This is a genomic window from Pseudonocardia benzenivorans CB1190 (assembly GCF_000196675.2).
Classification (GTDB): domain Bacteria; phylum Actinomycetota; class Actinomycetes; order Mycobacteriales; family Pseudonocardiaceae; genus Pseudonocardia; species Pseudonocardia benzenivorans.
Genome location: NC_015312.1, coordinates 6,864,012 through 6,920,383, shown reverse-complemented (window position 1 = coordinate 6,920,383; position 56,372 = coordinate 6,864,012). Strand labels below are relative to the sequence as shown.

The following is a 56,372-nucleotide window of genomic DNA, read 5'->3' as shown; positions in this document are numbered from 1 at the left end:
CGCGTTCGTCGTCCGCAAGGCGACGAAGGAGCACGGCATGCAGCGCCTCGTCGAGGGGCCGGACATCGCGGGCCGCCGGGTGCTCGTCGTCGAGGACACGTCGACCACGGGTGGCTCGGTGCTGACCGCTGTGCGGTCCGTCCGCGAGGTGGGCGCCGAGATCGTCGGGGTGGCGACCGTCGTCGACCGGGACACGGGCGCCAAGGAGGCCATCGAGGCCGAGGGGCTGCCCTACCGGGCGTTGCTGAGCCTCGCGGACATCGGGCTCTAGTCCGAACGGACGCCGTGGCCGCTGGCCCGGACGGGTGTCGCGGGTCGAGGGCCGCTGGGCCGAAACGAAGCCGCAACCTGTTCGGCCCAGGCAACGGCCAGGTTCGTGCCTCATACTCATTTTGGTCACGAGAAGGTCACGCAGGGGGGAAGCCGTGGTCGTCCCACGTCTGCGAGCCGCGGTACTGGGTCTCGCCGCAGCCGCGGCGCTGCTGGCCGCGTGCGGGGGGCCGAGCGCCACGTACGTCACCAACTCCGCCGACAAGACCTACCTGAAGGTGCCGAACACGTGGCACCAGATCGACCCGGCGCAGTTCACCGCCGCGCTCGGGACGCCGCCTGCCGACAGCAGCGCCGAGGGCACCTGGATCGTCGGGTACGACGCCGACTCCGCCCCCGAGCTCCAGCACATGTTCGACCCGCAGACGGAGGAGCCGCTGGTGCTCGTCAGCGTCGACGGGGTGCCGGAGAAGTCGCGCGGTCAGGTGAGCCTCGACGTGATCCGGGACTTCCGCTTCCCGGTCTCGGCCTCGGCCCGCCAGGACCTCATGCTGTCCGGCTCGGCGTCGCGGCTCACCGACTTCCAGATGATCGCCGACGAGGTCCTCACACCGGGCCACGGCGTGCGCGGGGTGCACTCGGTCTACGTCTACCGGCTCGACGGCGGGCCGCCCCAGGTCTTCGACCAGCTCGGCTACCTCAACGACGACGCCAGCAAGGTCTACATGGCGATCGCGCGGTGTTCGGCCGACTGTTTCCAGAAGCGACAGTCCGAGATCGAGGGCGTCGTGAACTCGTTCACCGTGCGGGAGGACAGCCCATGACGGCCCCCGACATGACGAAGGCCGGCGACGGGACGGAGGCGCAGCACCACCACGTCCCCCCGCCGGAGCGACCGACGACGCGCAAGCCCATGCCGATGTGGAACCGCATCCGGCTGCTGCTGTTGTTCGCCGTGGCGTTCTTCGTCATCGTCTGGGCGGCGATGGCGGACAACCCGCTCATCTCCTTCGCCGACTCGCTGCGCATCCAGATCTACGAGTCACAGTGGCTGATCTGGCTCGCCGGGCTGGAGCTGCTGCGCCAGCTCCACTACTTCGTCTCCGAGCGCTCCGTCGGCTACCACCGGTTCTGGTCCGAGAAGGTCTTCGGCGGCTTCGACCGGGCCGTGAAGAAGCGGTTCTCCGACTGGACCCGGTTCCGGCTCAGCCGGCTGATCAAGATCGTCGCGCTGCTGGTGCTGTTCGCGTTCGTCGCCGCCGCGATCCTGGAGACCTCGCCGGTCCTCGCGGTGTTCCAGCTGCCCGCGCTGATCTGGCAGGCGATGCCGCTGATCCTGCAGCTGCTCTTCGCCTTCTTCTTCATCGCGTTCCAGTTCATCGGGCTGTTCTGGCTGCTCTCCCGCGGTGGCGTCGACACCTACTACCCGGACGACATCAAGACCCGGTTCACCGACGTCTGGGGCCAGGACCACGTCCTGGACCGGATCCGCGAGAACATCATGTACCTGGAGCGGCCCGAGGAGATCGAGGCCAAGGGCGGCTACGTCCCCGGCGGCATCCTGCTGTGGGGGCCGCCCGGTACCGGCAAGACGCTGATGGCCGAGGCCGTCGCGGGCGAGACCGGCCGGCCCTACGTCTTCGTCGACCCCGGCGCGTTCATCAACATGTTCATGGGCGTCGGCATCCTCAAGGTCAAGTCGCTGTTCCGCAAGCTGCGCAAGCTGTCCCTGCGCTACGGCGGCGTGATCGTCTTCTTCGACGAGGCCGACGCGCTGGGCAACCGCGGCTCGCTCGCGCAGGTCGGCCCCGGCGGCGGGCCCCGGGGCATGGCCGCCCCGCCGTTCCACGCCGCCGGCTGCCACGGCTTCTCCTACCTGTCGGAGGACACCCGCTCCCTGCTCACCCGGGAGGCGATGCGCTCGATGCCGGCGCCCGAGCCGGAGCGGCGCAGCCGGTTCGTCATGGGCGGGATGAACGGCGGCGGTGGCGGCATGGGCACGCTGCAGGCGCTGCTCACGGAGCTGTCCGGCCTGAAGAAGCCACGTGGCCTGCTCAACCGGTGGGGCCGCCGCGCCCTCGGCATGCGGCCCAAGCCGCCGCCCAAGTACCGGATTCTCGTCATGATGGCGACGAACATGCCCGAGGCGCTCGACGAGGCGCTGCTGCGACCGGGTCGCATCGACCGCATCTACAAGGTCGGCTACCCCAGCAAGGCCGGGCGCATCCGCACCTACCAGGGCTACTTCGACAAGGTCCCGCACGAGATCACCGACGAGCACCTCGACAAGCTCGCCACCATCACCCCGTACGCCACGGGCGCGACGATCAAGGACCTGGTCAACGAGGCCCTGATCACCGCGATCCGCGACGGCCGCGAGGTCATCACCTGGCGCGACGTGTTGCGCGCCAAGCAGCTCAAGGACCTCGGCCCGCCGGAGGACGTCGAGTACATCGAGCGCGAGCGGCACGCCGTCGCCGTGCACGAGGGCTGTCACGCCGTCGTCGCGTTCCGGGTGCGCGAGCACATGGAGATCGACCTCGCGACGATCGAGAAGGGCTCGGACTACCTCGGCATGGTCGCGAGCATCCCGCCGGAGGACCAGTTCACCCGCTGGCGCTCGGAGTACGAGGCCGACATCCTCGTCTCGCTCGCGTCGCTGGCCGGGGAGCGGATGTTCTTCGACGGCGACAGCTCCTCCGGCGTGTCCGGCGACCTCGAGTCGGCGACGACCCTCGCGTCGTTCATGGAGGGCTTCTGGGGAATGGGCGCGACGGTGTCGTCGTACTCGACGGCGCGCCGGCTCGAGGTCGGCAGCCCGGGCGGGGGCAAGGGCGCTCCCGGCAAGGGCGGCGAGAGCACCGAGGTCGTGCTGCGGCGGGCGCTGGCCGACCGCATCGAGGACCATCTCGGGCGGCTGCTCGACCGGGCCGAACAGATCCTGGAGGACAACCGCTCCTCGGTGCTCGCGATCGCCCACGCGCTGGAGACGCACAAGACGCTCTCCGGCGAGGACGTCGAGGCCGTGCTCAACGGCACGGTCGGGCCCGGCGTCGACGGGCGCATCTACAGCGACCCGGAGTTCCTCGCGCGGCTGGAGGAGTACCACGCCGCGGCGGTCGGGGCGCACGTCGGGCACACGGCCGTCCAGCTCGCGCTGCCGGTCGTGCGGCTGCACGAGGACCCGCCGACCAGCGCCGCGGCGACGCCGGCACCGCCACCCACCCAGTCGTGACCCGTCCCGGTCCGCGCGACCTCCGGCGGGTCACGTCGGACACAGAGAGGCTCACTGCCGACGGTCGAGCAACCGGGCGAGGTTGCTGGTAGCCCGCCGTCGCGACGCCGACGACCGATCGCCGGCGATCCGCCGGACCTGGGCCGGATCCCCGGGCGCGTGGGGTGGCGGAACGGTGGCGGACGGCGCCGGGGAGCATGGCGTCGTGAGCACGGGTGAGGAGCCGGGGGCGACGGAGTGGGCAGTCCCCGGGCAGGTGGGCGTCGGGCCGTGGGAGGGCGCACCGCCGTCCGACCCGCGGTACGACCCGGAGCTGCTGGCGGGCGGGGACCGGCGCAACGTCGTCGACGCGTACCGGTACTGGCGCCGCGAGGCCGTGGTCGCCGATCTCGCGAGCCGCGCGCACCCCTTCCACGTCGCGATCGAGAACTTCGGCCACGACCACAACATCGGGACGGTCGTGCGCACGGCCAACGCGTTCGCCGCGGCAGGGGTGCACATCGTCGGGCGCAGGCGCTGGAACCGGCGCGGCGCGATGGTGACCGACCGGTACCAGCAGCTCCACCACCACGAGGATGCCGCGGCGCTCGCGGCGTGGGCGGCGGACCGGGGACTGCCGGTCGTCGCCGTCGACAACACCGCGGGCGCGGTGCGGCTGGAGACGACCGCGTTGCCCCGACGCTGCGTGCTGCTGTTCGGCCAGGAGGGCCCGGGCCTCACCGACACCGCCAGGGCGTCGGCGGCACGGCTGGTGTCGATCGCCCAGTTCGGGTCGACGCGCTCGATCAACGCGGGGGTCGCGGCCGGGATCGTCATGCACGCGTGGGTCCGCGAGCACGCGGACCTGCGGAATGCCTGGTAGCACCCACTGGTGGAGGGGCCTGGAGCGACGCCCGCCGCGGGGGGTGACGAGAACGGTCGCCGGTGTCGCTGCTCACGACCTGTTCTAATGGATAGACAGGGCTATGAGCATTAGGCATCATCGGAGGAGGGAACGTCCGTTCCCGACCTCGGGAGGCACACATGGCCGGTCACGGTTTCCACGCGGGCGAGGTGGCCGTGCAGCAACGCGCAGGGGTCAGCGGCGACGCCGCGCGACTCGCCGGGATGCTCGCGGCACCCGACCTGCGTGGTGGCGCCGAGCGCTTCCTGGCCGATCGCACGTTCGCCGCCCTGACCGCGCGCGACGCCGGTGGGCGGCTCTGGATCTCCCCGCTGACCGGCGATCCCGGGTTCCTCGAGGTCGCGGACGAGACCACGTTGCGGGTGCACGGCCGGCCCGCCGCGGGCGACCCGCTGCACGACGTCCCCGCGGGCCAGGCGGTCGGGCTGATCGCGGTCGACTTCGCGCGGCGGCGGCGCATCCGCGTCAACGGCACGCTCGCCGTCTCGGGTGCCTCCGGGCTCGTGGTCGCGGCCGAGCAGGCCTTCGGCAACTGCCCGCAGTACATCCAGCAGCGCGTCCTCGACAGCACCGCGCACGTCGGGTCGTCCGGGGCAGTCCGGCGCGGGGCGGCACTCGGCGACGCCGACGTCGCGCTGGTCCGGAACGCCGACACGTTCCTGCTGGGCACCACCCATCCCGACCGTGGCAGCGACGCATCCCACCGCGGCGGCGCCCCGGGCTTCGTCCGCGTCGAGAACGCACACGAGCTGTGGTGGCCGGACTATCCGGGCAACAACCTGTTCAACAGCCTCGGCAACATCGCGGTCGACCCGGCGGCGGCGCTGCTGTTCCTCGACTTCGCGACCGGTACGACGCTGCACCTGTCGGGCACGGCCGTGATCGACTGGGAGGGTCTGCCGGAGCCCGCCGCCGACGACCGCACCGGCCGTCGGGTCCGCTTCACCGTCGAGGCCACGGCGAGCGGGTCGACGTCCGTGCACGCCGACGACGTCGTCGCCTCCCCGTGGAACCCGCCGCTCACCGCGCCCTGACCGGTTGTGGGCGTCGGCCGGTCAGGACGGCGGGACGAGGACGATCCGGCCCTCGGCGGCACCGGCGCGGTGGCGCCGCCAGGCCGCAGTGGCGTCGTCGAGTGCGGCGGTCTCGTGGGCGACGGTCAGCTCGCCGCGGGCGGCCAGCCGCGCGACGACGACGAGTGCCGACGACCGCTGCTCCGCGGTGAGCTCGTTGTTGGTGTAGCCGAGCACCCGCAGGGAGCGGCTGCGCAGCGTGGACGAGTCGATCGGGCTGGTCTCCGCCGCGGACGAGCCGAGGTTCACCAGCCGGCCACCGGGTCGCAGGGCGCGCAGGGCCGCGGCGGCGGGCACCCCGAAGACGGGGTCGAGCACGAGGTCGGCCGAGCCGCCCGCCGCGGCGCGGAGCCGGGCGGCGATGCCCGCGACGTCGTCGGACCCGGTCTCCACGACCGCGTCGGCGCCCGCCCGCAGCGCGCGCTCGGCTGCGGCCGGCGACCGGACACCCGCGACGACGTGCGCGGCGCCGGCGACCCGCGCGAGCTGGATCGCCGCCTGCCCGACCACGCCGCCGGCACCGAGGACGATCACCCGTTCCCCCGGCTGCAGCTCGCCGCGCCACGTCAGGGCCATGTGCGCGGCGACCGCCGAGAGCCCGAGCGCCGCGACGAGCACCGGGTCGGCGCCGTCGGGCAGCACGACCAGGTCGGCGCGGGCCGCGACGGCCGTCGTGGCCATGCTGCCGTCGCCCGGGCCCATCCCCGCCGTCGTCGGGAACCACACCGTCGCGCCCTCGACCCGGCCGACGCCCTGCACGCCCGGCACGTAGGGCATCTGCGGCATCCCGAAGTACGACGTCCCGGACGCGCACAGCACGTCGAGCGGCGTGATGGGCGCGGCGAGGACGTCGACCAGCACCTCACCGGCGCGCGGCACCGGACGCGGCCGGTCGGCCGGCTCCGGTGCGGAGCCGGCCGACCGGATCTCGACGGCCCGCACCGTGGACGTCACGTCGCGATGTCGGGGTAGGGCAGCGAGAAGTCCGCGAGCCGCTGCGCGTACTCACGCTGGAAGCCGAGCGGCTCGTCGTGGTCGCGCTCGAACATCGCGATGAACAGGGTCAACGTCAGGAAGGGGTGGGCGCCGAGCGCGAAGAGGGCCCGGTAGTCGTGCCCGGCGAGCGCGGCCCGTTCCGCGTCGTCGAAGGCGAGCCACGTCGACCGCTCGTCGGCGATGCAGCTGAGCAGCCGGTTGGCCTCCTCGGCCTCCCACCACGCCACGGTGCCGACCGGGTCCTCCCGGTAGCGCTCGACGAGCGCCGGGTCGCGGTCGACGGTGAAGAGGAACTTGTCGACCAGATACCTACTCACCGTCGATCCCTCCCGGGTACCAGGTGAAGTACGCCTCCATGGTGTGGAACAGGTCGTAGGTGTCGACGTAGTCGGCCTTCTGCCCCTCCCCCGCGACACCCATCATCAACATGAAGTCCATGAACCCGTGCGTGGCGTTACCGGGGGCGTGCAGGCTCTCCAGGCTGACCTCGGCGAGGCACTCCTCGATGTCGCCGCCCGCGATCCAGCCAACGGCCTTCTGGTCGAACTCCGGGTCGGGTCCGTGCGGGCCGAACTGCCGGGGGCCGCCCAGCTCCAGTGACAGGTGGCCGGTCCCGATCACGGCCACCCGCCGGTCGGACGGCCACGACTCGACGAGCTCGCGGATCGTGCGGCCGAGCTGCACGAACCGCGACGGCTGTGGCAGCGGCGGCGCGAAGATGTTGGTGTACACCGGCACGATCGGCAGGTCCGCCTGCGGACGCAGCGTGATGATCGGGCACGTGATCGAGTGGTCGATGCGCAGCTCGTTGGAGAACGCGAGGTCGAACCCCGCGTCGAGCCCGTGCCGCAGCACGTGGGCCGACAGGTCCTCCTGACCCGCGAGCGTCATCCGCGGCAGGCCGAACTCGCGTTCCTCGTTGTACCAGTTGGCGTCGTAGAACGGCGCCTTGCCGACCAGGAACTGCGGCATGTTGTCGAGCCACAGCTGGTGGAAGTGGTCGGACCCGACCATGACGAGCACGTCGGGGCGGGCCCGGGTGAGGGTCTCGCGGAACGCCTCGATCTTGCGTACCCACTCGTCGGCAAAGGGAGGCCGGTCGTCGCCGGTGGCGGTGCTCGCCCGGTAGTAGAACGGGTGGTGCGTGGACGCGATCACCGCGACCAGCTCAGCCATGGGCGCTCCCGGGCTCGTACGGTTCCGGCGCGATCGACCGGTTGTTCAGGTCGACGGAGAGGAAGATGTCGTTGGCGACGGGCCGGCGCAGCTCCTCGGCGAGCTGTCCGATCAGCCCGGCGGTGCGGGCCAGCAGCGCGAAGCCGCGCAGGAGCTCCATCGGCAGCCCGAGGTCGGCCAGCGCGGCACCGCACACCCCGGCGCCGTTGAGCGGCAGGGTCCGGCCGAGCACCTGGGGGTGGACGCGCCCGATCGCGGCGAACAGCGCCAGGTGCGGGCCGGCGACGCCCTCCTCCTCGGCGATGGCGAACAGCCGCGGCGTGCGGGGGTCGCCGTCCTTGTGCACGTGATGGCCCAGGCCGGGGACGAACCGGCGGGCGGCGCGCTGGGCCGTCACCGTCTCGAGGGCGATCGCGTCCCAGCCGGCGTCGTCGGTGGGCAGGGCCCCGTCGACGCCGGCCAGGACGTCGTGCAGGAAGCGGCCGCAGTCCTCGGTGACGCCGAGGAACCGGGAGCCGCCGCCGAGCAGGCCCGCGGCGAGGGCGCCCTGCACGGAGTCGGGGGCGGACAGGTACGTGAGCCGGGTGACGATCGCGGTCGGGGTGAACCCGTGGTCGGCGAGAGCGGCGAGGACGGCCTCGAACACCCGCGTCTCACCGCGCGAGGGGCGCCGCTGCGTCGCGAGCCAGAACGCCAGCTCGCCGAAGCCGACGCTGCCCATGACGTCGTCGGCGAGATCCGCGCCGAGCAGGGTGATCCGGTCGGGGCTCGACGCCCCCAGCGCCGTCGGGTACGTCCCGTCAGCCACGGTCGTCCTCCGGTTCCTTCGACAGCCATTCACGCAGCTCGGGGCCGTGCTCGTCGAGCCGCGGGGGCGGCAGCGCGTAGCCGGCCGGGGTGGCCGAGAAACGCACCGGGTGCCGCGTCGTCGGGACGGCGCGGTCGCCCTCGCCCACCTCGACGACCGGGTCGAGGCCCAGCCGCTCGGCCATCGCGAACCCGCCGTCGATGGTGTTGATCGGCCCGCACGGCACGCCGGCCGCGACGAGCAGGTCGAACCATTCGAGCGCACCCCGCGTGGCGAGCCGCTCGGTCAGGATCGGGCGCAGCACCTCGCGGTTGGCCGTGCGGTCGGCGTTGCGGGCGAAGCGCGGGTCGTCGGGCACGTCGGGGATGCCGAGGACCTCGCACAGCCTGCGGAACTGCCCGTCGTTCGCGGCGGCGACGATGAGGTCGTTGTCGGCGGTCGGGAGCGGTTCGTACGGGAAGACGCTCGGGTGCGCGTTGCCCATCCGGGTGGGCACGACGCCACCCGCGACGTAGGCCGAGCTGTGGTTCACCAGCCCCGTCAGCGCCGACGACAGCAGGTTGACCTCGACGTGCTGGCCCTCGCCGGTGGCGTCGCGGTGCCGTAGCGCGGCGAGGATGCCGATGACGGCGTGGTTGCCCGCCATTACGTCGAACACGGAGATGCCGGCGCGGTAGGGCGGCCCGTCGGGGTCACCGGTGAGGCTCATCAGGCCCGAGATCGCCTGGACCATCAGGTCGTAGCCGGGCACCCGCGCCCCGGCCCCGGCCCCGAACCCGCTGATCGACGCGTAGACGGTCGCCGGGTTCGCCGTCCGGACCGACTCGAAGTCCAGCCCGTACCTCGCGAGCCCACCGGGCTTGAAGTTCTGGATCACGACGTCCGCGCGCCGGGCCAGCTCCCGGCCGAGCGCCGCGTCGGCCTCGTCGCGCAGGTCGAGGACGATCGACCGCTTCCCGCGGTTGACGCCGAGGTAGTACGTGGAGTCCTCACCGCGCGACGGCGGGGTCCAGGTGCGCGTCTCGTCGCCGCTCGGGCCTTCGACCTTGACGACCTCGGCGCCCATGTCGGCGAGCAGCATCGTCGCGTAGGGCCCCGCGAGCACGCGCGAGAAGTCGGCCACGAGCAACCCCGCCAACGGTCCGGCGGCGTCCTTCCGGGCGATTTCTGACATCAGCAGCTCGATCCTTCGGCCGTCAGACGGACAGTCGTCCGTTGAAGGCGATGCTGCCACACCGACCGTCAGGACGCGACGGTCACGTGCGGGACGTTCGCCAGCCGCGCGAAGTCGGCGCTGATGTCGCCCGCGACCTGCAGCAGCGCCGGGAGGTGGTGCTCCAGCAGCGTCTCCACCGGCGTCTCCGCGGCGTGGGTGTTGACGTTGATGCCCGCGATGACCCGCCCGTCCCCGTCGCGCAGCGGCGCGGCGACGGAGCGGATGCCCAGCGTCAGCTGCTCGTCGGTCAGCGCCCAGCCTCGGGCGCGGACCTCCCGCAGCTCGGCGTCGCGCTCCTCGACACCGGGCTGCCACCGCGGGACCAGGCCCGAGCGCGTCGGCTCGGCCAGCACTCGCTCGAGCTCGTCCGGCGCGAGCGCGGCGAGCTGCACCTTCCCGAGCGAGGTCTGCAGCGCGGGGAAGCGCGTGCCGATCTGCACCGCCAGCGAGACGATCTTCGGCACCGCGACCCGCGCGACGTAGACGATGTCGGAGCCGTCGAGCTGCGCGATCGAGCACGACTCGTTGGTCCGTGCGACGAGCCGCTCCATGTGCGGGCGCGCGACGTCCCACAGGCCCATCGACCGCACATAGGCGACGCCGAGGTCGAGGACCCGCGGGGTGAGGGCGAAACCGTTGCCGTCGACGCGCACGTAGCCGAGCTCCTCGAGCGTCAGCAGGATGCGGCGCGCGGTGGGGCGGGCCAGTCCGGTCGCGGTCGCGACGTCGCTGAGCGACATGACCGGCCGGCCCGGCGGGAACGCGCGGATGACGTCCAGGCCACGGGCGAGGGCCTCGATGAAGTCGGGGCCCGTTCCCTCGCGCGGCATGCCACCACCTCTTCCGGTTCGTGCGGCGTCGACGACCAGGCTAGCGACCAGCTGTCCGGCACGCGGACGGAGCGTTGCGGACGGGCCGCGACGCGGCGTGCGACGGTGCATTGACAGGGTGACACGACCTGCGTGAGAGTGACCGATGTCCACAGGGGCCGGTGGGCGGACGTTCGTCCGTAGTAGCGCCGGATGCCACGCGAGGGAGCGGAAGCGATGAGCGACGTCAACCGGGACGCGACCGGACCGGACACCGTCCTGCGCGGTGGGACGGTGCTGCCGATGGACGACGCGCGCTCCGTGCTCCTCGACACCGACGTCCACGTCTCGGGACACCGCATCGTGGCCGTCGGCCCCGCGCTGACCGTCCCGGCGGGCACCGTCGAGATCGACGCCCGCCGCGGGATCGTCATGCCCGGCATGATCGACACCCACCGGCACATGTGGCAGACGGCCATGCGCGGCTACGGCGCCGACTGGACCCTCACCCAGTACTTCGTCTGGTACTACCTGGAGTCCGGCAGGCACTTCCGGCCGCAGGACGTCCACGCCGGCAACCTGCTCGCCGCGATCGAGTCCGTCGACGCCGGCGTGACGACGACCGTCGACTGGTCGCACGGCCTGCAGACCGTCGAGCACGCCGAGGCCGCCACCGACGCCCTGCGCTCCGTTCCGGGCCGCTTCGTCCTCGCCTACGGCAACATCCAGCAGGCGCCCTGGGAGTGGACCAACTCGCCGGACTTCCGCGCGTTCGCCCGCCGGGCCATCGACACCGGCGACGACATGCTGCGTTTCCAGCTGGCCTTCGACGTCACCGGCGATCCCGAGTTCCCCGAGCGCGCCGCCTACGAGGCGGCCCGCGAGCTCGGCGTCCCGGTCACGACGCACGCCGGGGTCTGGGGCGCCACCAACGACGAGGGCATCCGGCTCGCCCACGAGGCGGGTTTCCTCGACGAGACCAGTGTGTTCGTCCACGCCGCATCGCTGTCGGCCGACTCGTACAACCGCATCGCCGCCACCGGCGGCTCGGTGTCGATCTCCACCGAGAGCGAGCAGAGCGCCGGCCAGGGCTACCCGCCCAGCTGGGCGCTGCGTTCGCACGGCATCCCCGTCTCGCTGTCGATGGACACCAGCGTCTGGTGGAGCGGCGACCTGTTCTCCGCCATGCGCTCGACCCTCGGCGCCGACCGCTCCCGCGAGCACCTCGAGGCGCACGCCCGCAGCGAGACCGTCACGAACGCGTCGCTGCGCGCCGACCAGGTCGTCGAGTGGGCCACCCGCGGCGGTGCCCGGGCCCTGGGGCGCGACGGCGAGCTGGGCAGGCTCCAGGCCGGCTACAAGGCCGACGTCGTGCTGATCAAGAACGACGACTCGCCCGTGTCCTTCCCGCTGCTCAACCCGTACGGCCACGTGGTGTTCCAGGCCCAGCGCGGCGACGTGGACACCGTGATCATCGACGGCCGGATCGTCAAGCGCGACCACCGGCTCGTCGGGATCGACCTGGACCGGGCCCGTGCGGAGATCGACGACACCGTCAGCCACCTGCGCTCGACCATGGGCGAGGAGGCCTGGCAGGCGGGGATGAACCCGGAGATCCCGCAGACGAAGATCCTCGACAACCCCTACACGTACACCGACTACGCGTCGAGCAGCACCCACGGGCACTGAGGCGGGGCGGTCGGGCGCCGTCCCGGACCTGCGTCCCGGCTCTGCCAGGATCGGGGGCATGGGGGACAGCTGGGCGGAGCGGGCCGCCGCGGCGGAGACGGCGGTCCGGCGGCGGCACCTGCGCCGCATCGCCGGTGTCACGCCGGGGACCGGCATCGGCCGGATCGCCTGGCCGCGGCCCCGGGTGAGCAGGCCCTGGCCGTGGCACTACTGGTGGCAGGCGCACCTGCTCGACTGCCTCGTCGACGCCCAGCAGCGTGATCCGCAGGCCCGGCGCGGCGCGGCCGTCGCGGCACTGACGCGCGGGATCCGGCTGAAGAACCTCGGCCGCTGGACCAACGACTACTACGACGACATCGCCTGGTTCGGGCTCGCCGTCGACCGGGCCGGGACGCTCGCCCGCCGGTCCGGCCCCGGTGCGCTGCGGGCGGTGACCGACCGGTTGCGCGCGGGCTGGACACCCGACGGCGGCGGCGGGATCTGGTGGCGGCGCGCCGACGACTTCAAGAACGCCCCCGCCAACGGCCCCGCGGCGATCCTGCTGGCCCGGCGCGGGCAGGTGGCACTCGCGGCGGCGATCGTCGACTGGATGGCCGCCCAGCTCGTCGACCCGGGGACCGGGTTGGTCCGCGACGGCGTCCGGCTCGCCCCCGACGGCACCGTCCGTGAGGTGGCCGCGACGACCTACACGTACTGCCAGGGCGTGTACCTCGGGGCCTGCGTCGAGCTCGCCGAACGCGACGGCGACCCGCGCTGGGCCGAGCGCGCGGGCGCCGTCCTCGACGCGGTGTCGACACGGATGGCGGGTGCCGACGGCGTCGTCCCCGGCTACGACGACGGCGGCGACGGCGGGCTGTTCAACGGCATCCTCGCCCGCTACCTGGCCGATGCGGCACGCCGCCGGCCCGAGCTGGCCGCGCCGGCGCGGCGGCTGGTGCTCGCGAGCGCGGAGTCGGTGTGGGACAACCGGGCGGAGATCGCGACGGGCCCGGTGTTCGCGCACGACTGGCGTCGTCCTGCTCGGGTGCCGGCCCCGGGGACGCCCGAGGCGGACCTGTCGGTGCAGCTGTCGGGCTGGATGCTGCTGGAGGCGGCGGCGACGCTCGGGTGAGCGATCAGCGCCGGCGGGCCCCCGGCTCCTCGGCGACGTCCGGCTCCTCGGCGACACCCTGGACCCCGGCCGCCTCCGCGCGGCGCGTCTTCTCGAGGTCGACGGGTGCGGGGGCGGCGTCCGCCGCGGGCCCGAGCCCGTCGGCCGCGGCCGGCGCGGCCGCCGCCTCGGTCACCGACGCCGCGGCGATCCGGTGCTCGGGCAGCGTCGCGGTCTCGTCGATCGGGCGTTTCATCTCCTGCCGGTAGCGCCACACCCCGAGCCCGGTGCCGACGACGAAGAACGCGATGGACGCGACGACCGCGACCGTCTTGAGCCACGGCACCGAGTCGAGGACCCAGGCGCCGTAGTAGCCGAGCATCATCAACGTCGGCACCCAGAGGACCGCACCGACGGCGTTGGCCAGCAGGAACTTCCGGTTGTCCATCTTGACGGCGCCCGCGATCATCGGGGCCAGCGTGCGGATCCAGGGGATCCAGCGCGCGACGATGATCGACCAGAACCCCCACCGGTCGAGGAAGGCCCCGGCCCGTTCGAGGTTGGCCTTGTTGAGCATCCGCCCGTCCTTGCGGGCGAGGATGCGGGTGCCGGTGTAGCGGCCGACGAGATAGCCGGCCTGGTTGCCGGCCACGGCGACGACGGCCGCGAGGACCGCGAGCATCCAGGCGCCGCGCTCGTGCCCGTGCTGCGCGAGCACGACGCCCGCCGCGACGAGCAGCGAGTCACCCGGCAGGAACAGCCCGACGATGAAGGCGCACTCGAGGAAGACGAACGTCAGCACGACGGCCCAGACCGTGGCCGGGGCGGCCGAGTCGAGCGGCCCCCAGGCCAAGGCCGTCGCGAGGGCGGTCGTGGTGGTCACTGGTCTCCAGCATGGTCGCCGGGCACGCGCACCGCAAAGGTGATCAGCGGCGTGCCCGGTGCGCGGGTCCCGGGCGCGCGCGCCGCGCCCGGACGAACTCGATGATGATCGGGATGACGGAGATCAGCACGATCAGGACGAGCATCGCCTCGATGTTGTTCTTGACGACGTCGAAGCTCCCGAGGAAGTAGCCGAGCACGGTCACCCCTGCGGCCCAGACCACCCCGCCGATGAGCGAGTAGGTCATGTACCGGCGCGCGTCCATCCTCGCGACGCCGGCCATCACGGTGATGAACGTCCGGACGATCGGCACGAAACGCGCCATGACGATCGCCCGGTTGCCGTACTTGTCGAAGAAGCCCTGCGTCTTCTCGACGTGCTCGGGCTTGAACAGCCGCGACTTCGGCTTGTCGAAGATCGCCGGTCCGGCCTTGCGGCCGATCCAGTAGCCGCACACGTTCCCGGCGAACGCGGCGACGACGAGGATCAGGCACGTCAGCCACAGCGGCGTCTTGATCGCGCCGAGGTGGACGAACAGGCCCGCCGTGAACAGCAGCGAGTCGCCCGGCAGGAAGAAGCCGAGCAGCAGCCCGCACTCGGCGAAGACGATCAGGGCCAGACCGACGAGAGCCCAGGGGCCGAGCCACTCGATGATCGTGTCGGGCTGGAGCCACTCCGGACCGAGGGCGAGCGTGGCGGTCGACGGCACGGAGCCGAGGAGGTTCGTCACGATCGTCGACGGTACCGGGTTGCCGCTGTCACCCGAGCGCCGGTAGCAGCCCCGGCACGAGCACGGAGAGCAACGCCAGGGCGCAGCCGAGCACCGCACCCCCCAGGAGGGCGACCCCGAGCGCCCACCAGACCTGGTTCATCGGGCTGGGCGGCTCGGCGCGCCGCCGGCCGCCGGGGGCCGTCTCCGCCCAGCGGCCGGACCCCTGGTGGCCGGCCGTCGTCGCGAGCACGTGCGGCGGCGCCGCCTGCTGCACGGACGAACCGTGCATCGTGGCGCCGGGCCCCGCCGGGACGTGCGGCACCGGCGACGCGGGCGCGTAGCGACCCGAGGGCGAGCCCGGCGCGGGCGGCGTCGCCGGGGCCGGGAAGGCGTGCAGCCCGGACTGGCCGGCGCGGGCGCGCAGCGCCTCCGACAGCTTCCGTCCCGGGTCGTCCATCGCCGTCACGGTTGTTCTCCCTGGTCGCCGCCGGGTGGAGGTCACCGGCCCGACGCTCGGGCCGCCATCACCTTCGCGACGGTGTCGAGCCCGCGGCTCGCCGTCGACTTGACCGTACCGCGGCTGATCCCCGTCGCCTCCGCGATCTCGGCTTCCGACATCCCACCGTAATAGCGGAGCACGAGCACCTCGCGCTGCCGCGGCGGCAGCGTCGCCAGCGCGTCGACGACGGCCTGGTGCTCGGCCGAGAGCATCGCGAGCGACTCGGCCGACCGCGCGGTGACCGTGTGCGGGGGCACGTAGTCGCGCGCAGTGCGGCGCCGGCGCAGCACCGACCGGGACCCGTTGACGACGGCGGTGCGCAGGTACGCGACCGCGGCCGCCTCGTCGCGCAGGCCGGACCAGTTGCGGTGCAGGCCGGCGAACGCCTCCTGCACGACGTCCTCGGCCGTGGTCGGCTCGTCGACGAGCAGCACCGCGAGCCGGACGAGCCGGAGCCGGTGGTCGTTGTAGAGATCGGCCAACGTGCGCGGCGGCGTGCCCGGTGGGGGCGGTGGCACCGCGGCGACCGGATCGGGACCCGAGTCGATGCGGCGCAGCCGACTGAGGGTCTGCTCGACCGCACGTTCGCCGTCGCTCGGGGCATGGCGACCGGTCGCCGAACCCGGGAACGCACCCCCGACGCCGTTGCGGTCGTGGGGCTCGTACGCGTGCTGGCTCGCCGGACTCCCCTCCCCGTTCACTCGTCGGAGTCTATCGGCGGCCGGATCCGGCATTGGCGGAGCCCGGTGGCGGGTACGCGATACTCGTGGGTGACGAGCACCGACATGCTCGGACGTGCGCCGCCCACGAGCTCCGACACGAGAGGACGTCACATGCCGATCGCCACCCCCGAGGTCTACAACCAGATGCTCGACGGAGCCAAGAAGGGCGAGTACGCCTTCCCGGCGATCAACGTGACGAGCAGCGAGACCCTCAACGCGGCGCTGCGCGCGTTCGCGGAGGCCGAGAGCGACGGCATCGTCCAGCTGTCGACGGGTGGCTCGGAGTTCGCGTCCGGGCTGGGCGTCAAGGACATGGTCGTCGGGTCGGTCGCCCTGGCGGAGTTCGCGCACGTCGTCGCCGCCCGCTACCCCGTCAACGTCGTGCTGCACACCGACCACTGCCCCAAGGACAAGCTCGACGGGTTCGTCCGGCCCCTGATGGCCATCAGCGCCGAGCGGGTGGCCCGCGGCGAGGAGCCGCTGTTCCAGTCGCACATGTGGGACGGCTCGGCGGTCGAGCTGGAGGAGAACCTCTCGATCGCGGCCGAGCTGCTCGACGCCGCCGCGAAGGCGAGGATCATCCTCGAGGTCGAGATCGGCGTCGTGGGCGGCGAGGAGGACGGCGTCCAGAACGAGATCAACGAGAAGCTGTACACGACTCCGGGCGACTACGAGCGCACCGTCGACGTGCTGGGTACCGGTGAGAAGGGTCGCTACCTGCTGGCGGCCACGTTCGGCAACGTGCACGGCGTCTACAAGCCGGGCAACGTCAAGCTCCGCCCCGAGGTGCTCAAGGAGGGGCAGGAGGTCGCGCGCGCCAAGCTCGGCCTGTCGTCCGACGCGAAGCCCTTCGACCTGGTCTTCCACGGCGGCTCGGGCTCGGCGATCGAGGAGATCCACGAGGCGATCTCGTACGGCGTCGTCAAGATGAACGTCGACACCGACACCCAGTACGCGTTCACCCGGCCGATCGCCGGGCACATGTTCCAGAACTACGACGGCGTGCTGAAGATCGACGGCGAGGTCGGCAGCAAGAAGCACTACGACCCGCGCTCGTACCTGAAGAAGGCCGAGCAGTCGATGACCGACCGCGTCGTCGAGGCCTGCCAGACGCTGAAGTCCGCCGGGCGCACCCTGCGCTGAGGGCCGCCTGCGGGCTCGGGGCAGGATTGGCGCCATGAGTGAGCGTCAGCGAGCGAATCATCGGCACAGCGCGTGCGCGCAGCGCCGCCCGAGTTCCGGCGAGGGCGTGCGATGAGTCTGCACGGGAACCTGCTCGGCCCCGAGCCCACGCGGCTGCCCGTCGACCCGGCTGCGGCGGAGCTGAGGGGCGGTACGGATGCCAAGGCGGTCGCCGCCGCGCATCCCGCGTCCATGATCGCGTGGGCGACGCTGGCCGAGGACGCACTTGCGTCCGGCGAGCCGGTCACGGCCTACGCCTACGCCCGCACCGGCTACCACCGCGGCCTCGACCAGCTGCGGCGCAACGGCTGGAAGGGTTTCGGTCCGATCCCGTGGTCGCACGAGCCCAACCGCGGGTTCCTGCGGGCCCTGGCCGCGCTGCTGCGGGCGGCCGAGGCGATCGGCGAGACCGACGAGGTCGAGCGCTGCCGCACGTTCCTGGCCGACTCCGACCCGGCCGCCCCGGGCGAGCTCGGCCTCTCCTGAGCGTCGGAGGCAGGCGGGCCGCCCCCGGTCGGGGCCGTGCCGTCGGCCGGGTGGCCCGGCGCGGGAACCGGGACACCCCGGACGGGCGTTCCGCGTCGGAACGTCCTCGCGGCGTCGCGGCGCCGTTCCACTCCGGTGACCTGGCGGTCACAATGGGTGGGAGAGAATGATGGGCGGCGGGGGCGCCGGAACGGTCGACTCTTGGGGAGAGGTCGAGCAGCAGTGCAGTTCCTAGTCAGGTGGGTCATTCGTCCGCTCGCTCTACTGCTCTGGAGGCCGCGTGTCGAGGGCGCCGACGGCGTCCCGACGACCGGCCCGGTGATCTTCGCGTCCAATCACCGCGCCGCCGTCGACACAGCCGTGATCCCGCTGGTCACGCCGCGCCCGGTCGCGTTCCTGGCCAAGGCCGAGTACTTCACCGGTCGCAGTCTGAAGAGCCGCGTCGGCGCGCGGTTCCTCTCGGCGCTGGGCTACGTCCCGGTCGACCGCGGCAACGCCAAGGCCGGGCTCGCCGCGCTCGACGCGGGCCGCACCGTCCTCGAGGCGGGCGGCGCGTTCGGCATCTACCCGGAGGGCACGCGCTCGCTCGACGGCCGCCTGCACCGCGGGCACACCGGCGTCGCGACGCTCGCGCTCACCACCGGCGCGGTGGTCGTCCCGGTCGGCCTGGTGGGCACCGAGAAGGTGCAGCCCGTCGGGGCGAAGGTGCCGCGCATCAAGCCCGTCACCGTCCGGTTCGGCACGCCTCTCGACTTCTCGCGCTACGAGGGTCTCGAGAACTCGCCGGCCATCCGGCGCGCCGTGACCGACGAGGTGATGGACGCGATCGCCCAGCTCACCGGCCAGGAGTACGTCGACTCCTACCACCGCCGCCCGGACTCGTCCGCCGCCGCGTGAGGCGGTGGGGCCGGGCGTGCCCGCTCGGCGCCGGCCAGCACCGTCGACGTCCAGCCCGGGTGGGCCGCGACCGCCTCGGCGAGCGCCCGCTGCGCGCCGACGGCGTCGTGCCCGACGGCCGTGGCGAGGCTGCCGCGGCCCCGTAGCGACGTCAGGGACCAGTCGTCGCCGACGGCGCCGTCCGCCGAGTCGTCGCCCCACACGAGCACCTCGGTCGCCAGCACGCGACGTCCGCCGAGGTACGCGGACGAGGCGGCGAGCCCGGCGTCGCCGAGCTCCTGCGTCTGGTGCAGCAGCACCCGGTCCGACGTCGTGCCCGGAGCCGGACGCGCACGTTCGACCACCCGCGTCGTCCCGGCGTAGCGTCCCGACGGCTCGCCGCTGCGCCCCCCGACGAGCACCTCCCTGGCGCGCAGCCGTGCCGTCGGGTGCAGCGTCGCGTGCAGCAACGTGCGGTGGTCGGCGCGGGAGGTCACGACCGTCGGCTCCGGCAGGTACTGCAGGCAGGCCCCGTCGTCGAGCTCGACGCGGACGGTCAGGGTGCTCGCCCGGCCGGCCCCGGGCAGTGCGACGGCCGCGGCGACGCCGGTGAGCACCAGCGCCGCCCCGGGCCCGACGCGGACGTCGAGCTCCACGTCGTCGCCCGCGAGCGGGGTGGTCGCGGACCCGACGAGGTGGACGGTCACCCCGGTGTCGAGGGCGCCGGCGACGCCGCGGCGCGGCACCAGCGACAGCGGCGACTCCGACCGCAGCTCGCGCACCACGCACCGGCCACCGGTGTCCCGCTCGACCGCGAGCACGGCGCGGGCGCGCACCTCAGGCCGCCGCGCGGACGGCGCCGACCTGCGCGAGCACCCACTCGCCGACGTCGGTGGCCCCCGGGTCGTGAACGAGCGACTGGGCGATGACCGGCAGCTCGCCGCGCATCCGGTGCGCATCCGAGGTCATGACGCCGAGGTCCGCGCCGACGAGCGCTGCCAGGTCGATCTTGTTGATGACGAGCAGGTCGGCGGTCGTGACGCCCGGCCCGCCCTTGCGCGGCACCTTGTCGCCGCCCGCGACGTCGACGACGAAGATCTGCCGGTCGACCAGACCCCGGCTGAACACGGCGGTGAGGTTGTCGCCGCCGGACTCGACGAGCACGAGGTCGAGGTCGCCGAACCGCTCCTCGAGCGTCTCGACGGCGTCGAGGTTCGCGGTGATGTCGTCGCGGATGGCGGTGTGCGGGCAGCAGCCGGTCTGGACGGCCTCGACGCGGTCGGGCGGCAGCACGGCGTTGCGGCGCAGGAAGTCGGCGTCCTCGGTCGTGTAGATGTCGTTGGTGACGACGGCGAGCCGGACCCGGTCGGCCAGGCTGCGCGCCAACGCCGCGACCAGCGCGGTCTTGCCGCTGCCGACCGGTCCGCCGATCCCGATCCGGACCGCCCGGCCGTGGGTGGGCGGGGTGTCGTGGTGGTCGGGCTCGGTCTCGGTCGGGTCGAAGGTCACCAGGTGACCGTGGCCGTGGCCGACGTGGTCCTCAGGACGCAAAGAGACGCACCTGCTCTCGGTGGTGGCGGACGTGGGACTGGGCCAGGAGGTCGAGCATCGGGGCCCCGGGTGCGGGGAGGTCGGCGGGCGCCCGGTCCGCCGCCGCGACGGCGAGCGCGACCACCTCGTCGACGGTCGGCGCCATCGCGACGATCGCGGCGTTGACGGCGATCGGGTCGAGGCCGAGCAGCCGGACGGCGGCCGAGGCCGGTCCGCTCACGGCCAGGTACGCGACGCACTGCGCGGCCTCGACGGGGTCGCCGCCCGCGATCCCGACGACCGCCCCGACGAGCAGCGGATGGTGCGGCCGCGGATGCGCCGCCACCAGCGCGTCGAGGACCGGGGACGGCCACGACGCGCGGGCGGCGCGCAGCGTGCCGCGACCCTGCGCGCGCGACGCGTCGCGTTGCGCCGCCGACGGGGTGCGCGCGTCGAGCTCGGCGTCCAGCGCTGCCCAGCACGGCTCCGCGGAGCCCGCGGCGACCGCCGCTGCCGCGGCGAAGGAGGCGGCGACGAGACCTGCGGTGCGCAGCCTCCCGTGCAGGAACGTGCCGAGATCGCCGACCCCGGTGACAAGCGCGCGGGCCACGGCCTCCTCCAGTCCGCCGGAGTGCACGTGGCCGCCGCCGGGGAACCGGGCGTCGGACAGGACGAGCGTGGCGAGGCTGGGCATCAGAACAGGAAGTAGCGCTGGGCCATCGGCAGCTCGGACACCGGGGCGGGCTCGACGACGTCGCCGTCGATCCGCACCTCGAAGGAGTCGGGATCGACCTTCACCGAGGGGGTCGCGTCGTTGAGCAGCATGTGGGCCTTGGTCACCGACCGGGTGTCCGCGACCGGCGCGGCCGGCTTCGCGAGGCCGAGCGACTCCAGCGACCGCGCCTCCAGCGCCGCGGGGGCGACGAAGTTCAGGCTCGTCGCCGCCGCGACCGCCGGTGCCGCGCCGAACATCGGCCGGGCCAGCACCGGCTGCGGGGTCGGGATCGACGCGTTGGCGTCGCCCATCGCGGCCCACGCGATGAACCCGCCCTTGAGCACGAGGTCGGGGCGGATGCCGAAGAACTTCGGGTCCCACAACACGAGGTCGGCGAGCTTGCCGACCTCGACCGACCCGATCTCCTCGCCCATGCCGTGCGCGATCGCCGGGTTGATCGTGTACTTCGCGACGTAGCGCCGCGCCCGCAGGTTGTCGGCCTGCCCGTCGCCGGGCAGCGCGCCGCGGGCCGCCTTCATGACGTGCGCGGTCTGCCAGGTGCGGATGACGACCTCGCCGATGCGGCCCATGGCCTGCGAGTCCGAGCTCATCATCGAGATCGCGCCGATGTCGTGCAGCACGTCCTCGGCGGCGATCGTCGTCGGCCTGATGCGGCTCTCGGCGAACGCCAGGTCCTCGGGTACCGACGGGTTGAGGTGGTGGCAGACCATCAGCATGTCGAGGTGCTCGTCGAGCGTGTTGACGGTGTGCGGCCGGGTCGGGTTCGTCGAGCTGGGCAGGATGTTCCCCGTCCCGACGACCTCGATGATGTCCGGCGCGTGCCCGCCGCCGGCGCCCTCGGTGTGGAACGCGTTGATCGAGCGGCCGGCGATCGCCTCGACCGTCGACTCCAGGAAACCGGCCTCGTTGAGGGTGTCGGTGTGGATGGCGACCTGTACGCCGGACGCGTCCGCGACGCGCAGGCACGCGTCGATCGCCGCCGGGGTCGTCCCCCAGTCCTCGTGCAGCTTGAACCCGCCCGCGCCCGCCCGCAGCTGCTCCCAGAGCGCGTCGGTGCTGGTCGTGTTGCCCTTGCCCATCAGCAGGACGTTGACCGGCAGGTGGTCGAGCGCCTGGAACATCCGCGCGAGGTTGCGCGGCCCGGGCGTGACGGTCGTGGCCTTCGTGCCCTCGGCGGGCCCGGTGCCGCCGCCGCCCAGCGTCGTGAGCCCCGCGGCGAGCGCGGTGTCGACGAGCCCCGGAGTGATGAAGTGGACGTGGACGTCGATCCCACCCGCGGTGAGGATCTTGCCGTTCCCGGCGATGATCTCCGTGGACGGCCCGATGGGGAAGTCCACGCCGTCCATGGTGTCCGGGTTGCCCGCCTTGCCGATCCCGGTGATGCGCCCGTCGGTGATGCCGACGTCCGCCTTGACGACGCCCCAGTGGTCCAGGACCACCGCGCCGGTGATGACCAGGTCGGGGGCGCCCTCGGCCGAGGTCACCGTGGACTGACCCATGGACTCGCGGATGACCTTGCCGCCGCCGAAGATCACCTCGTCGCCCGAGGCCGGCCCACGGCTGCGGTCCTCGGTCACCTCGATCAGCAGGTTCGTGTCGGCCAGCCGGATGCGGTCGCCCGTCGTCGGGCCGAACAGGTCTGCATAGCGGGCCCGGTCGATGGCCGTCATGCGCCGTAGTTCCTCTCGGTGGGCTCCGCGGTGCGCTCGTCCAGGGCTCCGGCGTACTCGGCGCGCAGCCCGGACACCCGGCGGGCGCCGGCCAGCGGCACCAGGACGACCTCCTTCTCGACGCCCGGCTCGAACCGCACCGACGTGCCCGCAGGCACGTCGAGCCGGGTGCCCCAGGCGGCCGCACGGTCGAACGCCAGCCCGGGGTTGACGGCCGCGAAGTGGAAGTGGGAGCCGACCTGCACGGGCCGGTCACCGGTGTTGGTGACGACGAGCGTCGTGCGTTCCCGGCCCGGATTGAGCTCCACGGGCTCGTCACCGGGAATGACCTGTCCCGGGGCCCAGCCGCCCGCGGCGGCGCCTCCGCCCGCCATCAGACGATCGGGCTGTGCACGGTGACGAGCTTCGTGCCGTCCGGGAACGTGGCCTCGACCTGGACCGAGTCGATCATCTCGCCGACCCCGTCCAGCACGTCGGCGCGGCTGAGGACCTCGCGGCCGCTGGCCATCAGCTCGCTGACGGTCCGGCCGTCGCGGGCGCCCTCCAGCACGTGGTCGGTGATCAACGCGATGGCCTCGGGATGGTTCATCCGGAGGCCACGGGCTCGGCGGGTGCGTGCGACGTCGGCGGCGACGTGGACGAGCAGCTTGTCCCGCTCCTGGGGGCTCAGGTGCATGCGGACAGTTCTACGTTCGGGGTGTTACTCGCATGTTCCGAACGTGTTTCGCCATGCGCTGCAACGGGTCGCGGCGTCACGGGCGGACGAGCAACCAGTCCTCGGTGTGCCGGTACCACGTCCAGCGCGGCACCTCGCGCGGATGCTCCACCCCGTTCACGACGACCCGCGCCCCCACGCAGCCGATCTGCAGCGCGCGGCCCGTCGCCGCCCGGACCCCGCGCCCCGCCAGCGACGACACGCCCTGCGGACCGGGCGCGGCCAGCAGCCTGCGCACCGACCCCCTGACGACGAGCGTGTTGTCGCAGTAGGCCTCGCCGCGCAGGTTGCGCACCTCGCCGCGGCCGACGAGCACGCCCCCCGCGTCGTCGCGGATCAGCGGCACCGGCGACGCCGTTCCGTCGAGGGCCAGCGCCGCGGCCGCCGCCCGGTCGCGCGGCAGCCCCCAGGCCGCGGCCGCGGCCGAGCGGCGCGTCGTCGGCACGAACGCGACCTCGACCGCCCCGAGCAGCTCCCTGCGCAGCAGGCGCACCAGCACCGCCGCGAGGACGGCGTCGGTCCCGGAGACGACGACCCGCCCCGGGCGCTGCTCGTCGAGCACCGGGTCGAGGTCGGTGCGGCCGGGCCGCGAGGGCAGCCGGACCGCCGGAACCGCGGCCAGTGCCGCGGGCACCCGGGCGAGACGTGCGCCCGGGCGACTACCGTGGAACGGAAGCCGCCGGCCCGTGGCCTCGTCCCCGACGGTCAGCAGCATCACCGAGGAATCGATCGTGCTCACTCTGATCGGTTACCCTCCCCGCCGCGGCGCGAAAGCGCGCCGCGGTCGCTCCGCGCGTCCAGGACTTGGAGTTTCACATGCCGGCGATCGTGCTGATCGGAGCCCAGTGGGGCGACGAGGGCAAGGGCAAGGCCACCGACATCCTCGGCGGCCAGGTCCAGTGGGTGGTGCGCTACCAGGGCGGCAACAACGCAGGCCACACCGTCGTCCTGCCCGACGGGCAGGATTTCGCGCTGCACCTGATCCCCTCCGGCATCCTGACGCCGGGGGTGCGCAACGTCATCGGCAACGGGGTGGTGGTCGACCCCGGGGTACTGCTCGAGGAGCTCAGCGGCCTGGAGGGCCGCGGCGTCGACACCGGCGGGCTCATGATCAGCGCCGACGCGCACCTGATCATGCCGTACCACATCGCGATCGACAAAGTCACCGAGCGCTTCCTCGGCAAGGCCAAGATCGGTACGACGGGCCGCGGCATCGGGCCCGCCTACCAGGACAAGGTCGCCCGCGTCGGCGTCCGCGCGGCCGACGTGCTCGACGAGAAGATCCTGCGGCAGAAGGTCGAGGCCGCGCTGGAGCTGAAGAACCAGATCCTCGTCAAGGTCTACAACCGCCGCGCCCTCGACGTCGACGAGGTCGTCGACACGGTGCTCGGCTGCGGGGAGCGCTTCAGCCACCGCATCGCCGACACGCGCCTGCTGCTGAACAAGGCGCTCGAGGCGGGCGAGACGATCCTGCTGGAAGGCTCGCAGGGCACCCTGCTCGACGTCGACCACGGCACCTACCCCTTCGTCACCAGCTCGAACCCGACCGCGGCCGGTGCCGCCGTCGGCTCCGGCATCGGGCCGAACAAGATCGACCGGGTCATCGGGATCCTCAAGGCCTACACCACACGCGTCGGCTCCGGCCCGTTCCCGACCGAGCTGCACGACGAGTGGGGCGAGCGGCTGCGCAAGGTCGGCGGCGAGGTGGGCGTGACCACCGGGCGGCCCCGCCGCTGCGGCTGGTTCGACGCCGTCATCGGCCGGTACGCGGTGCGGGTCAACGGCATCACCGACTACTTCCTCACCAAGCTCGACGTCCTGTCGGGTCTGGAGACCGTGCCGATCTGCGTGGCCTACGAGGTCGACGGCAAGCGGGTCGACGACATGCCCATGACCCAGACCGACGTCCACCACGCCCTTCCGATCTACGAGGAGCTGCCGGGCTGGTTCGAGGACATCTCCGCCTGCCGCACCTTCGACGAGCTGCCCGCCAACGCCCGCGCCTACGTGCGTCGCATCGAGGAGCTCACCGGCGCCCCGGTCAGCGCCATCGGCGTCGGCCCCGGCCGCGACGAGACGATCACCCGCGACGTCTGAGCCCTCCGCGCTGTGTCCGTAAAGGTGGGCGGTCCGCGCGGGTCGTGGCCGAGCCGCGTCGGGCGCACTTCCGGGCGCAACCTCACTGCTGTTCTGGGCCGGGAATCCGACCGTGAGGTTGCGCGCGGGGTGCGGTCCTGACCGGGGTGCGTCCGGCGGGCAGGGCTGCAGTGGGCACGGCCGTCGGTCGGGGGCGCGCGGAGGGCTGCCTTCGACCTGGCGGTGATCGTCGTCTGCGGGACATGCGCGCTGGGTGTGGCGTTCATGTCCCTGGAGTGGTGATCACCTCGGTGAAGGCGCGGGTCGGAGTGTGCTCATGTCCCGTGGGTGGTGCCGTGGGACGGCCCGGGTGGTCGGGAGGGCCCGGGGCGATGCGTTCGACCGAGGGGATCGTCGTCTCTGGGACATGGGCGCCGGGTATGGCGTTCATGCCCCTGGAGTGGTGATCACCCCGACGGAGGCGCGGGTCGGGGTGTGCTCATGTCCCGTGAGTGGGGATCACCCCGCGGGGCCGCTCCGGGCGGTCGGCCGGGGGTGATCGTCGCCTGCGGGACATGCGTGCCGGGGAATGGCGCTCATGTCCCGCAATTGGTGATCACGCCGGTCTGAACGCGCACGTCGGACAACGCTCGCGTCCCGCGAACCGCGATCACCCTGCCGAACGCGTGCGGCAGTACGCCGCCCGCCGATCCGCGGGGAGTCGGTCAGGCGGCGCAGGTGCCGGTGTCGGCGCGCCGGGTCAGGTTGTCGGCGGCGTTGAGGGCGGCCGACACCTGGTCGGCGGTGAGGACGAAGCCGGTCTCGGAGTCGTCGAGCGCCGCCCCGAACACGACACCCAGCACCTGCCCGCCGGGGGTGATCATCGGACCGCCCGAGTTGCCGGACCGGACGACGGCGCGGATCGTGTAGACGTCGCGGGTGACGGTGCCGTTGTCGTAGATGTCGGGTCCGCGCAGCTGGATGCGGTCACGCACCTTGGCCGCGGTCGCGGTGTAGGGGCCGTCGAGCGGGTAGCCGAGCACGATCGCGTCGTCTCCGGCTCGACCCGCGTCGGGGGTGAAGGTCAGCGGATCGGCGTCGAGGTCGGGCACGGACAGGATGGCGACGTCGACCTCGGGGTCGTAGTAGACGACGGTCGCGGCGAGAGTGCGGGTGCGGCCGCCCCGGGACGGGACCTCGACCGAGGTCTGGTTCGTCCCCGCGACGACGTGCGCGTTCGTCATGACCCGCTGCGGGCCGACGACGAAGCCCGTGCCCTCCAGCTGCCGCTGGCACGAGGGCGCGCGGCCCCGGACCTTGAGGACGCTTCCGGCGACGTCGCGAACGACCTGGCTGCGGGCGAGCGCGGAGTCGGGCGGGCCGACGGCGGTGATCGGCGTCGGCGCGAAGGGGCTGAGGACGTCGGGGAACCCCGAGTCGTCGAGCAGCTGGCGCAGCTCGGCGGGGAGCTTGCGGGCGCCGGAGGGCATCACGGAGTCGACCGACTGCAGGACCTCGGAGCTGCGCACACTCGCCGCCAGCCCGGGGAAGCTCGCCGACGCCAGCGGGAGCGCGACCAGCCACGCCGCCACGACGACGGTGAACGCCTGCAGCAGCGAGCCGAGCGCGGAGTCGACCTTGAGCGTGCGCTCGCCGGTGATCCGGTCGCGGATGCGCCTCCCGAAGAAGACACCCGTCGTCTCCCCGAGCGCCACGAGCAGCACGACGACGACGATGCTCACGATCACCCGCGTGTGCTGCGAGGTGATCCCGGAGACGATGAGCGGGGCCAACCGCACGCCGAGGATGGCGCCGCCGAGGACGCCGACGAACGACAGGAACGCCACGGCCATCCCGTGGCGCCATCCCGAGACACCGGCGACGATCGCCAACAGCACGACGACGATGTCGACCCAGCTGATGCTCACGCCGTACCTCGCTCCGCTCGGTCCGACGCTTCGCACTGCTGCTGTGTCGACGGTTCGCTCGCACGCTCGCTCACGCCGTACCTCGCTCCGCCCGGTCCGACGCTCCGCGCTGCTGCTGTGTCGACGGCTCGTTCGCGAGCCTGCTCACGCGAGGACCCCGGTCATCCCCCGGCGACCTCCCGCCCAGTCGATCCGTCGCCGCGGGCATCCAGCGCTTCGGCGAGACTCAGCGTGCGCGACGGGGTCCACGGCCTTTCCCAACCCCCTGCATGCAACAGCGCGGACAATAAGCCCCCGGTGAAACCCCATACGAACAGCCCCGGCACCAGGAACGCCGGGCCCGTCCCGCCCGAGGGATGCCGGACGCTGATCCGGTTGGCGGGATCGGCGAGCTGCGCGAGCGGGACGCGCGCCACGCGAGCCGTCTCACCGGGATCGACGGCCCGCACCGCGACCGGTCGCGCCCAGTGCGCGAGTACCGGCGTCACGACGAATCCCGACGGCGGGACGAACAGGTCCGACAGCGTCGAGAGCGGTACGACGCCGGACGCCGCGAGCCCTGTCTCCTCCTCGGCCTCGCGCAGCGCGGCGCCCACGGGCCCGGAGTCGCCGGGGTCGATGCCCCCGCCCGGGAACGCCACCTGGCCGGCGTGGTTGCGCAGCCGGGCGGACCGCTCGGCGAGCAGGACGTCGGGACCGTCGGGGCCCTCGCCGAACAGGACGAGCACCGCGGCGCGGCGGCCGCCCTCGACGGGCGGGACGCGCCGGGCGGCGATCTGGGCGGGGTCGAAGTCGCGGGTGCGTTCGACCAGCGGGGCCAACCAGTCCGGGGCCTGGCCCGGGAAGAGCTCCTCGCTCACGGTTTCGCTCCGTGCCGGGCGACCGCGGCGGCGACGTCGTCGGCCGAGGTGAACGGGACCGGCGGCAGGATGGGGGTGACCGTGCCGTCGGCGTCGACGAGGTAGCTCACGGGTACCGCGGGCGGCAGCGAGAGCGCGGCGGCGAGCGTCCCGTCGGGATCGGCGACCGAGGGCAGCTTGATCCCCAGGTCGGCGAGCAGCGTGAGCGCGGGGCCCGGCTGGTCGCGGACGTCGATCCCGATCACCGGTACCGCCCCGGGGCGCGCCGCGTACTCGGCCAGCGCCGGCAGCTCCGCCCGGCAGGGCGCGCACCACGACGCCCACACGTTGAGCAACGCGCGCCTGCCCGCGAGGGCTGCGCCGAGGTCGACGGTCCCGCCCGTGCCGAGACAGGGCACGGACACCCCGGCCAGCGGCCCCGCGGCCGGGGCCCCGGACGGTGCGGGGCAGGGCGGCAGGGCGGCGCGCGCCTGCAGGGCGGCGACGTCGGCGTCGGACGTGGCGGCCGTGCCCGTGGCGCCCGACCCGCCCGCCGACCCGTCGGAGGAACCGCCCGGCCAGAGCGCGACGACGCCGAGCGCGACGAGCACCACGACGACGACCGTCGTGACGATCTCCGCCCGCCGCCCGCGCAGCGCGGCTCGGTTCATCGCCCCCGCCTGCGGATCGGGCCGGTCACGCGGAGGCGTCCGGCGACGCGGGCACGGTGGGACCGAGGCCGGCCAGCGCCAGCAGATGGTCGCGCTCCGGGCCCTTGACCAGCGGCGCGGCCTTCTCGGGATCGGTCGGTCCCGCGCCGAACGCCGGACAGTCGACGGCCAGCGTGCACACCCCGCACGCGGGTTTGCGCGCGTGGCAGACGCGGCGGCCGTGGAAGATCACCTGGTGCGACACGATCGTCCAGTCGCGCTTGGGGACCAGCGCGCCGACCGCGTGCTCGACCTTGACCGGGTCCTCCTCGTCGGTCCAGCCCCAGCGCCGGACGAGGCGGCCGAAGTGCGTGTCGACCGTGATCCCGGGGACGCCGAAGGCGTTGCCGAGCACGACGTTGGCCGTCTTGCGGCCGATCCCCGGCAACGTGACCAGGTCCTCGAGGCGGGCAGGGAGCTCGCCGTCGAACCTGTCGACGACCGCCTGCCCGAGCCCGATGAGCGACGACGTCTTGTTGCGGTAGAAGCCGGTCGGCCGGATCAGCTCCTCCAGCTCCGTGCGGTCGGCCTGCGCGTAGTCGAGCGCCGTGCGGTAGCGCGCGAACAGGGCCGGCGTGACCTCGTTGACCCGCACGTCGGTGGTCTGCGCCGACAGCACCGTGGCGACGGCCAGCTCGAGGGGCGTGGTGAAGTCGAGCTCGCAGTGCGCGTCGGGATAGGCGGCGGCCAGCGCGCGCAGGATCCGGCCGACGCGCCGGGCCCGGCCGATCGAGCTCTCGCCCGCGGCGACACGGGCCGCGAGCCGTGCCGCGCTGCGCCGATCCGGCAGCGTCCGGGCAGGGGTGCTCACGACCCCGAGACTACGTGCGCGGACCGACACGCCCCGACCGGTGTCCGCGCCGTGGCCGTTCGCCGAGTAGGTCACGAATGAGTATCGGCCGCAGCGGTTCGCCGCCCCCGGTGCGCGCCGACCGTCCCGGGTGCGGAATCATCCCCCGTGACATGACTGCATGGCTTTCCGTCCTCGTACCGCTGCTGGTGATGTTCTTCGCGCTCGGCATGGAGCGCGTCGAGTCCCGGCTGCGCGACGCCACCATGCCCCAGGACGAGCTCGACGAGATGCTCGAGCGGCCGCGCCCGGAGGAGGTCAGGGCGATGTTCCGGCAGGGGACCGCCCGGGCTCTGGAGCTCTTCCGGCTGCGCAACCGGCGCCCCGGCAAGCGCAAGCCCGCGTCCGAGAGCAAGATCGCCTCTTGACGCGTGAGGCCGGTGGGTACGGGTCCACCCCTCGGACGGGTGGATGTCGGGGTGACCGCTCGTCGCAGTTCGGGCACTTACCCCCTAGACTGACGCGCCGATGATCCGCGCCGACCGGCGACGGATGACATGAGGAGCGGGACTGTGGACGAGGTTCTGATCCGCGCCGGGATCTTCCAGGGCGTGGAACCACATGCGGCGGAGGTGCTCGCGCAGGCGCTGGAGTCCGCCGAGTTCCCGCGCGGGCACGTCATCTTCTCCGAGGGTGAGCCCGGCGACCGTCTCTACATCATCGGCAGCGGCAAGGTGAAGATCGGCCGGAAGTCGCCGGACGGTCGCGAGAACCTGCTCATGGTCGCCGGGCCGTCGGACATGTTCGGCGAGCTGTCGATCTTCGACCCGGGGCCGCGCACGTCGTCGGCCACGGCGGTCACCGAGGTCCGCGCGTACACGATGGACCGCGGCGCGCTGCGCGAGTGGATCGGCAAGCGCCCCGAGATCGCGGAGCAGCTGCTGCGCGTGCTCGCCCGTCGCCTGCGCCGCACCAACAACATGCTGGCCGACCTGATCTTCACCGACGTCCCCGGTCGGGTCGCCAAGTCGCTGCTGCAGCTCGCGCGCCAGTTCGGGTCGCAGGAGTCGGGTCTGCTGCGGGTCACCCACGACCTGACGCAGGAGGAGATCGCGCAGCTCGTCGGCGCGTCGCGCGAGACCGTCAACAAGGCGCTCGCCGACTTCGCGCACCGCGGCTGGCTGCGGCTCGAGGGCAAGAGCGTGCTGATCCTGGAGCCCGAGCGGCTCGCGCGCCGCGCCCGTTAGCCGCCGCGTAACCCACTGGCACCGACCGCACCCGACATGTGAATGTCGGAGGCGTGTCCGTTTCGCTCTCCGACTACCGCGCCGCGGTCCGTACCCCCGGCGCGGCGGTCCCCGTGCTCGGCTCGGCGCTGGGCCGGCTGCCGATCGCGATGTACGGCCTCGCCGTCCTGCTCCACGTGCAGCGCACGACCGGGTCGTTCGCGTCCGCGGGTCTCGTCTCGGCCGGCATCCTGGTCGGGATGTCGGTCGGCGCGGTGGCGCAGGGCCGGATCATGGACCGCCGCGGTCCCGCCCGGGTGCTGCTCGTCGTCGCCGCGCTGTTCGCCGGGGCGTCGGCCCTGCTGCTCGTGCTCGTCGCGACCGGACGGCCGCTCGGCGCGTTGGTGGCCGCCGCGGTGCTCGCGGGCGCGACGATGCCGGCCCTGCCCGGAGCCTCGCGCTCACTGTGGACGGCGCTGCTGCCGCCCGGCCCGCGACGCGACGCCGGCTACGGCTACGAGGCGATCAGCCTCGAGGTGTTCTTCATCCTCGGTCCGGCCGTTGCGGCGTTCCTCGTCGCCGCGCCGTGGCCCGGCACCGGCGCGCTGGTGGCGGCGTCCGCGATGGTCGTCGGGACCGTGGTGTTCGCGTGCAGCCGGGCCGTCCGCGCGGTGCGCGGCGTCCCGCGCCGGACCGGTCGTTCGGTGCTCGGTGCGCTCGCGAGTCCCGGGATGCGCACCGTCGCGCTCGCGTCGCTGGGGTTCGGTGTCGTCGTCGGAACGGTCGAGGTCGGGGTGCCCGCGGTGACGTCGGCGGCCGGGTCCGCCGCCCTCGGCGGTGTCCTGCTCTCGGCCTGGTCGGTGACGTCGGTACTGGGCGGGCTGGGCTACGCGGCCCGGCCGTGGCCGCGCCCGCTGCACCTGCGGCTCCCGGTCCTGCTGGTCGGCTTCGCGGTCGCGGTTGCCGCCATGACCCTCGCCGCGGCGACGGGCTCGGTCGTCGCGACGGCACTGGTCATGCTCGTGGCCGGGGCCCTGATCACCCCGCAGACGACGGCCCACTCCGTCGCGATCGACGTCGTCGTCGCGGAGGGGGCGGGCACGGAGGCGTTCGGGTGGGTCGTCACGGCCGCGACGGTGGGCATCGCCGCGGGGCAGTCCGGGGCAGGTGTCGTCGTCGAGGCGATCGGGCCGCACGCGGCGTTCCTGGTCGGCGGCGTGGGCGGACTCGTCGTCGCCGCCGTGCTGTGGCTGCGGCGTGCTTCCGTCGAGTCCGCCGCGACCCCCGAGGCCGTGCCCGCCTGACCCAGCCGGGTCAGCGGGCCGCGCGCAGGTACTCCAGCTGCGCCTTCACCGAGCTGTCCGCGGCCTTCCACAGCACGGGGTCGACGTCGGCGTACACGATCTCCACGACCTGGCGCGGCGTCGCGTCGGGGCCGAGTGTGTCCAGCGCCCGGCGCACCTGGTCGAGCCGCTCCTCGCGGTGCGCGAGATAGGCGCGGGCGGCCGCGGGCGCGTCGGCGAGCTCGGGGCCGTGCCCCGGCAGGACGTCGGTGCCGTCGGGCAGCTCGCGCAGCAGCCGCAGCGAGTCCAGGTACGGGCCCAGAGAGCCGTCCGGCTCGGCGATGACGGTCGTGCCCCGGCCGAGGATCGTGTCGCCGGTGAGGACCGCGGGGCCCGGGTCGCCGGGCCCGTCGAGCACCAGGGAGATCGAGTCGGCGGTGTGCCCGGGCGTCGACAGGATGCGCAGCTCGACCCCGGCGGCCGCGACGACGTCGCCGTGGGCCAGCGCCTCGGAACCCAGCACGAGCGACGGGTCCAGGGCCCGCACCGGCGCGCCCGTCAGCTCGGCGAACCGGCGGGCGCCGCCCGCGTGGTCGTGGTGGTGGTGGGTGAGGATCACCAGCTCGACGGGCCCCTGCGCGGCCACCCGGGCGAGGTGCTCCTCGTCGTGCTCGCCCGGGTCGACGACGACGCAGCGCTCCTCGCCCGGCGCGCGCAGCACCCAGGTGTTGGTGCCCTCCAACGTCATCGGCGAGGGGTTGTGCGCCAGCAGCACCGACGCGAGCGCCGTCACCGGACGCAGCTCGCCGTAGGACGGGTGCGCGCTCATCGGGCGCCTCCCGTCCGCACGACCCCTGCCGCGACGTCCGGGTCGTAACCGGGGTCGCCGGGCAGCAGCACCCGCGGTCCCGGCCCGACGACCATGGGCAGGATCGGGCGGATCGGCCCGTCGGGCCCGGCCGCGTGCAGCGACGCCGCGTCGGGATGGCGGGCGATGTCGGTGAGGATCGCGAGCGTCGGGCGCATCAGGCCGATCTCCTTGTCGCGGTGGGCGGCCAGGGCGTCGGACGGCGACCACCACGACGCCTCGACGGCCTCGGTCGTGTGGGCGTCGGCCTCCTGCCCGTCGGGGACGAGCGCGGTGAAGAACACCGTGTCGTAGCGCCGGGGCTGCACGACCGGCGTGATCCACCGCGCCCACAGGCGCAGCAGGTCGGCGCGCAGCACCAGGCCGGCCTCGGCCAGCACGTCGCCGAACGTGCGGGTCCTGGCGACGACGTCGGCCCGGGCCTCGCCGAGGACGCCCTGGTCGACGGGGGTGCCGTCGGGCCGGGAGGCCAGCAGCACCCCGGACTCCTCGAACGTCTCGCGCACCGCCGCACGCACGAACCCGGCCGCGACCGTCGGCTCGGTGCCGAGCCGGTCGGCCCACCAGCGCGGTGCGGGACCCGACCAGGGAGCGGGATCGTCGAGGTCGGTCCGGTCGACGCCGCCGCCCGGGAAGACGGTCATCCCGCCGCCGAACGCCATGCCCGTCACCCTGCGCTGCAGGAAGACCTGGAGGCGCCCGTCGGGCCCGTCGCGCAGGAGCAGGACCGTCGACGCGGGGCGGGCGACCACGGGTTCCGCGGGGCGTTCCGCGCCGGCACTCACCGTCGCGACGTTAGCCGATCCACGGCGCGGTGCAGCGTGAGCGGGCCCACGTCACCGGGCAGGATGAGGGTATGCAACGACTGCGGATGGGCCTCGTCGGAGCCGGCCCCTGGGCGTCGACGGTGCACGCGGCGGCCATCGCCGCGCATCCCGTCGCAGAGCTCGCCGGGGTGTGGGCCCGTCGGTCCGAGGCCGCTGCGGCCGTCGCCGACGGCACGGGTGCGCGGGTGCACGCGACGTTCGACGAGCTGGTCGCCGACGTCGACGCCGTCGCGTTCGCCGTGCCTCCGGCCGTCCAGGGCGAGCTCGCTCCGCGGGCCGTCGCCGCGGGGCGCCACGTCGTGCTGGAGAAGCCGTTGGCCGCCGATCTCGCGGCCGCCGAGGGACTCGAGCGCGCGGTCGCGGACGCCGGCGTCGTGTCGACGGTGGTCCTCACGCTGCGCTACGACGCGGCGGTCCGCGCCTGGATCGCCGCACTGCCGACGGGCCCGGCGGGGCCGGACACCGTCGGCGTCGGCCGCTGGTTCTCCGGGGCGCTGCTGGGAGGCCCGTTCGCCGCGTCGGCATGGCGCGTCACGCACGGTGCGCTGCTCGACGTGGGACCGCACGTGATCGACCTGCTCGACCTCGCGCTCGGCCGGGTCCAGGGCGTCGACTGGGCGCACCGGTACGACGACGGGCTCTGGGCGTTCGGCCTCGCACACCAGGGCGGGGCGCGCAGCAGCGTGTCGATGTCGCTGCGCGTCGCGACGGACCCGACCGAGTTCGAGGTCGCCATGTTCGGCGGCGCCGGCCGGTACCTGCTGACCAGCCGGCCCGAGGACGCCACCGTCCCCTACTCGACGCTGCTCGACGAGTTCGTCGCCGACGTCGCCGCCGGGCGGACCGACGGCCCCTGCTCCGCCGCCCGGGGCCTGCACCTGCAGCGGATCACCGAGCAGGTCTCGGCCCTCGCCGGCTGACCGGCGGGACCGTCCGCCGCTCGGCTCAGCCGGCCAGGTCGGGTGGGTCGGCCTTCCCTGCGCCGTTCTCGCTCGGAGCCCCGGTCCCCTCGCGCGCGGCGAGCTCGACCTGGAGCAGGCGCAGCAGGTCGCGCTCGGTCGCGGTGAGCGTCGACATGGGGTCGACGACGCCGTCGTCCTGCTCTTCGTCCGGTGCCGTGGACGTCTCCGCGGCGGGCGGGGAGACGTGGGCCCGGCGCCGCGCGGGCCGGGGTGCCGGCCGCGGCGCGGGTTCGACGAACGGCGTCTCCGTCGCGGCGGCCGCCGGCGCATCCGTCGACGCGTGCGTCGCGCCGCCGTCCGGGCCCTCGGTCGTCGGCACGATGCCCCCGACACCCAGCGGATCGGCGGGGTCGAGGTCGACCGGCCGCTCGTCGTGGGGCGCGGCGGTCGCCGGCCGGGGTGCCGACTCGGCGAACAGGTCGTCACCGGACACCGCCGCCGTCTCGCCGTCGGTGGCGAACGGGCGGGCGAACTGCGCCGCGTGCGACGACCGGCGCGGCAGCCCCGTCCCGGCCGTCGGCGAGGCGACGAAACCGCTCGGTGGGGTCGGGGCACCGGCCCGTGTGGTGCGGGCCGTGTCGCCGGTGGTGTCGCCGGTGGTGTCGTCGGGTCCGGCGACGTCGGCGCGCTCGCCGGTGATCGCCCGGAAACTGCCGGTGGGCTCCAGCAGGGGGTCGAGCAGCGGCTGTCGCAACGGGCCCAGCAGCGGGTCGTTCATCTCGGCCAGCAGCGGCGGATCGCCGTCGTCGGGAGCGGTCCCGTCCTCGGGCCTCTCCTGGGGCCTGTCGCGGTCCTCGTCGTTGCCGCGGGCCGGGATTCCGACGAACGGCGCTGCGGCGCCGTCGCCGACCGGCGCGGGCCTGACGACACGCAGCACCCGGTCCGGCCTGCTGCCCTCGTCCCAGCTGCCCTCGTCCCCGCTGCCGCCGTTCCCGCCGAGCGGGTCGTCCCCGGTGCGGTCGGTCGTGCGGGCGTCGGCGCCGCCGGGCCCGGAGTCCGGGGAGGTGCGGGCGGGCGCCCCGTAGTACGGGCCGGTGCGCGGCGGAGCGAGCGCCGGGTCCGGCGGGCCCGGCGGCAGTGCCGGATCGTCGTGGGCGTCCGTCTCCGATCGGCTGTGGGGCTCGTCCTCCGCGGCCGGTGCGTCCTCGGGACGGCCCGGCGGGGTGCGTCCGGGACCGTCCGGGGCGACCTCCTCCGGGCCGGTCACCAGCTGCGACGGCCCGGCAAGCGGGTCGACGCCGCCGTCCGTCGCGGCAGGCACGGGGGCGCCGTTGGGTGGTCGGCGCGGGCTCGCGGACGTCTCACCCTGGACCGGGTGCCCGTTCGCGCCGGTCTCGGCCGGGGCGACCCGGCCGCGCGGGTCGAGCGGACGGGCGCCGGCGGGCGGCCCGTCGGGAGCGAAGCCGATCCATTCCGGCCGCTCCTGATGGCGGGGCGCGGCAGCCGCGGGCGGGGCGAACCCGCTGTTCTGGGTGCCCTCCGGCGGGGTCGGTCGCTCGGTCGCGGCCTCGGCCGGGGCCGGCCCGACGGTCTCGGACCCGGCTGCCGCGGCCGACGGGACGCCGTTCGGCGTGGGGGCTTCGGGCGTCGGACGGGCGTGCGCGGCCCGGCCGGTGGGTCGCGGTCCGGTGGCCGACGGGTCCCCTCCGCCGTGCCGGCCGACCCCATTGGTCGGCGCGGGGGCCGGGGGGCCGTCCGGCGGCTCCGCCGCGCGTCGGCGCCGGGGGGCGGGTGCGGGCTCGGTGGCGGGGAACGTCGTCGTCGGCAGCTCGACGGCGGGCCGCGCGCCGGACGTCTCGATCGGCCCCGTGGGCGCCGAGGTCGGGCGGGCCAGGGCGGCCGGATCGACCGTCGTGGGCAGCACCGGTGGGGGGCCGGACGCCGCGGGCGGACGGAATCGGATGGCGGGATCCGACGGCGGGTTGCCCGGTGGCGGGACGTTCGTCGGATTCGGTGGCGGGGTGCTCGGTGGCGGGGTGCTCGGCTGCTGGACGGTCGGCAGCGCCGCGCTCTCGGTCACCGGCCGCAGCGGACGCATCGGGCGCGACGCGCCGCTCACCACCGGCACCGACGCGAGCCGTCCGGTCGCGGGCGGCATCGGCGGCTGGTCGGTGATCGGCGCCGCCGGCGCGGGCGACGGCACCGGACGGGCCGTGCTCAGCGCCTCCGCGTGGTAGGCGGGCAGCGCCGAGCCCGCGACGAACACCTCGACGCCGACGGAGAGCCCGATGCGCTGCAGCGTGGCCGACAGCCGGTAGGCGAGCACGTCCGCTGCGTGGTCCTCCGGGCCCGGCGTCCCGGGGATCTCGACGAGCAGCACCGGGTGCGGAACCGGGCCGGGCGCGGCGCCCGCCGGGGTGGTGCGCCACGTCAGCCAGCTGTGCCCGCCGCCCGGCCGGTGCGCGGCCAGGGCCTCCGCGACGCGCGCGCCGAGGCCGGGGGCGTCGGAGTCGGCGGCGAACCGGTGCGGCGTGCCGTTCTCGGGGGCCGCGACGGGCAGCCTGCGGTCGGCGTCGAGATCGATCCGCAGCCGTGCGGCCGCGGCGACGAGCGTCTCGCGCACGCGGGGCGGTACCTGCGTGTGCGCCGCGACCAGGGCGGCGGTGAGCAGCTCGAACGCGGGGGCGTCGTGCCCGACGGCGATGAGCTCGCGGCAGATGGCGAGGAGGTCGTCGTCGACCCTGCCGGCGAGGGCGAGCAGCAGCTCGTGTGTGGTCAGGGCCGTGGTCGAGAGTTCCGCCACGTGTCCTCCTTCGCCGCGCTCGCCGGGCTCCGGGGCGGGTCGTCGGGCCTGCTGGGCGTCGGGCCCGTCAGGACGAGGCGGCGGCTGCCGGGACGGCGGTCGCCGACCACACCGGAGCGGAGCCCACGATCGCGGCTTTGTGGTAGGGCGGGGGGTCGAGATCGACGGGCAGCACCTCGACACACGGGGTGCGCTCGCCATGGGCCCGCAACAGCCGTTGCAGTGTGCCCGTCAGGGCCCACGGACGGTCGCCCCCGAGGACGACGTGCACCGTGCGCTCGCCGAACGGTCCGCTGCGCACGCTGCGCAGGACCTCGCGCACGCCGGACGTCCCGCGAGCGACGGCGAGCACGGCGAGCTGCGCGGCGTCCCACCGGTCGGGGGCCGCGCGGAACTCGAAGGCGGGCCGCTCGGGTGCGCCGACCGGCAGGATCGCACCGACCGTGCGCCGAACGGCACCGTCGTCGCCGATCGTCGTGAGCAACAGCGAGCGCTCGTGGTCGGTGATGCCGACGCGGTTGCGCAACAGCGCCCGCGGCAACGTCGCGGCAACGGCCGCCCGGCCACCGTCGGTGTCGTCGGCGAGCCAGTCGCGCAGCCGCCAGGCGACGTCGTCGGGCAGCCGGCCGGCGAGCAGGAGCAGCAGCTCGTGGCAGGCGTCGACGGCTGCCCGGGCCACGGTCAGGCCACCTCGACGACGAGCTCGACCTCGACCGGCACGTTCAGCGGCAGCTCGGCCACCCCGACGGCGGAGCGGGCGTGCAGCCCGGCCTCGCCGAACAGCTGTCCGAGCAGATCGGACGCGCCGTTCACGACCTTCGGCTGGTCGTTGTAGCCCGGCGCGGAGGCGACGAAGCCGACCACCTTGACGATGCCGGTGATCGCGTCGATCCCGACGAGCCCGTCGACCGCGGCGATGGCGTTGAGCGCGCAGATCCTCGCCAGGTCGTAGGCCTGCTCGGTGGTCACCTCGGCGCCCACCTTGCCCTGGGCGACGACGGCGCCGTCGACGATCGGCACCTGGCCGGCCGTGTAGACCAGCGACCCCGACCGGCGCGCCGGGATGTAGGAACCGGCCGGCTTCGGCACGGAGGGGAGCGTGATCCCGAGCTCACGCAACGTGTCGGAGGGGGCCACGGCTCAGCCCTGCGCCGGCCGCTTGAAGTAGGCGACCAGCTGCTCCGCGCCCGGCTGACCCGTCGCGGTCACCGTGACGAGCTCCCAGCCGTCGCGGCCGAAGTTGTCGAGGATCGCCTTGGTGTTGTGGATCAGGAGGGGAGCGGTGAGGTACTCCCACCGGGTGGTTCCGGGCGCACTCATGGCCCGGGACTCTAGTTCCGCTACTGCGCGTGTCCGACGGCGGCTCGACCGGACGGACGTGGGGCCGCTCACCAGGCGAACGCCCGGGGACGCTCCGTACCCTGGACCGCGTGATGACTTCCGGTTGGCCCGCCGCCATGTCCGACGTGCGCCTGCACGTCGTGTCGGGCAAGGGCGGCACCGGCAAGACCACCGTCGCCGCCGCGCTGGCGCTCGCGCTGGCCGAGGGCGGCAGGCGCACCTTGCTCATCGAGGTCGAGGGCAGGCAGGGCATCGCCCAGGTCTTCGACACCGCCCCGCTGCCCTACGAGGAGCGCAAGATCGCCGTCGCTCCCGGTGGCGGCGAGGTGCGGGCGCTCGCCGTCGACGTCGAGGCCGCCCTGCTCGAGTACTTCGAGATGTTCTACCGGCTGGGCGTCGCCGGGCGGACGTTGCGGCGCATGGGCGCCATCGAGTTCGCGACGACCCTCGCCCCCGGCCTGCGCGACGTCCTGCTCACCGGCAAGGTCAAGGAGTGCGTCTCCCGCGTGCGCGACGGGCGGCGCGTGTACGACGCGGTCGTCCTCGACGCCCCGCCCACCGGGCGGCTGGTCAACTTCCTCGACGTCACCAAGGCGATGGCCGACCTGGCCAAGGCCGGGCCGATCCACAAGCAGGCCGAGGGGGTGGTCCGGTTGCTGCACTCCCCGCAGACCGCGGTGCACCTCGTCACCCTCCTCGAGGAGCTGCCGGTGACCGAGACGCTCGAGGCGGCCGACGAGCTCGCCGCCGCCGATCTGCGCACCGGTGCGGTGATCGTCAACAAGGTGCGGGAGCAGTGGTTGCCCGACCGGTCCGTCGCCCCCGCCGCCGACGGGCGCGTCGACGCCGGGCGCGTCCGCAGCGGTCTCGTCGCCGCGGGCCTCGACCTGCCCGCCGACGTGGTCGACGGGCTGGTCGCCGAGACCGTGGAGCACGCCGTCCGCGTCGCCGCGGAGAACGCGGCGATGGCCCGCCTCGACGCCGCCACCGGCCCCCGGCTGGGCCGGCTGGAGCTGCCCCAGGTGCTCGGCGGGATCGATCTCGGGTCGCTCTACGACCTGGCCGACGCGCTGGCCGAGCAGGGCGTGGGTGCCCGCCGTGCCGACGAGGTCGTCGCGTGACCCCCCGCGAGCGGCGCACCGACCCCCTCGACGTCGACGCCCTGATCGACGACCGGGACACCCGCATCGTCGTGTGCTGCGGCGCGGGTGGCGTCGGCAAGACGACGACCTCCGCCGCGCTCGCGCTGCGTGCCGCCGAGCGCGGCCGCAGCGTCGTCGTGCTGACGATCGACCCCGCGAAACGGCTGGCCCAGGCCCTCGGGCTCTCCGAGCTGTCCAACGAGCCGAGCCGTGTCGGCGCCGTCGACGGGCCGCACGCGGGCGAGCTGCACGCGATGATGCTGGACATGCGCCGGACCTTCGACGAGATGGTCCACGCCCACGCCGACCCCGACCGCGCCGAGAAGATCATCGCCAACCCCTTCTACCAGACCGTCTCCTCGTCGTTCTCCGGAACGCAGGAGTACATGGCCATGGAGAAGCTCGGCCAGCTCGCCGCGACCGACACGTGGGACCTCATCGTGGTCGACACCCCGCCGTCGCGGTCCGCGCTCGACTTCCTCGATGCGCCGCAACGGATGTCGAACTTCCTCGACGGTCGCATGATCCGGCTGCTCTCCTCGCCCGCGCGCGCGGGCGGCCGGGGCATCCGCAAGATCGTCGGCGCGGGGTTCGGGCTCTTCGCCAAGGCGGTCTCGACGATCCTCGGCGGCCAGCTCCTCGCCGACGCCTCGGCGTTCGTGCAGGCCTTCGACACGATGTTCGGCGGGTTCCGCGAGCGGGCCACCGCCACCTACGCGCTGCTGCGTTCGCCCGGTACGGCGTTCGTCGTCGTCGCGACGCCCGAGCCCGACGCCCTGCGCGAGGCGGCCTACTTCGTCGACCGGCTCTCCGCCGAGGAGATGCCCCTGGCCGGGCTGGTCCTGAACCGGACCCACCCCGTCCTGGCGCCGCTCTCGGCCGCGAAGGCGCGCGCCGCCGCGGAGTCGGCCACCGGCCAGGGCGGCAGGCTCGCCGCCGCCGTACTGCGGCTGCACGCCGACCGTGTCGACCTGGCCGACCGCGAGGACCGGCTGCTCGCCCGGTTCGCCGGGGCGCACCCGACGGTCGCCGTGACCCGGGTCCCCGCCGTCAGCGCCGACGTCTCCGACCTCGACGGCCTGCGCGAGATCGGCGCCCGCCTCGCGACGGTCGAGGACGAGCCGGTGGTCCCCGCCCTGCTCCGCGAAGCCCGCTGACCCGCAGCCCGGCCCGGTGCCGGGAGCCGTCGGCCGGGAGGCGGAACCCCGGTGCGGACGGAACGTCGGCCTGGGCCGGCGAGCCCGGGCACGGAGCGTGCATGTGCTGTCGCGCCGTGCATCCGGGAGCCGATCGGGAATCGCGCCATGGGCGTCGAGTGGTGCGGCGAAGCCCCGGTCTCGGTGATCAGCGGCTGTGGTGCCCTGCCGGAGCAGGTCCCGTCGGATCACACCCGATCGCACCACTCCCGGTCCGGCGGCGTCCGTGTCGAAGGCGCGCGGAGCCCGCCGGCCAGGTGTCGTAGCGGAAGCGGCATCCGGCCAGTGCCCACCGAGACGATCACTCGTTCTGGAGCTAGCGCTCCAGAACGAGCGGTGCTAGAAACTGGCTGCCTCACCCGGTGCCCGGTGGGGCTCGTCCGCTCGGCCATGGACTCACGTCCGCTTCGCGCGGATTGCGCCGGGCCGCTCACAGCGCCGTGACGGACGGGAGCACACAGGTCTGCTCCCCGATCCCCCTATCGCAAGGAGAACCCATGACCGTCCGAATCGGTCTGCTCGCTCGTCTCGAGGCCAAGGCGGGTAAGGCGGATGAGCTCGCTGCCTTCCTGGAGAGCGGCCGAGCCATCGCAGAGGCCGAGGAAGGGACCGTCACCTGGTACGCCTTCCACATCGACGAGAACACCTTCGGCATCTTCGACACGTTCGAGATCGAGGATGCCCGACAGGCCCACATCAACGGCGAAATCCCGAAGGCTCTGGCCAACGTCGGGCCGGACCTGCTCGCGACCGACCCCGACATCCGCCCGGTCGACATCGTCGCTGTGCTCTGACCCGAGACGTCCCGCCCGAAGGGGGAGTCCTCGCACCTGGCCCGCGCACCACATCGGGATCGATCGCGCCATGCACCTCGCCCTCGATCCCGGTGCCGGGCACGACCGATCCGGGCGACACCGTCGTGCTCGAGACCAGGGACGGGTTCGACGACCGGCTCGGATCGGACTCCGCCGAATCGACCTCGCGCACACGAAGGTTCGGCCTGACGTCGTCGTGGCCGGCGATGCCGATGCGTGCTCGGAGCAGGACCGATGGCGGCACCCTGTCGCCGACCGTCGCCCTGCGAGGCGATCCGGACGCCGACGACCTTCCCGGGACGTCGCGCCCGACCCGGCCACGACCTCGTGGACGTCAGGCGCGCTGTCGCCAAGGCCCCGGGTGATCGCCGGCTCTCGGGACGTGCGCGTTCCGAGTCGCGCTGGTGGGCCTTCTGGGTCGTCTGGTCGTCCGCGGCTGGATCGCGCGAGGGTGGTGATCGCGGACTGCGGGACATGAGCGCAGTGCATTGCGGTGATGGCCCGTGCCTGGCGATCATCCGGTTGCCGCTGTGGCCTGTGCACGCCGGGCCGCGCAGTGGCGCCGGACCTTCCCCGCGCGAGAACCGCACCTGGATCCGGCTGGGTCCACCCCGGTCCTGCTGGCGCCGGGGACTGGTGCGACCGGTGCCGGCAATAGCCGGCCCGGCGTCCCGACGAGTCCGTCTCGGCCATCGCCACGGACCCGCCCGGCGGCTACCGGATGAGGTGGATCGGGACGCCGAACGCCGCGATGTCGCCGATCCTGGTCCATGCCGCGTCCGCGGTCAGCGCGGGTCGGTCGAGCCGCGCGGCCAGCGCGAGGCAGCAGCGGTCGCCCAGCGACAGGCCGGCCTCGCGGCCGGGTTCCCAGAACGCGGCCGCGGTCGCCGCGTCGTCGAGGGTGAACGGCTCGACGATCACGCCGAGGACCCGGACCTGGTGCAGGGTGCGTGCGGCGTCGACACCGTGTTGGGCAAGTTTCTGCCCGACCTCCGACCAGCTCACCGTGCTGATCGCCGCGCCGGCGAGGTGGGGCTCGACGACGTCGGCGCCCGGTTCGGCGCGCAGCCATGCCAGCAGCGCCGAGGCGTCGAGCACCATGCGGTCGGCCGGCGCGTCGGCAGGAGGTTCGCTCATCGCTCCGGGTCCGGGTCGTCGTCGGCACCGCCGGTCGCGTCGTCGGCGTCGGGCTGCTCGTCGGCTGCGGTGATCCCGCCGGCCTCGGCCCGCGCCTCGGCCCGCCGCTCGGCCGCGAGCTCGTCGACCACCGAGCCGGTGCCCTCCCAGGCCGCCGCCACCTCGCGACGGATCCGCGCGGCCAGCTGTGCGCGGGTCTCGATCACGACCCGTCCGTCCTCGACGTGGATGAGAACGGAGTCGCCGGGCTCGATCCCCGCGGCCCTGCGCACCTGCGCCGGAATCGTCACCCTCCCCTGATTGTTGACGGACACACCTCGATACTGGGGCTGGCTTCGTCTGACTGTGTCACATCGCCAGGGTGTCAGACATGGCTCCCTGTGACTCGTTTCGATGACCGACGAATGCAGCCGGAGGGCCCGGCGCCGGACGGCAGCCGTCATGCAGCGACACACCGGCGTCCCCCGCCCGTCCGCCGCGGTGATCGCCGTTAGCGGGACGCGGTCGTCGCACGCGGCTCGCGAGGGGTGATCGCCGTCGGCGGGACATGACGGACGCCAACCGCGCCGAGCAGCGCCGCCCGATCACCCACGACCGACCCCGACGTCCGACGCGCCGCCCTCCCCAGGAACGGCACACCCCGATGGACGCCGGGGCCGGTACGGGCGCGCCGCCGTCCCCACTGTGCGACGGCGCGGGTCTCAGGCCGACTTCTCCATCGCGGTCGCCGCGGCAGCTCGGGCGGCGGTGACCTCGGCCGTGTAGTGCGCGGTCCGCGCCTCCCCCAACAGCTCGGCCCACGACGCGACGTCGGGCCGGCTGCGCAGCAGGGCCCGTCGCTCCCGCTCGGTCATCCCGCCCCAGACACCGAACTCGATCCGCTCGTCGAGCGCGTGCGCGAGGCACTCGGTGCGCACGGGGCAGGCGAAGCAGAAGCCGCGCGCCTCGCGCTGCGCGGCACCGGTGACGAAGAGACCGTCGCCGTCGGAGGTGCGGCAGCGAGCGGCGACCCGCCAGTTCCAGGTGCTGGTCTTCGTCCTGCGCGCCGTCGTGGTCATGGCCCCGAGCCCCCGATTTCCGTCCGGTCCGTCGCCGCGCGCCCTGCGCGACCTCGCTGAGACGAATCGTCGGATGGTTCGGTTCCGCCGTATAGAGAGTAGTTCTACTCAACTTCCCGCCTGCGTCGCCTGACGGGACTGTCACCTCTGTCCGCGTACTGTGGTGCCCCGTGAGGTTGCCTCCCCACGTCCGCCGGCCGATCGGCATGCTGCTCGGACTGTGTCTGCTGGCCGGTGTCGTCGCCGCAGGCATGGCCTTCCCGTTCGCCGCGGGCGTGGGCCTGCTGTCGAACGACGCGGGCGACGGCGTCAACAACTCCTCGACCGACCTGCTCGACGGCGCCCTCCCGCTGCGGACGACGATCCTCGACTCCGCGGGTGAGCCCGTGGCCTACCTGTTCGACCAGAACCGGCAGGCCGTCACGGCCGACCAGATCTCGCCGGCGATGAAGGCCGCGATCGTCGCGATCGAGGACCGGCGCTTCTACCAGCACCAGGGCGTCGACTGGCAGGGCACGATGCGTGCGGTCATCGCCAACTCGGCGTCGGGCGACGTCGTGCAGGGCGCCTCCACGCTCACCCAGCAGTACGTCAAGAACTACATGCTCTACGTCGAGGCGAAGACCGACAGCGAGCGGTTGAAGGCGACCGAGCAGACGCCCGCCCGCAAGCTCAAGGAGGCGCGGATCGCGCTGCAGATGGAGCGCAGTCTCTCCAAGGAGGACATCCTCACCCGCTACCTCAACATCGTGTTCTGGGGCAACGGGGCCTACGGCATCGCGTCGGCGGCGCGCACGTACTTCGGCACGACGGCCGACAAGCTCACCGTCGCGCAGGCCGCCCTGCTGGCGGGAATGGTCCGCAGCACCACGGCCTTCGACCCGGTGGCCAACCCGCAGGCGGCGCTCGACCGTCGCAACCTGGTGATCACGCAGATGCGGGAACAGGGCATGATCGACGACGCCCAGGCCCGCGAGGCGGTGGCCAGCCCACTCGGCGTCGTGTCGCCGCTCAACGTGCAGCCCAACGGCTGTATCGGCGCGGGCGACGCCGGCTACTTCTGCAAGTACGTGGTCGAGTACCTCAGCGAGGCGGGCTTCCCGGTCGACCAGCTCACCCGCGGCGGCTACACGATCCGCTCCACGCTGGACCGCGGGATGCTGCAGAAGATGAAGGCCTCGCTCGACGCCGAGGTCCCGCCGACGCAGCCCAACGTCGCCAACGTGATGTCGCTCGTGCAGCCCGGCCAGGACAAGCACCGCGTCCTCGCGATGGGCTCGAGCCGCACGTTCGGCCTCGACGCCAGCAAGCAGCAGACCAGCTACGGCCTGCCGTACCAGCCGGTCAACCTCGGCGCGGGCTCGGTGTACAAGATCTTCACGGCGGCCACGGCGCTGGAGAAGGGCCTCGGTATCAACTACACGCTCGCCGTGCCGCCGAGCGGGTACGCCTCCCCGATCTACATCGACGGCAACGGCCGCCCGGTCCCCGTCGCCAACGCCGGCAACTACCCCGACCGCATGACGCTGACCGACGCGCTGGCCACCTCGCCGAACACCGCGTTCGTGAAGCTGGAGGAGTTCACCGGGGTGCCCGACGTCGTCGACATGTCGGTGCGGCTGGGGATGAAGTCGCTGGCCACGACGCCTTTCGTCGACCCCAACACGCGCCGCCGGACCGACCGCTCGATCGCGGAGGTCACCAAGGCGCAGAAGCTGGCGTCGTTCACCCTCGGTGTCACGCCGACGAGCGTGCTCGAGCTGGCCAACGTCGGCGCGACGCTCTACAGCGCCGGCAAGTGGTGCCCCCCCACCCCGATCGAGTCGGTGACCGACGCCGCCGGCCGGCCCGTGCCGGTCATCGAGGCTCCCTGCGAGCAGGCCGTCGAGCCCGAGCTGGCGAACACGCTGGTCAACGCCCTGAGCAAGGACGACCTGATCGGCACCGCCGCCGGTGCCGCGCGGCAGGTCGGCTGGAACCGCCCGATGCTCGGCAAGACGGGGACGACGCAGCAGCACAAGTCCGCGGCGTTCGTCGGCGCGGTCCCGCAGCTGGCCGGCGCGGTCATCACGTTCGACAACTCCAACGCGCCCAAGCCGTTGTGCGACGGTGCCGGCGCGCCCTTCGCCTGCCGCAGCGGCAACATCTTCGGGGGCAAGACGCCGGCCGAGACGTGGTTCGGCGCGGTGACGCCGATCCTCGAGGGCCAGCCGGTGCTGCCGCTGCCGCCCACCGCCGACCGCTTCCTCACCGGTGGTGCCGAGACCCGCGTGCCCGACGTCATCGGGCGCGGGCAGGCCGACGCGACCTCGGTCCTGCAGCGGGCCAACTGGCGGGTGTCCGTGCGGACCGTCGACAACAACGCGCCCAGGGGCACCGTCGTCGGACAGAGCCCCCGCGGCACCGCGCTGCCCGGCGAGACGATCATCCTGCAGATCTCCAGCGGCACCGTCCCCGAGGCGCCGCCGGCTCCTGGCGACGAGACGACCACGCCCCCGGCCCCGCCCGACGACGGCGGAGGCGAGGGGGGCCGGCCGGGCGGCTGACGCGCGCGACGCGCCGCTTCCACGGATCGACCGGACGATCGCCTCGACCTAGCATCCCGTGTATGGGGCGGGGGCCGGTCGATCCACTATGGGAGCCCGACGGAACCGCCGACCCCGCGCTCGCGGAGCCTGCGACCGGCCTGCCCGGTTTCGAGCTCCCGCCGCTGGAGCTCCCGACGGTCGACGGCGGCGGCCGCGTGACCGGGCTCGCGGGCGGCGACGTCGATCTCGCGACGTACGACGACACGCCCCCGCCCGCAGCGGGGACCGTCGCCTGGCTGGTGGCGCAGCGGGCCGCCGCGGCGCGTGCGGCGGCGGTCGGCTCCGCGGAAGCGGTGCGCCCAGATGTGCCGGCGACACCGCCGCCGACGGCTCGCCCGGCGTCGGGTTCGGCCTCGGCCGCCGTGGTGGAGCCGCGTCCGGAACCGGGCACCGTCGCGGGGCCTCCCGCCGCGCCCGCGCCCGGGACGGTCGACCGACCCGGCCGGACGTCGCGACACGCCGACCAGGACCGCGCCACCCGGGGCGCTGCCGTCGCCCCCCACCAACCGACGACGGCTCCGGACCCGGGCGCCACGCTCGAGGCCGCCGCGCAGGACCCCGCAATGCGCGACGGGTCCGCCCACCACCCCGCCCACCACCCCGCCGCCGACGACCCGGCTGCGCGCGATCACGCAGCGCACGAGCCCGCGGTGCCGGCGCCGCGGCCGGCGGTGCCGGCCCCCGGCCCGCCGAGGCTGCCCCCGCCGCCGCCCGCCCGGGCCGTTCGCCCGCCGCACCGGCCACCGGTCGAGCCGGAACCCAGCATCCTGGGGCTGTCCCGGCACACCCGCAGCAGGCTCGGGTCGCGGCTCTTCACGCTGTTCTTCGTCGCCGTCTTCACCGTGATCCTGGTGCAGCTCATCGTGTCGCTGCTCAACCCGTGATTGCAGGCGGCGAGCGGCCGTCGAACGGCTCGCGGGCCCGTGTTCCCCGACCGTCCCGACGCGCGGTGTCCGGTTCCGTCTACCCTCGTGAACCGATGACCGGTTCTCTCTCGCCGATGCCGGTACAGGTCCCGGCAGCCGGCCGGACCCCGCCGAGGAGGTGAGGAGCGATCGCTTCCGAGGCCACCCCGGTCGGTGACCCGGCGCTGTCGGCCCCGACGTCGCACCGTGTCCGGGCCGTCCTGTCGATCCCTGCCTTCCGCAGACTGTGGCTGGTCACCGCCGTCTCCTCGACGGGCGACTGGCTCTCGCTGCTGGCGCTGACCTCGCTCGCGACCCAGCTGACGACCGGCTACCAGGCGCAGAGCTTCGCGCTGGGCGGCGTCGTCGCCACGAAGCTGTTCCCCGCGCTGATCCTCGGTCCGCTGGCCGGCGCGCTGGCCGACCGTTTCGACCGCAGGCACGTCATGGTCGTCTGCGACGTCCTGCGGTTCTGCCTGTTCGTGTCGATCCCGCTCATCGGCTCGCTGCCGTGGCTGTTCGCCGCGACCTTCCTGATCGAGATCTGCTCGCTGTTCTGGATCCCGTCCAAGGACGCGTCGGTCCCGAACCTGCTGCGGCGGCCCGACCAGGTCGAGACGGCCAACCAGCTCGCGCTCGTCATGACCTACGGCGTCGCGGTGATCACGGCGGCAGGCCTGTTCTCGGTGATCTCGAGCGCCGGCTCGTTGTTCGACTCCCACTCCCCGCTGACCACCGTCTACGTCGCGCTCGTCATCAACGGCTGCGCCTACCTGCTGACGGCGACGACCGTGTGGTTCCGCATCAAGGAGATCTCCGGCCGGACCGCCCAACGGCAGGGCGAGAGCCCGCCGGGCCTGTTCTCGCTGCTGCGCGGCGGGTTCGCGTTCGTCGGCAGCACGCCGCTGATCCGCGGGCTCGTCATCGGCATCATCGGCGCCTTCGCCGCGGGTGGTGCGGTCATCGCGTCGGCGAAGCTGTACTCCTCGAGCCTCGGAGGTGGCGACGCCGCGTACAGCGTGCTGTTCGTCGCGATCTTCGTGGGGCTCGCGGGCGGCATGGGCACCGCGCCGCGGCTGGCCCGGCGCCTGCCGCACAACCGGCTGTTCGGCGCCGCGATCGTCGCCGCGGGCGTCGCGCTCGTGCTGGTGGCGTTGTCGCCGCACCTGCTCGTCGCGATCGTGACCGTGGCGCTCGTCGGCGGCTTCGCGGGCATCGCGTTCCTCACCGGCCTGACGATCATCGGCTCGCAGGTCGCCGACGAGGTCCGCGGCCGCGTCGTCGCGTTCGTGCAGTCGCTCGTGCGGGTGGTCCTGCTGGGCTCGATGTCGCTGGTCCCGGTGCTGGTCGGGCTCGTCAGCGCGCGGCGCATCGACCTCTTCGGCTACCCCTTCGTGATCGACGGCACCCGGACGGTGATGTTCGCGGGCGGGCTCGTCGCGGCCGTCGTCGGCATGCTCGCGTACCGGCAGATGGACGATCGGCGCACCGAACCGCTCCTGCCCGACCTCCTGGCGGCGCTGCGCCGCGGCGACCGGCGCGTCGGCTCCGGCGTGCTCGTCGCCGTCGAGGGCGCGACGCCCGCCGAGACCGCCGAGCAGGCCGGGCGCCTGGTCGCGACGTTGCGGTCCGAGGGCTACGACGTCGTGGAACCCGGTGACGACAGTGTCCGCACCGCCGAGGCCGAGTCGCAGCACTCCGGCGTCCGGGCCAAGGCGCTGGCCGTCGCGGCCGTGCGTGCCGACACGATCGAGCGGTTCGTGCGGCCCGCGTTGGCCGGGGGCTCGGTCGTCGTCATGGACCGGTTCCTCGCGAGCCCGCTCGCCCAGTACGGCGTCGAGTCCGAGCGCGACGACGCCGTCCTCGATGCCGGCGACCTCGAGAACCTCGTCTCCTGGGCGACCGGGCGGTTGCGGCCCGACGTCTCCGTCCTGCTCGACCGCGCGCCGAGCAGCACCGCGGCCCCCGCCGGCGTCGCGGGCGAGGAACACGTCCGGGTGCAGCGGCTGCTCACCCGGATGGCCGCGGCCGAGCCGCACCACTACGTCGTCGTCGATGCCGACGGGACGCCCGACGACGTCGCGGCGCGAGTGCTCGACGGCCTGCGACCCCTGCTGCGCCCACCTGCCTCCGGCGGTCCGACGGTGCCGCTGCAGAAGACCCGCGCGGACGGGTCGACGGAGCGGATGAGGCCCGAGCGCAGCGGCCCCGAGCCGACGGGCCCCGAGCGCGACGGCCCCGAGACGACGGGCCCCGGGCGGATGGGCTCCGGGCGGATGGACCCCGGGCACGTCGATCCCGAGGCGACGAGCACGGAGCGGATGAGCGCCGACGGCGCATCGGCCGGGCAGGCGCCGACCGAGCCGTTGGCCGGTCGTCCCCTCGCGGCGACCCGGGACGACGACGCGGCGGCGTCATGACCGTCTGGCGCGACGTCGTCGGCCAGCCCGCCGCGGTCGCCGAGCTCTCCGCGGCCGTCGCCGACCCGTCCTCGATGACCCACGCGTGGCTGTTCACCGGCCCGCCCGGCTCGGGCCGTTCGACTGCCGCGCGCGCCTTCGCCGCCGCCCTGCAGTGTCCGCAGGGCGGGTGCGGGGAGTGCAATTCATGCCGGACCGTCCTGGCCGGGACGCACGCCGACGTCCGTGAGGTCGTCCCCGAGGGACTCTCGATCTCCGTCGCGGAGATGCGACGCCTCGTCCAGCTCGCCGCCCGCCGCCCCAGCACCGGGCGACGGCAGATCCTGATCATCCAGGACGCCGACCGGCTCGGTGAGCGCGCCGCGAACGCGCTGCTCAAGGCCGTCGAGGAGCCCGCCCCCGACACGGTGTTCCTGCTCTGCGCGCCATCGGATCATCCCGAGGACGTCCCGATCACGATCCGGTCCCGCTGCCGTCCCGTCCCGCTGCGCACGCCGTCGGCCGAGGCGATCGCCGAGGTCCTCGCGACGCGCGACGGTCTCGACCCCGAGACCGCGACCTGGGCCGCGTCGGTCTCGGGCGGGCACGTCGGGCGTGCGCGGTGGCTGGCCCGCGACGAGGAGGCCCGCCGTCGCCGCGCCGAGGCCCTCGACCTGCCGATGAAGATCCGCGGCATCGGCGACGCCTTCGCCCATGCGGGCAAGCTCGTCGCCGCGGCGAAGGCCGAGGCCACGGAGATCGCCGAGGGCCGGGACGCCGCGGAACGCGAGGAGCTCGCCGTCGCGATGGGCGCGGGAGGCGTCGGCAAGGGCGTCGCGGCCGCCGCGCGCAGCGCGAAGGCCGCCGAGCGGGAGTTGGAGAAGCGCCAGAAGTCGCGCACCACCCGCAACCAGCGCGACGCCCTCGACCGCGCGATCATCGACCTCGCCGGCTTCTTCCGCGACGTCCTCGTCACCCGCAGCGGCGCCCAGGTCCCCCTGACCAACCCCGACCGTCTCGCCGACATCCGGCGTGCCGCCGGGGAGTGGACGCCGGAGTCGACGCTGCGCCGCCTCGAGGCCGTCCTCGCGTGCCGTGAGGCGTTGAACGCCAACGTGAAACCCGAGATCGCCGTCGAGAACATGCTGCTCTCCCTGCATCGGGGTTGACGTCCGCCCGCCCGGGTACGCGGCCCCGATGGACTTCGAGCAGTTCGAGGACAACCACATCGCCGACGCCACCGTCCGCCGCTTCGTCGCCGAGCTGCGCCGGTTCGAGCAGGACGGCGACGTCGACCCGCTCGCGGGGCTGTTCACCGACGACGCCGTCCTGCACCGCCTCGACGGCCGCGGCGGCGTCGCCGACGCCCGCGCGTTCTGGGCGCGGTACCGGGCCCGGTTCGGTGAGGTGCGGACCGCCTTCCGCAACGCCGTCGAGAGCACCGACCCCGCCGGTGCGGCGTTGGAGTGGGAGAGCCGCGGCTCGCTGGCCGACGGCACCCCGATCGACTACGCCGGCTCCACCTTCCTGACGCTCGCCGGCGACCGCATCTCCGGCCTCCGCACCTACTACGACACCGCCGCCTTCGTCGCCCTTCCCGCAGGTCGGGGGTGAGCGGCGGGGGCCTGTGGGGGCGGAGGGAGGGGTCGGTAGACTGACGACGCAACACGCCGCCTTAGCTCAGTCGGTTAGAGCGACGCACTCGTAATGCGTAGGTCTGGGGTTCGACTCCCCAAGGCGGCTCCATATCTGCAGGTTGGCGACCTGTCGATTCCTGCCCCGACGGCTTCGTGGCCTCCCGGGTGCGTAGCTCGGCATGGGCTCGTCCGGCAGCACCGGCATGTCCGGTCTGCGCCCCCGGATCCAGGTGTCTCGCGTCTACGGCCATGCGGCCAGGAAATGCGCGTTCCGTCCCTTGCCGTCGCCTCGGACGAGGACTCCGTCGGCAACGAGACGGTCGAGGTGGTTCAGCGAGCCGGTCTGGGTGAGGCCGGTGAGCGTTGCGTAGTCGCCGGATGTGATCCGGGAATGGGCGGCCAGCCAGAAGCGGGCGACCATTCCGGGGTCGTCTGGGCGTCGATATGTCAGGATTCCACGGGCCCGGCGGTCGGCAGCGGGTGCAGCGCTCTCGACGACCCGAATCGCGGCTGGGGACAGGGTCCAGACGTCCTTGAACCGTGTGAGAAGTGGTGAAGACCCGACGCGGCATTCGGTGGTCGCGGTGTCGAGGGCTTCCGCCGCTTCCTGCGGTGTGCGCTGAAGGAGGTCGGCGATGAGGTCAGGGGTGGCGAACGGCTGGCGGAGAAGGTGGTCGACGATGAGAGCGACTCGGACGTCGCGTCGTCGGACGGCAGGCTCGATGCGGTCGGTGAGGGCCATGACCGGGACGACGGGGCGGCCGCCGACGAGCCGCGTCCTGACCCGCGGCCCGTCTTCTTCGACGATGACGGGCGGTCGGTGGCCGAGCGCGACCATCTCCCGGTACATGCGGTCGACGCCCATGCCTTGCTTCTCGACCAGGTTGAGTGCTCTGAAGAGGTCGGCGAGTGCAGGGTGGCGGGCGTAGCGCTGGGCGAGGACGGTAGCGGCCGTGATGCCGCCCGTGAAGCCGCCAGGACTGATGACCTGCAGGGCCGAGTCGGCGTCGATCCACGTGATCGTCACCGGGTCGGACGACAACCAGTCACGGTGCACCAGGCCGTTGAGAACGGCCTCGCGGACCGCCCGGGGTGGTAGCCGGCGGACGGTCGACTCCGCGAAGCCGCCCTGGAGGGTGACCTCTGTATTGAGCGAGTTCAGGCGGTCCTCCACTGCTGACAACTGCTCCAGAACGCTCAAGCCCGTGAGGTCCGGGGGGCGAAGGAGCACGTCTCCGCCCTCTACGTCGATGGCCGTCACCGAGAGGTAGGTGCGGTCAGCAGGGCAGAACAGGAGAGCGCCCGCTTGGGTCAGGTGTCCGTCGGGATGGAGGACACCCAGTCGTCTCAAGAGATCGGCGACGGGCTCGCTGGCATGGTGTTCGAAACCGGCGTCGCGAAGGTAGCGGCGAGCCGCCACGATCGCGCCGTCACTCACGTCGACGACGGTGCGACTCGTGACGGCGGCCATGCTGTCGTGCCCGGCCTGGTTGTGGCGATGCAGCCACCACTCCGAGCGGTCTACCGGGACACAGTTGGCTCCCACCCGCCAGCGGATCCGACCGCTGGTGTCCTCGATGGGCTCGTGGGCTGATGCGACGTACAGGATGAGGAGACGGACTCCGCTGACCTCGCGTTCCTCGACGTCCGGGGCGAGGTCGACACGGGTGTAGATGCCGTGTCGGAGCCAGTCCCGGTCCAGCGCGGTTCCGAGCAGGTCGCCGGTCTTGTTCTCGATGCCGACGATCAATGCTCCGCCGCCCGGGGTGTTGGCGAAGCAGGCGACTTCGTCTGCGAGTTGCGCGGCGGCGGCGGTGTTCTGCGCTTGACCTGCCAGAAGTGCCCCTCCGCTGCCACGCCGTCCGGCTTCTTCCTTGATGTCGACATGCTCGAGCTCGGCGTCGTCGGGCAGTACTCCGGTCCGGAGCTTCGCGAGGACCGCGTCCACGGCGTGCCGGAGTGTGGAACGGGCGTCGACGAGGTCAGGCTCGGGATGAAAGGGCAACACAGTCGGACACCCGCTCACACACTTGAAGTTTCTGGTCTGCGTAATCTACAACTGACAGGCGCGGGCGCCGATCCGTGGGGGTTTCGACTGCTGCGGTGCGTGAGCTGAAGGGCGTGACTGTCGGTGCTGTGTGTCACGCTCTCTGCGCAGGATCTCAGGAGGTCTGGATGACGGTGGTGGCCGACGCTCGCTGGCGTCCCTCCCGTGCCGGGATCCTCAACGTCTATCAGTACGAGGACGAGACCCTGCACTTCGCCGGTGGCCGGCTGCTGCTGCGCGGGGTGAACGGGTCGGGCAAGTCGACAGCGATGAACATGCTGCTGCCCTTCCTGCTGGAGGCGGACACCCGGCGGATCGACGCCGCGGGCGAGCAGACCGGGGTGCTGAAGTCCTGGATGCTCGCCGACAACGACGAGACGCAACGAACCGGCTATTTGTGGATCGAGTTCGCCCGGCCCGATCCGGAGGTGGCTGGCGGTACGCGCCATCACACAGTCGGCTGCGGGATCCGTGCGAACCGCAGCACCGACCGCGCGACAACGTGGTGGTTCTCCACGCCGCGACGTGCGCGGATCGACTTCGCGCTGACCAACGGCCGCGTGCCCCTCGCCGTCGACGCGTTGCGGGCCGAGCTGGGGAGCGAGGCTGTGTTCGCCCAGAGCCAGGTCAGGGAGTACCGGGCCGAGATCGCCAGGCGGTTCTTCGGCGGGGCAGACCCGTCAGGCTACTTCGCCCTGCTGCACCAGGTGCGCAACCCGAGGGTCGGCGACCGGATCGACGCGGACCTGCCCCGCAGGCTGCTGGACGCCCTGCCACCGGTCCCGGAGGACGCCGTCGCCGACGCCGCTCAGCCCCTGGAGGACCTGGAGAGCCATCGGCTCAACGTCCGCGCCCTCGCCCAGACCGACCGGGCGTTGAACAGCATGCTCGAGACCTACCGGCACTACGCCCGCCGGGTGCTGCGTGCGGCGGACCAGCGCACAGCCGCGGCGGTGACGACCGCGCGCTCCGCGCTCCAGCTCCGCGGCAGGCTGCGCGCCGCCAGCGACGCAGCGGACGCGACAGAGGCTCGGCTGCGTGACGAGGTGGGGCAGTTGGAGCGAGAGCACGCCACCGCGGACTCCACCCTCGCCGGTCTGCTTGACTCCGACGCGTACAAGCAGCTCGCCGCGCTCCTCGCCCGTCGTGACCAGGTGAGAAGCCTCGAGTCGGAGGCGGACACGGTCGAGGAGGTTCGCAACGAGGCAGCGCGCCGAGTGCGCGCTGCCGTTGACCTCGTGCGGTCCCGGCGGGGCCGGGTCGACGGTGATCTCAAGATGGTGAGCGACGATCTCGCGGCTGCGGCCCGACACGGCCGGGCCGCCGGTGTGGTCGCCCCGCTGCCCGACGCTCCTGCGCTCCGCACTCGGACCCTCCGCGGCGGCGTCGAAGGACCGGAACCGGACGCAGAGCCGCTCGCGCACGTGACGACCACCGTGGTCTCTGACGCGGTGCGGCGCCGACGAGTGGACGTCGCCCGAGTTAGTGACCTGCTCGCGGAGTCGGAGAAGCAGACCGAGGCGGCATCCCGGGCGGAGCGCGAGGCGCGTGCGGCCGAGCAGATGGCTGACGAGGCCCGTACTGCGGCCGCGGAGTCCCGAGCCACCGCTGAGGCGGCGGGTGCAGACCATCGAGCCGCGGTCGCCGCATGGTGGGGGCGGCTGACCGAGCACGTCCGAGCGATCCCACCCGCCAACCCCGCCGGCAGCGCGAGCTGGCTGACCGTCCCCGCGGCCGTGGATCCGGGAGGTGACGAGCTGCGCGAGTCGGCGCGGTTGCGGCTCGCCGGGGCCGCCGCGGCGGTCGCCGAGACGGAGACTGAGCTGGAGCCGGCGCTGGCCGCGGCGTCGCTGCGCCGGGAACGAGCCACCGCGGACGTAGCCGCGCTCAACCGGGAGCTTGTGGAGGTGCGTGAGGCCAGGGAGCTCCCACTCACCCGGCCTGTATGGCAGGGCGCGGAGCCGCCGGATGCCGTCCTGTTCGCCTCGGTCGTCGACTTCCTCCCCGGTCTCGACGACGGAGCGCGGGCCGCTCTTGAGGCCGCCTGCGAGGCAGCAGGCCTGCTCACCGCCACGATCCGAGCCGACGGCGAGTTGATCGCCGCGGACGGGGAGCTGCTCCTCGGGCCCGGCCCGGCCGTGGAGCCGAACCTCGCCGAGGTCCTCGGTGCGGCACCGCCGGAGGGTGTGGACCCGGCGGCGGTGGCGGCGGCGCTGACCAGGATCGGGCTCGGGGCGTCCTCCGCGGCTGCGCTGTGGGTGGCGCAGGACGGTCGCTTCGGCGCGGGCCCGCTGCGCGGGCGCCACAGGAAGCCCGCCGCGGAGCTCATCGGGGCCGGATCCCGCGCGGCCGCCCGCCTCCGGCGTATCGCGGAGCTGGAGGCCGACCTGGCGGTGGCAGTCGATGAACGGCGCGCCCACCAGCAGGTGCACGATGCTCTGGTCGAGTGGCGCCGTGTGTTGCGCGGCCTGGGTGGCGAGATCCCCGACGCGCGGCGGGTCGACGACACCGCCGCGGTCGCCGCAGGCGCGGTGCAGGATGCGGTACGTGCCGGCGAGCGTGCCGCGCGGGACCGCAC

General features: G+C 73.6%; 55 protein-coding genes and 1 tRNA gene (2 of these 56 cut by a window edge). 25 read left to right on the top strand and 31 right to left on the bottom strand.

The window, feature by feature from the left end; genetic code table 11:
• The 5 genes from pyrE to PSED_RS32770 all read left to right on the top strand — a co-directional run.
• On the top strand, window positions 1-271 hold the end of the coding sequence (gene pyrE / locus PSED_RS32790; RefSeq protein ID WP_013678511.1) for an orotate phosphoribosyltransferase. 281 nt of this gene lie to the left of the window's left edge; the window shows 271 of its 552 coding nt (coding positions 282-552); its start codon lies beyond the left edge, outside the window; it ends in the stop codon at window positions 269-271.
• Between the two features lie 154 nt (window positions 272-425).
• Window positions 426-1,094 carry a hypothetical protein gene (locus PSED_RS32785; RefSeq protein ID WP_013678510.1) on the top strand — a complete coding sequence of 223 codons (669 nt, stop codon included), beginning with the start codon at window positions 426-428 and terminating at the stop codon, window positions 1,092-1,094.
• On the top strand, window positions 1,091-3,505 hold the full coding sequence (locus PSED_RS32780; RefSeq protein ID WP_013678509.1) for an AAA family ATPase: 2,415 nt from the start codon (window positions 1,091-1,093) through the stop codon (window positions 3,503-3,505). The genes PSED_RS32785 and PSED_RS32780 overlap by 4 nt, the downstream gene beginning before the upstream one ends.
• A 205-nt stretch (window positions 3,506-3,710) precedes the next feature.
• Window positions 3,711-4,367, top strand: a complete 657-nt coding sequence (locus PSED_RS32775) for a TrmH family RNA methyltransferase (RefSeq protein WP_041763030.1) — start codon at window positions 3,711-3,713, stop codon at window positions 4,365-4,367.
• Window positions 4,368-4,528: 161 nt separating this feature from the next.
• The gene (locus PSED_RS32770; RefSeq protein ID WP_013678507.1) at window positions 4,529-5,443 is read left to right on the top strand and encodes a PNPOx family protein; all 915 of its coding nucleotides are present in this window, start codon (window positions 4,529-4,531) and stop codon (window positions 5,441-5,443) included.
• 21 nt (window positions 5,444-5,464) lie between these two features.
• On the opposite strand, the gene PSED_RS32765 is transcribed toward PSED_RS32770, so the two are convergent.
• From PSED_RS32765 to PSED_RS32740, 6 genes are all read right to left on the bottom strand, one after another.
• Entirely contained in the window at window positions 5,465-6,436 is a 972-nt protein-coding gene (locus PSED_RS32765) for a quinone oxidoreductase family protein (RefSeq protein WP_013678506.1), read from the bottom strand.
• On the bottom strand, window positions 6,433-6,795 hold the full coding sequence (locus PSED_RS32760) for a hypothetical protein (protein WP_013678505.1): 363 nt from the start codon (window positions 6,793-6,795) through the stop codon (window positions 6,433-6,435). The genes PSED_RS32765 and PSED_RS32760 overlap by 4 nt, the downstream gene beginning before the upstream one ends.
• Window positions 6,788-7,654: a DODA-type extradiol aromatic ring-opening family dioxygenase gene (locus tag PSED_RS32755; protein WP_013678504.1), complete on the bottom strand. Its 867-nt coding sequence runs from the start codon at window positions 7,652-7,654 to the stop codon at window positions 6,788-6,790. Before PSED_RS32755 ends, PSED_RS32760 begins: the two co-directional genes overlap by 8 nt.
• A complete protein-coding gene (locus PSED_RS32750; RefSeq protein ID WP_013678503.1) occupies window positions 7,647-8,462 on the bottom strand; it encodes a citryl-CoA lyase in 816 nt (271 codons plus the stop codon). The genes PSED_RS32755 and PSED_RS32750 overlap by 8 nt, the downstream gene beginning before the upstream one ends.
• A complete protein-coding gene (locus PSED_RS32745) occupies window positions 8,455-9,636 on the bottom strand; it encodes a CaiB/BaiF CoA transferase family protein (RefSeq protein WP_013678502.1) in 1,182 nt (393 codons plus the stop codon). The genes PSED_RS32750 and PSED_RS32745 overlap by 8 nt, the downstream gene beginning before the upstream one ends.
• A gap of 68 nt (window positions 9,637-9,704) precedes the next feature.
• Window positions 9,705-10,508 carry an IclR family transcriptional regulator domain-containing protein gene (locus tag PSED_RS32740; RefSeq protein ID WP_013678501.1) on the bottom strand — a complete coding sequence of 268 codons (804 nt, stop codon included), beginning with the start codon at window positions 10,506-10,508 and terminating at the stop codon, window positions 9,705-9,707.
• A gap of 216 nt (window positions 10,509-10,724) precedes the next feature.
• On the opposite strand from PSED_RS32740, the gene PSED_RS32735 reads away from it, so the two are divergent.
• Together PSED_RS32735 and PSED_RS32730 are read left to right on the top strand one after the other, a co-directional pair.
• A complete protein-coding gene (locus tag PSED_RS32735) occupies window positions 10,725-12,176 on the top strand; it encodes an amidohydrolase family protein (RefSeq protein WP_013678500.1) in 1,452 nt (483 codons plus the stop codon).
• A gap of 58 nt (window positions 12,177-12,234) precedes the next feature.
• Window positions 12,235-13,287: a glycoside hydrolase family 76 protein gene (locus PSED_RS32730; protein ID WP_013678499.1), complete on the top strand. Its 1,053-nt coding sequence runs from the start codon at window positions 12,235-12,237 to the stop codon at window positions 13,285-13,287.
• A gap of 4 nt (window positions 13,288-13,291) precedes the next feature.
• On the opposite strand, the gene PSED_RS32725 is transcribed toward PSED_RS32730, so the two are convergent.
• The 4 genes from PSED_RS32725 to PSED_RS32710 are packed head-to-tail and all read right to left on the bottom strand — an operon-like array spanning window position 13,292 to window position 15,917.
• A complete protein-coding gene (locus PSED_RS32725) occupies window positions 13,292-14,149 on the bottom strand; it encodes a DedA family protein (protein ID WP_013678498.1) in 858 nt (285 codons plus the stop codon).
• A 43-nt stretch (window positions 14,150-14,192) separates the two neighbouring features.
• Window positions 14,193-14,879: a DedA family protein gene (locus PSED_RS32720; RefSeq protein ID WP_013678497.1), complete on the bottom strand. Its 687-nt coding sequence runs from the start codon at window positions 14,877-14,879 to the stop codon at window positions 14,193-14,195.
• Between the two features lie 28 nt (window positions 14,880-14,907).
• A complete protein-coding gene (locus tag PSED_RS32715) occupies window positions 14,908-15,327 on the bottom strand; it encodes a hypothetical protein (protein ID WP_013678496.1) in 420 nt (139 codons plus the stop codon).
• A 32-nt stretch (window positions 15,328-15,359) separates the two neighbouring features.
• Window positions 15,360-15,917, bottom strand: a complete 558-nt coding sequence (locus PSED_RS32710; RefSeq protein WP_049803804.1) for a SigE family RNA polymerase sigma factor — start codon at window positions 15,915-15,917, stop codon at window positions 15,360-15,362.
• Window positions 15,918-16,193: 276 nt separating this feature from the next.
• Here PSED_RS32710 and fbaA point away from each other — a divergent pair, with 276 nt between their 5' ends.
• From fbaA to PSED_RS32695, 3 genes are all read left to right on the top strand, one after another.
• Window positions 16,194-17,225 (top strand): class II fructose-bisphosphate aldolase, encoded by a 1,032-nt coding sequence (fbaA, locus tag PSED_RS32705; protein WP_013678494.1) that lies wholly within the window; start codon window positions 16,194-16,196, stop codon window positions 17,223-17,225.
• Window positions 17,226-17,336: 111 nt separating this feature from the next.
• On the top strand, window positions 17,337-17,750 hold the full coding sequence (locus tag PSED_RS32700; protein WP_013678493.1) for a DUF3151 domain-containing protein: 414 nt from the start codon (window positions 17,337-17,339) through the stop codon (window positions 17,748-17,750).
• A gap of 222 nt (window positions 17,751-17,972) precedes the next feature.
• Complete coding sequence (locus PSED_RS32695; protein WP_013678492.1) at window positions 17,973-18,647, top strand: lysophospholipid acyltransferase family protein; 675 nt, start codon at window positions 17,973-17,975, stop codon at window positions 18,645-18,647.
• On the opposite strand, the gene PSED_RS32690 is transcribed toward PSED_RS32695, so the two are convergent.
• From PSED_RS32690 to PSED_RS32660, 7 genes are all read right to left on the bottom strand, one after another.
• Window positions 18,611-19,462 carry an urease accessory protein UreD gene (locus tag PSED_RS32690; RefSeq protein WP_013678491.1) on the bottom strand — a complete coding sequence of 284 codons (852 nt, stop codon included), beginning with the start codon at window positions 19,460-19,462 and terminating at the stop codon, window positions 18,611-18,613. The genes PSED_RS32695 and PSED_RS32690 overlap by 37 nt on opposite strands.
• 1 nt (window position 19,463) lies before the next feature.
• The gene (ureG, locus tag PSED_RS32685) at window positions 19,464-20,177 is read right to left on the bottom strand and encodes an urease accessory protein UreG (RefSeq protein WP_013678490.1); all 714 of its coding nucleotides are present in this window, start codon (window positions 20,175-20,177) and stop codon (window positions 19,464-19,466) included.
• The gene (locus PSED_RS32680; RefSeq protein ID WP_013678489.1) at window positions 20,167-20,850 is read right to left on the bottom strand and encodes an urease accessory protein UreF; all 684 of its coding nucleotides are present in this window, start codon (window positions 20,848-20,850) and stop codon (window positions 20,167-20,169) included. The genes ureG and PSED_RS32680 overlap by 11 nt, the downstream gene beginning before the upstream one ends.
• Window positions 20,850-22,562: an urease subunit alpha gene (locus PSED_RS32675; protein ID WP_013678488.1), complete on the bottom strand. Its 1,713-nt coding sequence runs from the start codon at window positions 22,560-22,562 to the stop codon at window positions 20,850-20,852. The genes PSED_RS32680 and PSED_RS32675 overlap by 1 nt, the downstream gene beginning before the upstream one ends.
• Window positions 22,559-22,936 (bottom strand): urease subunit beta, encoded by a 378-nt coding sequence (locus PSED_RS32670; RefSeq protein WP_013678487.1) that lies wholly within the window; start codon window positions 22,934-22,936, stop codon window positions 22,559-22,561. Before PSED_RS32670 ends, PSED_RS32675 begins: the two co-directional genes overlap by 4 nt.
• Window positions 22,936-23,238 carry an urease subunit gamma gene (locus PSED_RS32665; RefSeq protein ID WP_013678486.1) on the bottom strand — a complete coding sequence of 101 codons (303 nt, stop codon included), beginning with the start codon at window positions 23,236-23,238 and terminating at the stop codon, window positions 22,936-22,938. Before PSED_RS32665 ends, PSED_RS32670 begins: the two co-directional genes overlap by 1 nt.
• A gap of 76 nt (window positions 23,239-23,314) precedes the next feature.
• A complete protein-coding gene (locus PSED_RS32660) occupies window positions 23,315-24,016 on the bottom strand; it encodes a hypothetical protein (RefSeq protein ID WP_233899233.1) in 702 nt (233 codons plus the stop codon).
• Window positions 24,017-24,093: 77 nt separating this feature from the next.
• Between PSED_RS32660 and PSED_RS32655 the strand changes: the two genes are divergently transcribed.
• Window positions 24,094-25,374, top strand: a complete 1,281-nt coding sequence (locus PSED_RS32655; RefSeq protein ID WP_013678484.1) for an adenylosuccinate synthase — start codon at window positions 24,094-24,096, stop codon at window positions 25,372-25,374.
• A gap of 704 nt (window positions 25,375-26,078) precedes the next feature.
• Here the strand turns inward: PSED_RS32655 and PSED_RS32650 are convergent.
• From PSED_RS32650 to nth, 4 genes are all read right to left on the bottom strand, one after another.
• Window positions 26,079-27,275, bottom strand: a complete 1,197-nt coding sequence (locus PSED_RS32650) for a MarP family serine protease (protein WP_041763019.1) — start codon at window positions 27,273-27,275, stop codon at window positions 26,079-26,081.
• Window positions 27,276-27,442: 167 nt separating this feature from the next.
• Window positions 27,443-28,141 carry an NUDIX hydrolase gene (locus PSED_RS32645; RefSeq protein WP_013678482.1) on the bottom strand — a complete coding sequence of 233 codons (699 nt, stop codon included), beginning with the start codon at window positions 28,139-28,141 and terminating at the stop codon, window positions 27,443-27,445.
• The gene (locus PSED_RS32640) at window positions 28,138-28,791 is read right to left on the bottom strand and encodes a TlpA family protein disulfide reductase (protein ID WP_013678481.1); all 654 of its coding nucleotides are present in this window, start codon (window positions 28,789-28,791) and stop codon (window positions 28,138-28,140) included. The genes PSED_RS32645 and PSED_RS32640 overlap by 4 nt, the downstream gene beginning before the upstream one ends.
• A 25-nt stretch (window positions 28,792-28,816) precedes the next feature.
• Window positions 28,817-29,560 carry an endonuclease III gene (nth, locus tag PSED_RS32635; RefSeq protein WP_379652764.1) on the bottom strand — a complete coding sequence of 248 codons (744 nt, stop codon included), beginning with the start codon at window positions 29,558-29,560 and terminating at the stop codon, window positions 28,817-28,819.
• A 233-nt stretch (window positions 29,561-29,793) separates the two neighbouring features.
• Here nth and PSED_RS32630 point away from each other — a divergent pair, with 233 nt between their 5' ends.
• The 3 genes from PSED_RS32630 to PSED_RS32620 all read left to right on the top strand — a co-directional run bounded on the left by PSED_RS32630 (window position 29,794) and on the right by PSED_RS32620 (window position 32,150).
• Entirely contained in the window at window positions 29,794-30,048 is a 255-nt protein-coding gene (locus PSED_RS32630; protein ID WP_041760192.1) for a hypothetical protein, read from the top strand.
• A gap of 144 nt (window positions 30,049-30,192) precedes the next feature.
• The gene (locus PSED_RS32625) at window positions 30,193-30,867 is read left to right on the top strand and encodes a Crp/Fnr family transcriptional regulator (protein WP_013678478.1); all 675 of its coding nucleotides are present in this window, start codon (window positions 30,193-30,195) and stop codon (window positions 30,865-30,867) included.
• Window positions 30,868-30,920: 53 nt separating this feature from the next.
• Window positions 30,921-32,150 carry an MFS transporter gene (locus PSED_RS32620; protein ID WP_013678477.1) on the top strand — a complete coding sequence of 410 codons (1,230 nt, stop codon included), beginning with the start codon at window positions 30,921-30,923 and terminating at the stop codon, window positions 32,148-32,150.
• A 10-nt stretch (window positions 32,151-32,160) separates the two neighbouring features.
• Here PSED_RS32620 and PSED_RS32615 read toward each other — a convergent pair whose 3' ends face one another.
• Complete coding sequence (locus PSED_RS32615; protein ID WP_013678476.1) at window positions 32,161-32,958, bottom strand: MBL fold metallo-hydrolase; 798 nt, start codon at window positions 32,956-32,958, stop codon at window positions 32,161-32,163.
• Window positions 32,955-33,782, bottom strand: a complete 828-nt coding sequence (locus PSED_RS32610) for an NUDIX hydrolase (protein WP_013678475.1) — start codon at window positions 33,780-33,782, stop codon at window positions 32,955-32,957. The genes PSED_RS32615 and PSED_RS32610 overlap by 4 nt, the downstream gene beginning before the upstream one ends.
• 71 nt (window positions 33,783-33,853) lie before the next feature.
• Here PSED_RS32610 and PSED_RS32605 point away from each other — a divergent pair, with 71 nt between their 5' ends.
• The gene (locus PSED_RS32605; protein WP_013678474.1) at window positions 33,854-34,744 is read left to right on the top strand and encodes a Gfo/Idh/MocA family protein; all 891 of its coding nucleotides are present in this window, start codon (window positions 33,854-33,856) and stop codon (window positions 34,742-34,744) included.
• Window positions 34,745-34,769: 25 nt separating this feature from the next.
• Here PSED_RS32605 and PSED_RS32600 read toward each other — a convergent pair whose 3' ends face one another.
• The 4 genes from PSED_RS32600 to sp36 all read right to left on the bottom strand — a co-directional run bounded on the left by PSED_RS32600 (window position 34,770) and on the right by sp36 (window position 38,849).
• Window positions 34,770-37,529: a hypothetical protein gene (locus PSED_RS32600; protein WP_013678473.1), complete on the bottom strand. Its 2,760-nt coding sequence runs from the start codon at window positions 37,527-37,529 to the stop codon at window positions 34,770-34,772.
• A 67-nt stretch (window positions 37,530-37,596) separates the two neighbouring features.
• Entirely contained in the window at window positions 37,597-38,208 is a 612-nt protein-coding gene (locus tag PSED_RS32595) for a hypothetical protein (protein WP_013678472.1), read from the bottom strand.
• Between the two features lie 2 nt (window positions 38,209-38,210).
• Complete coding sequence (locus tag PSED_RS32590; RefSeq protein WP_013678471.1) at window positions 38,211-38,666, bottom strand: RidA family protein; 456 nt, start codon at window positions 38,664-38,666, stop codon at window positions 38,211-38,213.
• Between the two features lie 3 nt (window positions 38,667-38,669).
• Window positions 38,670-38,849 (bottom strand): Sp36 family protein, encoded by a 180-nt coding sequence (sp36, locus tag PSED_RS32585; protein WP_013678470.1) that lies wholly within the window; start codon window positions 38,847-38,849, stop codon window positions 38,670-38,672.
• Window positions 38,850-38,962: 113 nt separating this feature from the next.
• Here sp36 and bagA point away from each other — a divergent pair, with 113 nt between their 5' ends.
• From bagA to PSED_RS32570, 3 genes are all read left to right on the top strand, one after another.
• Window positions 38,963-39,991 carry an ATPase BagA gene (bagA, locus tag PSED_RS32580; protein ID WP_013678469.1) on the top strand — a complete coding sequence of 343 codons (1,029 nt, stop codon included), beginning with the start codon at window positions 38,963-38,965 and terminating at the stop codon, window positions 39,989-39,991.
• Window positions 39,988-41,169, top strand: a complete 1,182-nt coding sequence (gene bagB / locus PSED_RS32575; protein WP_013678468.1) for an ATPase BagB — start codon at window positions 39,988-39,990, stop codon at window positions 41,167-41,169. The genes bagA and bagB overlap by 4 nt, the downstream gene beginning before the upstream one ends.
• A 536-nt stretch (window positions 41,170-41,705) precedes the next feature.
• Entirely contained in the window at window positions 41,706-42,002 is a 297-nt protein-coding gene (locus PSED_RS32570; RefSeq protein WP_013678467.1) for a putative quinol monooxygenase, read from the top strand.
• Between the two features lie 735 nt (window positions 42,003-42,737).
• Here the strand turns inward: PSED_RS32570 and PSED_RS32565 are convergent.
• The 3 genes from PSED_RS32565 to PSED_RS32555 all read right to left on the bottom strand — a co-directional run bounded on the left by PSED_RS32565 (window position 42,738) and on the right by PSED_RS32555 (window position 44,218).
• Window positions 42,738-43,160, bottom strand: coding sequence for a type II toxin-antitoxin system VapC family toxin (locus PSED_RS32565; protein ID WP_013678466.1), 423 nt, complete (start codon window positions 43,158-43,160; stop codon window positions 42,738-42,740).
• Window positions 43,157-43,474 (bottom strand): AbrB/MazE/SpoVT family DNA-binding domain-containing protein, encoded by a 318-nt coding sequence (locus PSED_RS32560; protein WP_013678465.1) that lies wholly within the window; start codon window positions 43,472-43,474, stop codon window positions 43,157-43,159. The genes PSED_RS32565 and PSED_RS32560 overlap by 4 nt, the downstream gene beginning before the upstream one ends.
• 387 nt (window positions 43,475-43,861) lie before the next feature.
• Window positions 43,862-44,218, bottom strand: coding sequence for a WhiB family transcriptional regulator (locus tag PSED_RS32555; protein ID WP_013678464.1), 357 nt, complete (start codon window positions 44,216-44,218; stop codon window positions 43,862-43,864).
• 170 nt (window positions 44,219-44,388) lie between these two features.
• Between PSED_RS32555 and PSED_RS32550 the strand changes: the two genes are divergently transcribed.
• The 6 genes from PSED_RS32550 (at window position 44,389) to PSED_RS32525 (ending at window position 51,856) form a co-directional block, all read left to right on the top strand.
• Window positions 44,389-46,764: a transglycosylase domain-containing protein gene (locus tag PSED_RS32550; protein WP_233899229.1), complete on the top strand. Its 2,376-nt coding sequence runs from the start codon at window positions 44,389-44,391 to the stop codon at window positions 46,762-46,764.
• 62 nt (window positions 46,765-46,826) lie between these two features.
• Window positions 46,827-47,690: a hypothetical protein gene (locus tag PSED_RS32545; RefSeq protein ID WP_013678462.1), complete on the top strand. Its 864-nt coding sequence runs from the start codon at window positions 46,827-46,829 to the stop codon at window positions 47,688-47,690.
• Between the two features lie 170 nt (window positions 47,691-47,860).
• Entirely contained in the window at window positions 47,861-50,131 is a 2,271-nt protein-coding gene (locus tag PSED_RS32540; RefSeq protein ID WP_083845371.1) for a bifunctional MFS transporter/dTMP kinase, read from the top strand.
• Window positions 50,128-51,279 carry a DNA polymerase III subunit delta' gene (locus PSED_RS32535; protein ID WP_013678461.1) on the top strand — a complete coding sequence of 384 codons (1,152 nt, stop codon included), beginning with the start codon at window positions 50,128-50,130 and terminating at the stop codon, window positions 51,277-51,279. The genes PSED_RS32540 and PSED_RS32535 overlap by 4 nt, the downstream gene beginning before the upstream one ends.
• A 28-nt stretch (window positions 51,280-51,307) precedes the next feature.
• Window positions 51,308-51,724, top strand: coding sequence for a nuclear transport factor 2 family protein (locus PSED_RS32530; protein WP_013678460.1), 417 nt, complete (start codon window positions 51,308-51,310; stop codon window positions 51,722-51,724).
• Between the two features lie 55 nt (window positions 51,725-51,779).
• Window positions 51,780-51,856: transfer RNA gene (locus PSED_RS32525), tRNA-Thr, on the top strand.
• 132 nt (window positions 51,857-51,988) lie between these two features.
• Here the strand turns inward: PSED_RS32525 and PSED_RS32520 are convergent.
• Window positions 51,989-53,695 carry a DUF5635 domain-containing protein gene (locus tag PSED_RS32520; protein ID WP_013678459.1) on the bottom strand — a complete coding sequence of 569 codons (1,707 nt, stop codon included), beginning with the start codon at window positions 53,693-53,695 and terminating at the stop codon, window positions 51,989-51,991.
• Between the two features lie 227 nt (window positions 53,696-53,922).
• Here PSED_RS32520 and PSED_RS32515 point away from each other — a divergent pair, with 227 nt between their 5' ends.
• On the top strand, window positions 53,923-56,372 hold the 5' portion of the coding sequence (locus tag PSED_RS32515; RefSeq protein ID WP_013678458.1) for a TIGR02680 family protein. It continues 1,618 nt past the right edge of the window; the window shows 2,450 of its 4,068 coding nt (coding positions 1-2,450); the start codon lies at window positions 53,923-53,925; the stop codon falls past the right edge of the window.

Bases quoted from the DNA above. Each gene is read 5' to 3' on its own strand.
- PSED_RS32780 (WP_013678509.1), top strand. From the start codon at position 1,091: ATGACGGCCCCCGACATGACGAAGGCCGGCGACGGGACGGAGGCGCAG.
- PSED_RS32770 (WP_013678507.1), top strand. From the start codon at position 4,529: ATGGCCGGTCACGGTTTCCACGCGGGCGAGGTGGCCGTGCAGCAACGC.
- PSED_RS32755 (WP_013678504.1), bottom strand. From the start codon at position 7,654: ATGGCTGAGCTGGTCGCGGTGATCGCGTCCACGCACCACCCGTTCTAC.
- PSED_RS32745 (WP_013678502.1), bottom strand. From the start codon at position 9,636: ATGTCAGAAATCGCCCGGAAGGACGCCGCCGGACCGTTGGCGGGGTTG.
- PSED_RS32740 (WP_013678501.1), bottom strand. From the start codon at position 10,508: ATGCCGCGCGAGGGAACGGGCCCCGACTTCATCGAGGCCCTCGCCCGT.
- PSED_RS32735 (WP_013678500.1), top strand. From the start codon at position 10,725: ATGAGCGACGTCAACCGGGACGCGACCGGACCGGACACCGTCCTGCGC.
- PSED_RS32730 (WP_013678499.1), top strand. From the start codon at position 12,235: ATGGGGGACAGCTGGGCGGAGCGGGCCGCCGCGGCGGAGACGGCGGTC.
- fbaA (WP_013678494.1), top strand. From the start codon at position 16,194: ATGCCGATCGCCACCCCCGAGGTCTACAACCAGATGCTCGACGGAGCC.
- PSED_RS32700 (WP_013678493.1), top strand. From the start codon at position 17,337: ATGAGTCTGCACGGGAACCTGCTCGGCCCCGAGCCCACGCGGCTGCCC.
- PSED_RS32680 (WP_013678489.1), bottom strand. From the start codon at position 20,850: ATGCCCAGCCTCGCCACGCTCGTCCTGTCCGACGCCCGGTTCCCCGGC.
- PSED_RS32675 (WP_013678488.1), bottom strand. From the start codon at position 22,562: ATGACGGCCATCGACCGGGCCCGCTATGCAGACCTGTTCGGCCCGACG.
- PSED_RS32670 (WP_013678487.1), bottom strand. From the start codon at position 22,936: ATGGCGGGCGGAGGCGCCGCCGCGGGCGGCTGGGCCCCGGGACAGGTC.
- PSED_RS32665 (WP_013678486.1), bottom strand. From the start codon at position 23,238: ATGCACCTGAGCCCCCAGGAGCGGGACAAGCTGCTCGTCCACGTCGCC.
- PSED_RS32655 (WP_013678484.1), top strand. From the start codon at position 24,094: ATGCCGGCGATCGTGCTGATCGGAGCCCAGTGGGGCGACGAGGGCAAG.
- PSED_RS32640 (WP_013678481.1), bottom strand. From the start codon at position 28,791: ATGAACCGAGCCGCGCTGCGCGGGCGGCGGGCGGAGATCGTCACGACG.
- PSED_RS32630 (WP_041760192.1), top strand. From the start codon at position 29,794: ATGACTGCATGGCTTTCCGTCCTCGTACCGCTGCTGGTGATGTTCTTC.
- PSED_RS32615 (WP_013678476.1), bottom strand. From the start codon at position 32,958: ATGAGCGCGCACCCGTCCTACGGCGAGCTGCGTCCGGTGACGGCGCTC.
- PSED_RS32605 (WP_013678474.1), top strand. From the start codon at position 33,854: ATGCAACGACTGCGGATGGGCCTCGTCGGAGCCGGCCCCTGGGCGTCG.
- sp36 (WP_013678470.1), bottom strand. From the start codon at position 38,849: ATGAGTGCGCCCGGAACCACCCGGTGGGAGTACCTCACCGCTCCCCTC.
- bagA (WP_013678469.1), top strand. From the start codon at position 38,963: ATGACTTCCGGTTGGCCCGCCGCCATGTCCGACGTGCGCCTGCACGTC.
- PSED_RS32570 (WP_013678467.1), top strand. From the start codon at position 41,706: ATGACCGTCCGAATCGGTCTGCTCGCTCGTCTCGAGGCCAAGGCGGGT.
- PSED_RS32565 (WP_013678466.1), bottom strand. From the start codon at position 43,160: ATGAGCGAACCTCCTGCCGACGCGCCGGCCGACCGCATGGTGCTCGAC.
- PSED_RS32555 (WP_013678464.1), bottom strand. From the start codon at position 44,218: ATGACCACGACGGCGCGCAGGACGAAGACCAGCACCTGGAACTGGCGG.
- PSED_RS32545 (WP_013678462.1), top strand. From the start codon at position 46,827: ATGGGGCGGGGGCCGGTCGATCCACTATGGGAGCCCGACGGAACCGCC.
- PSED_RS32535 (WP_013678461.1), top strand. From the start codon at position 50,128: ATGACCGTCTGGCGCGACGTCGTCGGCCAGCCCGCCGCGGTCGCCGAG.
- PSED_RS32530 (WP_013678460.1), top strand. From the start codon at position 51,308: ATGGACTTCGAGCAGTTCGAGGACAACCACATCGCCGACGCCACCGTC.